The organism is Pseudoxanthomonas spadix BD-a59, from assembly GCF_000233915.3.
Classification (GTDB): Bacteria; Pseudomonadota; Gammaproteobacteria; order Xanthomonadales; family Xanthomonadaceae; genus Pseudoxanthomonas_A; species Pseudoxanthomonas_A spadix.
In genome coordinates, this window is record NC_016147.2 from 398,045 (window position 1) to 454,815 (window position 56,771).

Genomic DNA, 56,771 nt, shown 5'->3' on the forward strand with positions numbered 1-56,771 from the left:
TGGTGCGCGCGGCGCGCGCGGCCGGGATCCGGGTCAGCCCGGTGCCCGGTGCGTGCGCGGCGATCGCCGCGCTCAGCGTGGCCGGCCTGCCGAGCGATCGGTTCGTGTTCGAAGGCTTCCTGCCGGCCAGGCCTTCGGCCCGGCGCGAGCACCTGCGCACGCTGGTCAGCGAGCCGCGCACCCTGGTGTTCTACGAATCCTCGCACCGCATCGCCGAGTCGCTGGCCGACCTGGTCGCGGTGTTCGGCGCGCAGCGCCCGGCGGCGATCGCGCGCGAACTCACCAAGCTCTTTGAAACCGTGCTCGATGGCCAGCTGGCCGCGCTGCTGGCCCAGGTGGAAGCCGACGAGAACCAGCGCAAGGGCGAGTTCGTGGTGATGGTCCAGGGCGCCACCGCCGATGCCGACGCCCGGCTGGCCGAAGGCCGCCGCGTCCACGCCCTGCTCAAGGACCACCTGCCGCCGTCCACCGCCGCCCGGCTCGCCGCCGAGATCACCGGCGCGCCGCGCAAGGCGCTGTACGGCGGCTAAGGGCCGCGCCGGCGACGCCGCAAGGCAGCAAGGGACAGGCCTGGGTAGCGGGGGTGCGGGGCAGGCCGGATCGGGTCTCGGCAGAAGGCGTGCTGCCGGCGTCGCAGCCGCGCGCGGCCAATGTCAGCGTTTCACGGCACCAGCACCGCTGCCCCGCTCAGCCGGCCTTCGCGCAGATCCGACAGCGCCTGATTGGCCTGGGCCAGCGGGTAGCGCACCACGCTGGCGTGCAGGCCGACCTTGGGCGCCAGCGCCAGGAACTGGTGCGCGTCACGGCGGGTCAGGTTGGCCACCGACACCAGTTGCCGCTCTTCCCACAGCAGTTCATACGGAAAGGACGGGATGTCGCTCATGTAGATGCCCGCGCACACCACCCGGCCGCCCTTGCGCACCGAGGCCAGGGCGGTGGGGACCAGGCTTCCGACCGGCGCGAAGATGATCGCCGCGTCCAGCAGCTGCGGCGAGGGCTGGTCCGAGGGCCCGGCCGAGCTGGCGCCTAGCGACAGGGCGAAGGCCTGCGCCGCCTGGTCGCCCGGGCGGGTGAAGGCATGCACCTGGCGGCCCTGCCAGCGCGCCACCTGCACGATCAGGTGCGCGGCGGCGCCGAAGCCGTACAGGCCCAGGCGCTGGCCTTGGCCGGCGATCACCAGCGCGCGCCAGCCGATCAGCCCGGCGCACAGCAGCGGTGCCATCTGCGCGTCGTCGCCGGCCTTGGGCAGCGGATAGGTGAAGCGGGCCTCGGCCAGCGTCAGTTCGGCGAAACCGCCGTTGCGGGTGTAGCCGGTGAAGCCGGGATGGTCGCAGAGGTTTTCGCGGTCGTCCTGGCAGTAGTCGCAGTGCTGGCAGGTATGGCCGAGCCAGCCGACCCCCACGCGCTGGCCGATCGCCAGGGATTCCACACCCGGGCCGCGCGCCACGATCCGGCCGACGATCTCGTGCCCGGGAATCAGCGGCAGGGCGGGCTGTCGCAAGTCACCGTCGACCACATGCAGGTCGGTGCGGCAGACACCACAGGCGCCGACCCGGATCAGGACCTGGCCCGGCCCAGGGACCGGATCGGGCAGTTCGGCCCATTCCAGCGGTTGCCCGGGATGGCGAAGCAGCATGGCGCGCATGGCCCGAGTATAGGCGTGCGTGGCCAGGGCCGGATCGAAAGGGCATGACAATCACGCATCTAGCATCTATGGGACAATGCGCGTGGCGGAGCTGGCTGGACAGTCGCGTCATTCGCAAGAATGCCGAGGAAAGTCCGGGCTCCACAGGGCACGGTGCCAGGTAACGCCTGGGCGGCGCGAGCCGACGGCCAGTGCAACAGAAAGCAAACCGCCGATGGCCACACCTTTCGGGTGCGGATCAGGCAAGGGTGAAATGGTGCGGTAAGAGCGCACCGCGAGTCTGGCAACAGACCGGCACGGTAAACCCCACCGGGAGCAAGACCGAATAGGGACCTCATGACGCTGCCCGCGTCGGGTCCGGGTAGGTTGCTTGAGCGTATCGGTGACGATGCGCCTAGAGGAATGACTGTCCACGACAGAACCCGGCTTACAGGCCGGCTCCGCCACTGTCTTCAGGCAACGCCCCGCTCCTTGCCAGCGCGGGGCGTTGTGTTTTCAGGCCGCCGGCCAGGCGATGTGGGTTTGGCCGTCGAACCGGCCGTCGGGCCCGAAGCGGCGTTCGGCGATCCAGCCGGTGCCATCGTGGGCGATGGCGATCAGCGTGCTGGCGCGGGTGCCGTAGCGCTCGCCGCGGATGAAGGTGGCCGAGAGCCGGCGTTCCAGGTCCAGCGGCACGCCGGTATTGGGCAAGTCCGCATCGGCGGCCAGGTGCTCGTCGGCCAGCGCCTCCCACAGGGCGGCCGGATCTTCGGCCGGGCCCTGCAGCCAGGCCTGCAGGGCCCGGCACAGCCGGCGGGTCTTGGGCCAGGGGTCGTCCAGCGGCCCGTTGGACATGCCATGCACGCCTGGGGCCACCACGCGCTGGACCGGTGTCGGCCAGTTGCCGACGTAGTGACACTGCGCGGCATCGGCCAGCAGCAGGTTGAACGGGGCGAAGCGGCCGGCCTGGTCGTGCAGTGCGGCGGCGGCGTCGGCCGCGCCCGCGCCCGCGTCGGATTTCAGAAAGTCGGCCACCAGCGCGCCGCGTGACGGAGCGCCGGGTGGGGCGGCCAGGCCCGGGTCGCGCACGTTGGTGACCACCGCCACCCGGCCCCGGGGCCCCACGCCGGCCCAACTGCCGCCGGACTGCAGGTCGCGCCCGGCGACCACGCCGGGTGCCTCGGGCCAAGGCGCCAGCGCGGCGGCGGGGCGGGCGTGGAATTCGTCGCGGTTGCCGGCCAGGACCAGGCGCCAGCGCGGGTGGGTTTTCCAGGCAAGGGCGAGCAGACACATGGCGCCATTGTTGGTGGCTTTTTGCGCAATGGCCAGCGGTGGCGCCGGCCCGAGGCGTCCCGTGGCAGCGGTCACTTCACATCCCCGGCACCCGGCTGAATTCCGGATCAGTCTCAAAATTTGAGACGAAACAGCAACTTGTGGATAAGGTTTGAACAAGTCTGTGAAGTTTTGCGCAAGCCATTGATCCGGCAGGTGATTTCCTTCGCCGTGAGTTGTTGACAACCCGATCGCCAGTGCTAGTGTGGGGACTAGTGGAAAAACCGGGGGTTCAGCGGTTTTTCGTGGTTCAATGACGGCCGGCAATGCAGTTGAAGGGCGAGGGGACGTGTTCCAGGGCGAAACCGCCATCACCGTGGATGACAAGGGCAGGCTGGCGGTTCCCACCGTCTACCGCGACCTGGTCGCGCGTGCGTGTGGCAATCGCCTGGTGCTGACCTACAACCCGTTCGAGGCCGGTGCCCTGTGGCTGTATCCGCAGGCCGCCTGGGAGCGGGTCCGTGACGAGGTCATGGCCATGCCCAACGTCAGGAAGACCGTGCGCACCCTGCAGCAGAAGCTGGTCGGCTCGGCCGCCTTCCTGGAGCCGGACGGCAACGGCCGGATCACCATCCCGCCCAGCCATCGGGCCGCGGTCGGGATCGAGAAGAAGGCCGTGCTGCTGGGCATGGGCGAGAAGTTCGAACTCTGGAGCGAGCAGGCGCACCGCGCGCAGATCCAGCAGACGTTGTCTGACGAGGATCTGGGCGAGGAACTGCTCGGACTCAGGCTGTGACGGTGGGGGCCCGGATGCGCTCCGACGCGCAGCCCGGCCACCTTCCGGTGTTGTTTGCGCAGGTCATGGACGCGCTGCAGGTGAAGGCGGACGGCATCTATCTGGACGGCACGTTCGGTCGCGGCGGCCATGCGCGCGGCGTGCTGGAACAACTCGGCCCGGGAGGCCGGCTGCTGCTGATGGACAAGGACCCCGAAGCGATCGCCCATGCGCATGCCGTGTTCGATGGCGATGCGCGGGTGTCGGTGCAGCGCGACAGCTTTGCCGAACTGGCGCAGTGGGACGCCACCGCCGGTGGCCTGGACGGGGTGCTGCTGGACCTGGGCGTGTCTTCGCCGCAGCTGGACGTGGCCGAGCGCGGATTCTCCTTCGGCAAGGACGGTCCGCTGGACATGCGCATGGATCCGGATTCGGGCCAGAGCGCCGCGCAGTGGCTGGCGCGCGCCGATGAGGGCGAGATCGCCGATGTGCTGTTCAACTACGGCCAGGAGCGCATGAGCCGGCGCATCGCCCGCACCATCGTCGCCCGCCGCGCCGAAACCCCGCTCACCCGCACCGCGCAGCTGGCCGAGCTGATCGCCAGCGTGATGCCGCGCGCCAGGCCCGGAACCGACAAGAGCCGGATCCACCCGGCCACGCGCAGCTTCCAGGCCATCCGCATCCACATCAACCGCGAGCTGGCCGACCTGGAAACGGGCCTGGACGCGGCACTGGCACGGCTCAAGGTCGGCGGACGCCTGGCGGTGATCAGCTTCCATTCGCTGGAAGACCGCATCGTCAAGCGCTTCATCGCCGGCCATGCCAAGGCGCCGGCCGGCAACCGCCGCCTGCCGGTGGCGCAGGACTTCATCCCGGCCCTGAAGATCGTCGGCGACGCGGTGCGCGCCGGGCCGGAAGAAACCGCCGCCAACCCGCGCGCCCGCAGCGCGGTGCTGCGCGTGGCCGAGAAGCTGGGAGAGCCGGGGCCCGGGACCCGGGACCCGGGACCCGGTCACGGCAAGAGCAAGACGGCTGTGGACCGGCCAGGAACCGGCTCCGGCTTTTCCCGGGTCCCGGGTCCCGGGTCCCGAGTCCCGGCTTTCCACCCCCGAGTCCCGGCTTTCCACCCCCGAGTCCCGGCTTTTGAGCGAGGCGCGGCATGACCCGGGTCCTGCTGTTCATCGTGATCGTGGCCAACATCGCCACCGCCATCGGCGTGGTGTATGCGCGCCACCAGCACCGGGTGCTGTTCGTGCAGCTCAACAAGCTGGACCGCGAGCGCGATGAGCTCAACATCGAGTTCGGCCGCCTGCAGCTGGAGCAGGCCACCGTGGGCGAAAGCACCCGGGTCGAGCAGATCGCCCGCGACCGGCTGGGCATGAAGTCGCCCGAGTCGGCCGATATCGTGGTGATCCGCCCATGAGCCTGCGCCAGGCCATCGGCCGGCGGCTGAACCGCAACGGCGAGCGCCGCGGCGCGCTGCCGCGCAACCGCAACCGCGCACGCTTCAGCCTGCGCAACCGGCTGATGCTGGTCGGCTGCACGATGGCCCTGTGCTCGGTCAGCCTGATCGGCCGGGCCGCCTACGTGCAGCTGGTCAACAGCGACTTCTACCAGAAGGAGGGCGATGCGCGCTTCATGCGCGAGATCGCCATCCCGACCTCGCGCGGCATGATCACCGACCGCAACGGCGAGCCGGTGGCGGTGTCCTCGCCGGTCGAATCAGTGTGGTGCGATCCCAAGGAGCTGATGAAGAACCCGGACCGCTTCCCCGAGCTGGCCCAGGCGCTGGGCGAGCCGCTGGACAGCCTGACCCGCCGGGTCAGCCAGAAGGCCGACCGCGAGTTCATGTACCTCAAGCGCCGGATCAACCCCGACGCGGCCAGGGCGATCGTCGCCCGCCACGTGCCGGGGGTGTATGCGCAGCGCGAGTACAAGCGCTTCTACCCGCAGGGCGAGGCGATGGCCCACATCCTGGGCTTCACCAACATCGACGACCGTGGCCAGGAAGGCCTGGAGCTGGCGTTCGACGACTGGTTGCGCGGCAAGCCGGGCCTGAAGAAGGTCATCCGCGACCAGGCCGGGCATATCGTCGAGAACATCGACCTGGTGCGCGCCGCGCAGCCAGGCAATGACCTGACCCTGAGCATCGACCGTCGCATCCAGTACCTGGCCACCCGCGAGCTGCGCAACGCGGTGGAGGAAAACCAGGCGGCCGGCGGTTCGGTGGTGATCCTGGACGTGGCCACCGGCGAGGTCATCGCCATGGCCAACCTGCCGACCTTCAACCCCAACGCCGCTGACCTTGGCAGGCCGGACGCGCACCGCAACCGGGCGGTGACCGACCTGGTCGAGCCCGGCTCGACGATGAAGCCGCTGACCGTGTCCACCGCGCTGGCCGCCGGGGTGGTGACGGCCAACACCCTGATCGATACCAATCCCGGCTACATGGCGCTCAGGGGTGGCTTCACCATCCGCGATGTGCCGCGCAACAACGGCGTGCTGACCGTGGGCGGGGTGATCACCCGCAGCTCCAACATCGGCGCGGCCAAGATCGTGGAGAAGGTGCCGGACCAGACCTTCTACGACACGGTCCGGGCCTTCGGCTACGGCAGCAAGCCGCACAGCGGTTTCCCCGGGGAAGCCACCGGCACGGTGCCCTCGCCCGGAAGCCCAGGCTGGTACGGCACCACCAAGACCACCATGTCCTACGGCTACGGCCTGAACGTGTCGCCGCTGCAGATTGCACGCGCCTACGCCACCATCGGCAACGGCGGCCAGCTAGTGACGCCGACCTTCGTCAAGGGCATGCGCAACGAGAATGCCGTGCAGGTGGTCCCGGCTGAAGTGGCCCGCCAGGTCATCGCGATGATGGAGACCGTGGTCACCCAGGGCGGCGCGAAAGACGCGGCGATCCCCGGCTACCACGTGGCCGGCAAGACCGGGACCGCGCGCATCGCCGCCGGCGGCAGCTATGCCTCGGGCCACTACACCGCGCTGTTCGCCGGGCTGGTGCCGGCCACCCATCCGCGCTACGTGATGGTCACGGTGATCCGCGATCCGCAGGCCGGCAAGTACTACGGCGGCCTGGTCTCGGCGCCGGTGTTCCACAACGTCATGGAAGGCACCCTGCGCCTGATGGACGTGCCGCCGGACGATATCGACAGCTGGCTGGCGATGCAGGCCAGGGACGAAGCCAGGCGCGCCGCGCAGGCACCCAGGCGCGCGCCAGCCACGCTCGCCGCGCTGCCCAGGCCGTTGCCCGCACCGATCCAGGCCGAGACCGAAGCGGCCCTGCCCAGGAGCCTGGAATGAGCCGCGCCATGGCCCTGTCTGCGCTGCTGCCGGACGTGCCCGCCATCCCGGCGGGGGTGGTCGTGCACGGCCTGACCCAGGACAGCCGCAGCGTGCGCGCCGGTGATGCCTTCGTGGCGATCGGCCCGGTCGACAACAGCGCCTCCAGCTGGCACGGACTGGGCTTTGTCGAGCAGGCGCGTGCGCGCGGCGCAGTGGCGATCCTGTTCGAACCGCCGGCCCCGGAGTCGCTGCCCGCACCAGCCGATGCGATCGCCGTGCCCGGCCTGCGTGCGCGCCTGGGGGCGCTGGCCGACACCTTCTACGGCCACCCCTCGCAGCAGATGACGATGGTCGGTGTCACCGGCACCAACGGCAAGACCTCCACCGTGCAGCTGCTGAGCCAGGCCTGGCACCTGCGCGGCACCGTGAGCGGCAGCATCGGCACGTTGGGCGCGGGCCTGTACGGCCAGCTGCGGCCGACCGGCTTCACCACACCGCTGGTGCTCGAGCTGCATGCGCTGCTGGCCCAGTTGCACGATGCCGGCGCACAGGCGATCGCGATGGAAGTCAGCTCGCACGCGCTGGCCCAGACCCGCGTGGACGGCGTGCATTTCGACGTGGCGGTGTTCACCAACCTCAGCCGCGATCACCTGGACTACCACGGCGACATGGAGCGCTACGGCGCGGCCAAGGCGCGGCTGTTCCAGCGCCCGGGGCTGAAGGCGGCGGTGATCAACCTGGACGATGGCTTCGGCGCGACCCTGGCGGGCACGCTGGCCGGGGACGTGCAGCTGGTCGGGGTCAGCGCCCATGGCGCGGCCGCTGCCCGCGTGCAGGCGCGCGAGGTGGTGCTGGACAACGCCGGGATCGGTTTCGACCTGGTGATCGGCGCCACCACCCATCCGGTGCGCTCGCCACTGCTGGGCCGTTTCAACGTCGACAACCTGCTGGCCGTGGCCGGCGTGCTGCTGGCCACCGGCGATGCGCCGGCGCAGATCGCGCGCACGCTTACGCAGCTGCAGCCGATCCACGGCCGCATGAACCGCCTCGGCGGCGTCGATGGCCAGCCGCTGGTGGTGATCGACTACGCGCATACACCCGACGCGCTGGCGCAGGCCCTGACCAGCCTGCGCGCGCACGTGGCCGGCCGGCTGATCTGCGTGTTCGGCTGCGGTGGCCAGCGCGATGCCGGCAAGCGTCCGCAGATGGCCAGGATCGCGCAGGACCATGCCGATGTGGTGATCGTCACCGACGACAATCCGCGCCACGAAGACGGCGAGGCGATCGTGGCCGACATCCTCGCCGGCTTCTCCGACGATGCGGTCTACGCCGTGCAGCGCGATCGCGCCGCGGCCATCGCCCGCGCCATCGGCCAAGCCAGGGCCGGCGACATCGTCCTGATCGCCGGCAAGGGCCACGAGCCCTATCAGGACATCGGCGGGGTCAAGCAGGCCTTCGATGACACCGTGCAGGCCCGCATCGCCCTGCAGGCGCGCGCGCCGGACCCTGCGCAGGTGCGGCGATGAACCGGCTTGCGCTCTCGCTCATCGCCCACCTGGCCGGCGGCCACCTGCACGGCGAGGACACCACGGTGGACGCAGTGTCCAACGACACCCGCGCGCTGCGCAGCGGCAGCCTGTACGTGGCCCTGCGTGGCGAGCGCTTTGATGGGCACGACTTTGTCGCCGCGGCCGCACAGGCTGGCGCGGCGGCGCTGCTGGTCGAGCACCCGGTCCAATCCGAGCTGCCGCAGGTGATCGTGGCCGATGCCCAGCTGGCCCTGGCCCGGCTTGCCGCCGGCCTGCAGCGCGACCGCAGCGGCAAGGTCGTGGCGATCACCGGCAGCAACGGCAAGACCAGCGTCAAGATGCTGGTGAGCGCCATCCTGCAGCGCGCCGGCCAGACCTATTCCAGCCCCGGCAATCGCAACAACGAGATCGGCCTGCCGCTGGCGGTGATCGAGGCGCCGGACCAGGCCGAGTTCGCCGTCTACGAAATGGGCGCCGGCAAGCCGGGCGACATCGCCTACCTGACCCGGATCGCGCGCCCGGACGTGGCCCTGGTCAACAACGTCGCCGCCGCGCACCTGGAACGCCTGGGCAGCCTGCTGGGCGTGGCCCAAACCAAGGGCGCGATCTACAGCGCGCTGCCGGCCGATGGGGTGGCGGTGATCAACGCCGACGACGCCTTCGGCGAATACTTCGCCGCCCTGGTCCCGGGCCGGCGGGTGCTGCGCTTCGGCCTGGAATCCAGCGCCGAGGTCAGCGCTCGCGCGGTCATGACCGATGCCCAGGGCTCGCGCTTCACCCTGGTCAGCCCGGACGGTGAAGCCCCGGTCGCGCTGGCCCTGCCGGGCCGCCACAACGTGCGCAACGCGCTGGCCGCGGCGGCCATCGCGCTGGGCTGCGGGGTGCCGCTGGCGGTGATCGCCGAAGGCCTGGCCGCCGCCCGACCGGTCGCCGGCCGGCTCCTGGCCCATCGGCTGGACCGTGGCGCGATGCTGATCGATGACAGCTACAACGCCAATCCCGCCTCGCTCGATGCGGCCATCGCCACCCTGGCTGCCGCGACCAGACAGGGCTGGCTGGTGCTGGGCGACATGCGCGAACTGGGCCCGGAAGCCGCCACGCTGCACGCTGCCGCGGGCGCCCGTGCCCGGCAGGCCGGCATCGCCCGGCTGTATGCGCTGGGGCCGCTCAGTGCCCATGCCGCCCACGCCTTCGGCGAAGGGGCGCGCGTGTTCGACAGTCATGCCGCGCTGGCCCAGGCCCTGCAGCACGATCTGCAACAGATCGCAGACCCGGACCCGGGACCCGGAACCCGCGAGAAGCAGGCGCAAACGCTGTCCGTCGCGCCTGCGCAAGCTGCTGTTCCGGGTCCCGGGTCCCGGGTCCCGGGTCCCGTGCTTCTGATCAAGGGCTCCCGTGGCAGTGCCATGGACCGCATCGTGTCGGCGCTGCTTCCGGCCGCACCCGCGCACTCGTCGGGAGGCACCGCGCATGCTGCTTGAACTGACCCGTTGGCTGACCCAGTTGGAGAGCCTGTTCGCGCTGTTCAACTACATCACCCTGCGCGGGATCCTGGCGGCGCTGACCTCGTTGTTCCTGTCGCTGTGGCTGGGCCCGGCGGTGATCCGCCGGCTGGCCCAGTTCAAGGGGGGGCAGCCGATCCGCAGCGACGGCCCGCAATCGCACTTCTCCAAGGCCGGCACCCCGACCATGGGCGGCTCGCTGATCCTGGTGACGGTGTTGCTGTCGGTGATGCTGTGGGGCGACCTGCGCAACCGCTACGTGTGGCTGGTGCTGGTGGTGATGCTCGGCTTCGGTGCAATCGGCTGGTATGACGACTGGATCAAGATCGTCAGGCGCGATCCCAATGGCTTGAAGTCGCGCTGGAAGTACCTGCTGCAGTCGATCTTCGGCCTGGCCGCGGGCCTCTTCCTGTGGCACACCGCCGATGTCGCCGCCGCGACCACCTTCTACATCCCGCTGTTCAAGGCCGTGGCCCTGCCGCTGGCCGGGGTGGGCTTCATCGCCATCGCCTACTTCTGGATCGTCGGTTTCTCCAACGCGGTCAACCTGACCGACGGCCTGGATGGCCTGGCGATCATGCCCACGGTGATGGTGGCCTGCGCGCTGGGCGTGTTCGCCTATGCCTCGGGCAATGCGGTGTTTTCCAGCTATCTGCAGATCCCGCAGGTGCCCGGCGCCGGCGAGCTGGTGATCATCTGCACCGCCATCGCCGGTGCCGGCCTGGGTTTTTTGTGGTTCAACACCTATCCGGCCATGGTGTTCATGGGCGACATCGGCGCGCTGGCCCTGGGCGCGGTCCTGGGCACCATCGCGGTGATCGTGCGCCAGGAGCTGGTGCTGGTGATCATGGGCGGGATCTTTGTCATCGAGACGCTGTCGGTGATGATCCAGGTCGCCTCGTTCAAGCTGACCGGCAAGCGGGTCTTCCGCATGGCGCCGATCCACCACCATTTCGAGCTCAAGGGTTGGCCGGAACCGCGCGTGATCGTGCGCTTCTGGATCATCACGGTGATCCTGGTGCTCGTCGGTCTGGCCACATTGAAGGTGCGCTGATGAACGACCATCGCAGGCAGGCCACGCGCCTGGAATCCATCGTCGGCCAGTACGATTTCTGGCTGGCCAGCGCCGTTGCCGCCCTGATCTCGGTGGGCGTGGTGATGGTGGCCTCCAGTTCCATCGCCATGGCCAGTACGCCGTTCTACTACCTGACCCGCCACGTCCTGTTCGTGGGCCTGGGCCTGGGGCTGGCCTGGGCGGCCATGCGCATGGAGCTGAAGACCATCGAGAAGTACAACCGGCTGCTGCTGATCGGCTGCGTGCTGCTGCTGTTGCTGGTGTTCGTCCCGGGGCTTGGGGTGAAGGTCAACGGCGCGCGGCGCTGGATCAACCTGCTGGTCACCCGCTTCCAGACGGTCGAAGCGGTCAAGGTGCTCTACATCGTCTGGCTGGCCAGCTACCTGGTGCGCTTCCGCGATGAGGTCAACGCCACCTGGCCGGCGATGCTCAAGCCGCTGGGCGTGGCGGTGCTGCTGATCGCGCTGCTGCTGGCGCAGCCGGACTTCGGTTCGTCCACCCTGCTGCTGGGCATCACCGCCGGCATGCTGGTGCTGGGCGGGGTCAACCTGCCGCGCATGTCGATGCCGGTGCTGGTTGCGCTGCCGGGGCTGGTGGCGCTGGTGGTGTTCGAACCCTACCGCATGCGCCGGGTGACCTCGTTCCTGGATCCGTGGGCCGACCAGCTGGGCTCGGGCTACCAGCTGTCCAACGCGCTGATGGCCATCGGCCGCGGCCAGTGGACCGGGGTCGGGCTGGGCAGTTCGGTGCAGAAGCTCAACTACCTGCCCGAGGCGCACACCGACTTCATCTTCTCGGTGATCGGCGAGGAGCTTGGCTTTGCCGGGGTGTGCGCCGTCATCGGCCTGTACGCGCTGCTGGTTGGCCGCGCCTGCTACATCGGCTATCGCTGCGTGGAGATGCGCCGCCACTTCGCCGGCTACATCGCCTTCGGCATCGCCCTGTGGATCGGCATGCAGGCCTTCGTCTCGGTCGGCGTGAACCTGGGCATGCTGCCGACCAAGGGCCTGACCCTGCCGCTGATCTCCTCCGGTGGTTCGTCGGTGCTGATGACCTGCGCGGCGATGGGCCTGCTGCTGCGCGTGTCGTATGAGTTGAGCCGGGCCGAGAGGCAGGTCGCCCTGCTGCGTGGGGAAGCGGCGCCGCCGCCGGCCGATGGCAGCAAGCCTTCGCCTTCGCCCGCCCCTGCGGCCCCTGTCGCAGCGGCGGCCGCGACCACCCGCGGCAGCAGTCGCCTGACCTCGCGCATCGAGCCCACCTTCGAGAGGATCGGATGAGTGTTCACGCCACTGCCTCGCAAAAGTCCGCACCTGCCGGTGTGCAGATGCAAGAGGAGCATCCGGTGATGATCCTGGCCGGCGGCACCGGAGGCCACATCTTCCCGGCGCTGGCCGTGGCCAAGGTGCTGCGCGCGCGTAACGTGCCGGTGGTGTGGCTGGGCGCGGACGGGCAGATGGAAACGCGGCTGGTGCCGCAGCACGACATCGCCCTGGACACCATCGCGGTCAGGGGCCTGCGCGGCAAGGGCGCCCTGGCCCTGCTGGGCGCGCCACTGCGCGTGCTGGGCGCGGTCAAGGCCGCCGCTGCGGTGCTGCGCCGGCGCGATCCGCGCGTGGTGATCAGCTTCGGTGGCTACGCCGCCGGCCCCGGTGGCCTGGCCGCACGCCTGCAAGGCCGTCCGCTGCTGGTGCACGAACAGAACCGCGCGCCGGGGATGACCAACAAGGTCCTGTCCAGGTTCGCCCGGCGGGTGTTGACCGGCTTCCCGGGCAGCTTCGCCGCGCGCGAGGAAGCGGTCGGCAACCCGGTGCGCGCCGAGATCGCGGCCATCGCCGCGCCCGACCAGCGCCTGGCCGATCGCAACGGCCCGCTGCGCCTGCTGGTGCTGGGCGGCAGCCAGGGTGCGCGCGTCTTGAACAGCGCCGTGCCGCAGGCCCTGGCCGCGTTGAAGCTGCCGGCGCAGGTGCGCCACCAGTGCGGCGAAAAACTGCGCGCCGAGGCCGATGCGGCCTACGCCCAGGCCGGCGTCCAGGCCAGCGTGGAAAGCTTCATCGCCGACATGGCCGGCGCCTATGCATGGGCCGATCTGGTGGTGTGCCGGGCCGGTGCCTCGACCCTGGCCGAGCTGTGCGCGGCCGGGGTCGGCAGCGTGCTGGTGCCCTTCGCCGCCGCGGTCGACGACCACCAGACCCGCAACGCCCGCTACCTGGTCGAACATGGCGCCGCGGTCCTGCTCAAGCAGGACGACAGCTTGGGCGTGCAGCTGCAGCGGGTGCTGGCGGTGTTGTCGGCCGATGCACCGCGCCGCCTGGACATGGCCACCGCCGCGCGCCGCCTGGCGCGTCCCGATGCCGCAGAGCGCATCGCAGACATCATTCTGGAGGAGGCCGCATGAAGACGGGACTCGGGACTCGGGACTGGGGACTCGAAAAAGCGGCGCCCGCGCGTGCCATACCGATGCCGCTTCGCTCGCCGTTGCCGGTGTTGCCGGTGTTGCCGGTGTTGCTCTTGCCCTTACCGAGTCCCGAGTCCCGAGTCCCGAGTCCCGGCTTTGGAGCGGCCGCATGATTGCCGCGGCGCGTGAACGCCGGCTGCAGAACACCGGCGACCTGGCCCAGGTCTTCCGCCGCGTGCACTTCGTCGGCATCGGCGGCTCGGGCATGAGCGGGATCGCCGAAGTGCTGTGCACGCTGGGCTACGAGGTGTCTGGTTCCGATGCCGCGGAAAATGCCGCGACCAGGCGGCTGGTGTCGCTGGGCGCGCGGGTGATGCGCGGCCACAATGCCGCCAACGTGCTGGGCACCGATTGCGTGGTGGTCTCCAGCGCGATCAGGGCCGACAACCCCGAGCTGATGGAGGCGCGCAGCCAGCGCATCCCGATCGTGCCACGGGCGATGATGCTGGCCGAGCTGATGCGCTTCCGCCGCGGCATCGCCGTGGCCGGCACCCACGGCAAGACCACCACCACCAGCCTGACCGCGGCGGTGCTGAGCGAAGGTGGCCTGGATCCGACCTACGTGATCGGCGGCCAGCTGCTCTCGGCCGGCGCCAATGCCAAGCTCGGCGATGGCCAGTGGCTGGTGGCCGAGGCCGACGAGAGCGACGGCAGCTTCCTGCGCCTGAGCCCGCTGATCGCGGTCATCACCAATATCGACGCCGATCACCTGGAGAACTACGGCAACGACTTTGCCCGGGTCCAGGCCGCCTTCGCCGAATTCCTGCAGCGCCTGCCGTTCTACGGCCTGGCGGTGCTGTGCATCGACGATCCGGAAGTGGCCGCGCTGGCCGCCGAAACCCCGCGCCACGTGATGACCTACGGCCTGTCCGACAACGCCGACATCCGCGCCGAAAACGTGGTCCAGCAAGCGGGCCGGATGCGCTTCACCCTGCGCCTGCCCGAGGATGTGTCGGTCAACGTCACCCTGGCCCTGCCGGGCAGGCACAACGTGCTCAACGCGCTGGCCGCGGCCGCGGTCGGCTGGCAGCTGGGCGTGCAGCCGGGCACGATCGCCCGCGCGCTGGCCAACTTCTCCGGCATCGGCCGCCGCTTCAACGACCTGGGTGCGATCGACACCGGCCGCGGCGCCACGGTGCAGCTGATCGACGACTACGGCCACCACCCCAACGAGCTGGCCGCGGTGTTCGCCGCCGCCCGCGGCGGCTGGCCGGACAAGCGCCTGGTGGTGGCCTTCCAGCCGCATCGCTACAGCCGCACCCGCGACCAGTTCGACGCCTTCGCCGCGGTCCTGAGCGAAGTCGATGCGCTGGTGCTGAGCGAGGTCTATCCGGCCGGCGAAGCGCCGATCGCCGGCGCCGATGCCAAGTCGCTGGCGCGCGCGATCCGGGCGCGCGGGCGCAACGAACCGGTCGTGGTCAGCCAGGTCGGCGAGCTGCCGGCGGTGCTGCCCGACGTGCTGCAGGACGGCGACCTGCTGCTGATGATGGGTGCCGGCGACATCGGCCATGTGGCCCAGCAGATCGCCGCGCAGGGCTTTTCGAAGGGCACCGACGCATGAGCGCGCCGTCCTTCCCGCCGCCGCGCAACACCGATCCGGCCGCGTTCGGTCGGGTTGCCGTGTTGATGGGCGGGACCTCCAGCGAGCGCGAGGTGTCCTTGAACTCGGGGCGCAACGTGCTCGAGGCCTTGCAGGCGCGGGGCGTGCAGGCCCATGCGGTCGATGGCCTGCCGGCCCTGCTGGAACAGATCCGGGCCGGTGCCATCGATCGGGTGTTCAACATCCTGCACGGCGGCGACGGCGAAAATGGCGTGCTGCAGGGCCTGCTGTCGGCGCTGAAGGTGCCCTTCACCGGGCCGGGCGTGCTGGGCAGCGCCCTGACCCTGGACAAGATCCGCACCAAGCAGGTGTGGATCGCCTCGGGCCTGCCGACCCCGGCCTTCCGCCGCATCCGGCGCGGGGACGACCTGCGCGCGGCGGCGGCCGAGCTGGGTCTGCCGGTGTTCGTCAAGCCCTCGACCGAAGGCTCCAGCGTGGGCGTGTTCCGGGTCCTGGCCGAGCAGGACCTGCAGCCGGCCATCGACTTCGCCGCCGGTTATGACGGCGAGCTGCTGATCGAGCAGATGGTGCAGGGCGAGGAATACACCGTCGGCATCCTGGACGGGATCGCGCTGCCCTCGATCAGGATCGTGCCGGCCGGAGCCTGGTACGACTACCACGCCAAGTACATCGCCGAGGACACCCAGTATCTGTGCCCGGGCCTGTCCGGCCAGGAGGAAGCGCAGATCCGCCAGTTGTCGCTGGCTGCCTTCGAAAGTGCCGCCTGCAGCGGCTGGGGTCGGGTGGATGTGATGCGCGATGTGTCACGCGGCCTGCAGTTGATCGAAGTGAACACCGCGCCGGGCATGACCAGCCATTCGCTGGTGCCCAAGGCGGCGCGCCAGGCCGGTATCGGTTTCGAGGAACTGTGCTGGCGCATCCTGGAATCCACCTTTCAGGCGCGCCCGGCATGAGCAACGTGCTGCGCGTGCTGACCTGGATCCTGGCGCTGGCGCTGGTCGCGCTGCCGGTGGTGGCCGTGTTCAACGGCTGGATCGGCGCCGAGCGCTGGCCGCTGACCCGGCTGCGCGTCAGCGGCGCGCTGCATCGGGTGGATCCGGCGCAACTGCGCGCGGTGGTGATGCCGTACGCACAGCGCGGGTTCTTTGCCGTGCAGCTGAGCCAGGCCCAGGACGCGGTCGAACGCCTGCCGTGGGTCGAACGCGCGCAGGTGCGCAAGCGCTGGCCCGACACGCTGGAAGTGATCGTGGTCGAGCACAAGCCGTTTGCGCGCTGGGGCAGCGATCGCCTGCTGTCGGTCGAAGGCGCGTTGTTCCCGGTGCCGCGCAACGTCGACGCCAGCGCGCTGCCGCAGCTGGGCGGCCCCGACGCGCAGGTGGGCGAAGTGGTGGCGCTGTACAACGAGGCCAGCGCCCTGTTCGCGCCGATGGGCCTGAAGGTCGATGCGCTGGTGATGGATGCGCGCGGCAGCTGGTCGCTGAAGCTGGGCAGCGGCCTGGACGTGGTGATCGGCCGGGCCGATGCGCGCCCGCGCCTGCAGCGCTTCGTGCGTCTGCTGCCGCGTCTGCTGGGCGACCCGCGCACGCTGCAACGGGCGGACCTGCGCTACACCAATGGCTTCTCCCTGACCTGGGCCGAGCAAAGCCGGGACCCGGGACTCAAAAGCGGGGACTCGGGACCCGGGACTCCGGACTCGGTAAGCGCGCGCGCAACAGCGACACCGGCGACGGCGAGAGAAGCGGCATCGGTATGGAACGCGCGGGCACCGCTTTTGCGGGTCCCGGGTCCCGGGTCCCGCGTCCCGGCTTTGTCCTCATCCGCCATTTCCAGCAGGACGACATGAACCGCAAAGGCGACAAATCCCTGATCGTCGGACTGGACATCGGCACCTCCAAGGTGACGGCGCTGGTCGGTGAATATTCGCCCGGCAACCCGATCGAGGTGATCGGCATCGGCAGCCATGAATCGCGCGGGCTCAAGCGCGGGGTGGTGGTGGATATCGAATCGACCGTGCAGTCGATCCAGCGCGCGGTGGAGGAAGCCGAGCTGATGGCCGGCTGCGAGATCCGCTCGGTCTATGCCTCGATCTCCGGCGCCCACGTGCAGTGCAGGAACTCGCCGGGCATCGTCCCGATCCGCGACGGCGAGGTGACCTGGTCGGACCTGGATCGGGTGCTGGATGCGGCCAGGGCCGTGGCCATCCCCGCCGACCAGAAGATCCTGCACGCGATCCCGCGCGAATACGTGCTGGACAATTCCCAGGAAGGCATCCGCAATCCGGTCGGCATGACCGGCGTGCGCCTGGAAGTCCATGCACACCTGGTGGTCTGCGCGCAGTCGGCCGCGGCCAACATCTCCAAGTGCGTGCAGCGCTGCGGCCTGCAGATCGACGACCTGATCCTGTCCTCGCTGGCCTCCTCGGTGGCGGTGCTGACTGCCGACGAACGCGAGCTGGGCGTGGTCCTGGTCGACATGGGCGCCGGCACCACCGACCTGGCCGTGTTCGTGCAGGGCGCGATCTGCCACACCGCGTCGCTGCCGATCGCCGGCGACCACGTCACCAACGACATCGCCCACATGCTGCGCACGCCCACCCCGGAAGCCGAGCAGATCAAGGTCCGCTACGCCTGCGCGCTGGCCCAGCTGGCCACCGCCGAGGAAAGCATCCAGGTGCCATCGGTCGGCGACCGTCCGCCGCGGCGGATGCCGCGCCATGCGCTGGCCCAGGCGGTGCAGGGACGCTACGAGGAGATCTTCGAGATGGTCCAGGCCGAGCTGCGCCGCTCGGGTTTCGAAGAGCTGGTCCGCGCCGGCATGGTCCTGACCGGCGGTGCCTCGAAGATGGAAGGGGTGGTCGAGCTGGCCGAGGAAATGCTGCAGATGCCGGTGCGCATCGGCATCCCGCAGCACGTCACCGGGCTGGGCGAAGTGGTCGGCAACCCGGTCCACGCCACCGGAGTGGGCCTGCTGCTGATGGGCAGCCAGATCGAACATCCGCGGCGCCCATCGCTGCCCACCGGCAAGGCCGGCAGCTTGTTCAAGAAACTGCAGAACTGGTATCGCGGCGAGTTTTGAATCAGGCCGGGACTTGGGGCTCGGGAACCGGGACCCGGGACCCGGGACTCGGAAAAGCGGAGAGCGGAGAGCGGAACGGAGGGCGGAAAGAACGAGCGCAAATCGCCGGCGCGAAGGCCGGGCAGGGCAAGGGAAAGCAGCTTTCCCGAGTCCCGAGTCCCGAAACCCGAGTCCCGGCTCCAAGCAAAAATCGCCGGCGCGAAGGCCGGGCAGGGTACGGGAAAGCAGCTTTCCCGAGTCCCCAGTCCCGAAACCCGAGTCCCGGCTCCAGGCAACAAGCGACATCCACCAGAAAAATCGCCGGCGCGAAGGCCGGGCAGGGTACGGGAAAGCGGCTTTCCCCAGTCCCCAGTCCCGAGTCCCAAGTTCCGGCCTCAATGAGGACAACGGACATGGCACATTTCGAACTGGTTGAAACGATGATCCCCAACGCGGTGATCAAGGTCATCGGCGTGGGCGGCGGCGGCGGCAACGCCGTGGCGCACATGGTCAGCAGCAGCGTGGAAGGGGTGGAATTCATCACCGCCAACACCGACTCCCAGGCCATCAAGAACTGCGGCGCCAAGCTGCAGCTGCAGCTGGGCGGCAATGTCACCAAGGGCCTGGGCGCCGGCGCCAACCCGGAAGTGGGCCGCCAGGCCGCACTGGAAGACCGCGACCGCATCATCGAGGCGCTGACCGGCGCGGACATGGTGTTCATCACCGCCGGCATGGGCGGCGGCACCGGCACCGGCGCGGCGCCGGTGGTGGCCCAGCTGGCCAAGGAAATGGGCATCCTGACCGTGGCGGTGGTCACCAAGCCGTTCCCGTTCGAGGGTCGCCGCCGCATGCAGGTCGCGCTCAAGGGCATCGAGGAACTGTCCACGCACTGCGACTCGTTGATCACCATCCCCAACGAGAAGCTGATCACCGTGCTGGGCCGCAACGCCACCATGATCCAGGCCTTCCGCGCCGCCAACGACGTGCTGCTGGGCGCGGTGCAGGGCATCGCCGACCTGATCGTGCGTCCGGGCCTGATCAACGTCGACTTCGCCGACGTGCGCACGGTGATGAGCGAGATGGGCCTGGCCATGATGGGCACCGGCGTGGCCCGTGGCGACGACCGCGCCCAGGCCGCGGCCGAAGCGGCGATCCAGAACCCGCTGCTGGACGATGTGAACCTGGCCGGCGCCAACGGCATCCTGGTCAACATCACCGCAGGTCCGGACTTCACCATGGCCGAGTTCGACGAAGTCGGCCGCACCGTGGAAGGCTTCGCTTCGGAGGACGCCACCGTGGTGGTGGGCACCGTGCTCGATCCGAACATGCAGGACGAAGTGCGGGTGACCGTGGTCGCCACCGGCCTGAACCGCGCCGCCGTGCGCCAGCCGGTCCGCACCGGCGCCGACCTGGGCGGCAGCTTCCAGCGCGAGCCGGTGCGCGCACCGATCAAGCTGGTCCGTGACGCCACCACCGGCATGCCGATCGATGCGGTGGCCATGCCCAACACCACCACCAGCAAGTCCGATCCGGTGGTCGGTGCGACCCAGGGCCTGGGCCTGCGCCGCAATGCGGGCGAAGCCACTGCGCCCAGTGCCCCGGCCGGTGCGGCGGAGCTGCCGGACAACTACCTGGATATCCCGGCGTTTCTGCGTCGCCAAGCGGACTGATGCCGTCCATGGCGGAACAGATGCGACTCCGGATAGGCCTGCCCGGCCATCCATGGCCGGGCGTTCGCCGGCACGCGAGGCCGTGCCTGGCGTGTGTGCCGCTCACCCAGGCCGACTGATTCACCCGTCCGCAGCGCCTGCGTGCCGCCAGTGGGACCGGCGGCGGCTGCGCAAGGGCGGCAGCGTTACCGTGTCACCGTGTCATGTCCCTTGGTTTTCCGTCGGGCCGGCGTACCCGGTCCGGCGGGCTTTTTCCTGCAGCGGCACCCGGGCACCCTTTCGACGTCGAAGGGATTACTGTCCTGTCCCGTACAGATTCACCCGCCTGCGTGCTATTCTCACGAAATCTTGACGTTGGGTTCCTCCAACTGCGATCCATGATTCCCCAGCGCACCCTCAAAAACGTGATCCGCGCCACCGGCGTGGGCCTGCACAGCGGCGAAAAGGTGTTCATGACCCTGCGCCCGGCCGCGCCCAATACCGGCGTGGTGTTCCGGCGCGTCGATCTTGAGCCGGTGGTGGAGATTCCCGCCGATGCCACGCTGGTCACCGAGACCACCCTGTGCACCGGCCTGAGCTGCGGAGCGGCCAAGGTGCAGACGGTCGAGCACCTGCTGTCGGCCTTGGCCGGCCTGGGCGTGGACAACGTGTATGTCGAGCTGTCCTCGGCCGAGCTGCCGATCATGGACGGGTCGGCCAGTCCGTTCGTGTTCCTGCTGCACTCGGCCGGCATCGTCGAGCAGAACGTGCCCAAGCGGTTCATCCGCATCCTCAAGCACGTGGAAGTGCGCGATGGCGACAAGATCGCCAGCTTCGATCCTCATGAAGGCTTCAAGCTGGGCTTCACGGTCCAGTTCGACCATCCGATGATCCCGGCCTCGCAGTCGCGCGCCGAGGTGGACTTCTCCACCGGCGGCTACATCAAGGAGGTGGCGCGTGCGCGCACCTTCGGCTTCATGCGTGATCTGGAATACATGCGCGAACGCAACCTGGGCCTGGGCGGCTCGATGGACAACGCGATCGTGCTGGACGAGTTCCGCGTGCTCAACGACGACGGCCTGCGCTACGCCGACGAGTTCGTGCGCCACAAGATCCTGGACGCGATCGGCGACCTGTACCTGGCCGGACATCCGATCCTGGGCAGGTACGAGGGCTTCAAGTCAGGCCACGCGCTCAACAACGCCCTGGTCCGCGCGCTGTTGGCCCAGACCGATGCCTGGGAAGAAGTCTCCTTCGGCCCCGAGGTCCGGGAAACGGCCCCGGCCCTGTACGGCGCGCCGCTCCTGGCGCACTGAACTGCGGCGGCGATCTGGCCATTCTGTGAATCCTGTCGCCTGAACAGGCGCCGGATAACTTTTTTATAACCTCGATCTAACGACTCGCATCCCTCGGGCCGGTAGGATGCCCCGTCCTTGCACTGGCGCTTAACTTTTCGCGCCAGTGTGCGGGCCCTGTTTCACGATAGATGACTCGGCGGCCACGGATTCCTCGAGCATGGCCAGTGCCACCCGCAGCGCCTGGCGTGCGGTCGGCGAAGGCCCCTGGGTCGGCGGACCGGCTTGCGCGGTCGGAAACAGGGGGTGCACGGACGTTCGGGCGGTCACGGAGTTGACCCCTAAACCGAGGGATCGGGCCATTTCGACCAGTTCGGCCGACGCCAGGCGCAGCCTGGCGTTCCACACCGGCGAGTCGACCACGAAAACAAGACGGTCGCCCGCGATGTTGGCAAGCCGGCAGTGCTCCGAAAGGGGAAACGGCAGGCAAGGGCGAAGTTGCTGTTCCAGCGCGTCCAGCCGCAGGGCATGACGCAATGGGTCGGCGGCAGACGACGCCATCGCGGCCTCCAGGGCCGGGAGCGGACTCGCCGGACGACGCGGCTGGGACTTTGGATGGGGCATCACAGATCCATGAGTTTCAACAACATTGTTCACAATACGCGCTCCTGGGTGAGCCATCACCTGCGCCTGCGCACTGCGCAGATGCGGCGCTTCAGCCACACCCGCCCACTGCTGAGCGCGGGGATCCTGGTGGCCGGTGGAATGATGCTGGGGCTGGTCGGGCGCAGTGCCTTCGGCATGGCCCAGGTGTCCTGGCTGCAGGCCAGGACCGAGCGCCAGCAGGCCGAACTGGACCAGGTCAAGCGTGGCGCCCAGCAGGAAATCAACGCCATGTCCGCGCGCCTGGGCGAGCTGCAGGCCCAGGCCAACCGGCTCAACGCACTGGGCGAGCGCCTGACCCGGATCGGCAAGCTGCAGGACGGCGAGTTCAACTTCGACGAGCCGGTCGGCGTCGGCGGTCCGGAAGGTGCCACCAGCGACATGCCGCCGGCTGCGCTGGCCGACGGCCTGGACCAGTTGCAGGGCAGGTTTGACGCCTCCGGCCAGCAGCTGTCGGTGCTCGAATCGCTGCTGTTCAACCGCCAGCTGGACCGCAATGCCACGCCTTCGCGCATGCCGCTGGCCAACACCTACATCACCTCCGGTTTCGGCGGTCGGGCCGATCCGTTCGGTGGCGGCGGCGAGCGCCACAAGGGCATCGACTTCAAGGCCAGCGTGGGCGATCCGGTGCTGTCGGTGGCCGACGGCGTGGTCAGCTTCGCCGGCGCGCGCAGCGGCTACGGCAACGTGGTGGAAGTGGACCACGGCAACGGCTACGTCACCCGCTACGCCCACAACTCGCGCCTGGTGGTCAAGCCGGGCGACCTGGTCCGCGCCGGACAGACCGTGGCCAGGGCCGGTTCGACCGGGCGCTCGACCGGGGCGCACGTGCATTTTGAAGTGTGGGAAGACGGGCGCGTGGTCAATCCGCGCAAGTTCCTGGGTGAGAACACCACACCCCTGGGCGGGCGCGGCCGCGGGTAGGAGCAATTGTCTCGCGTGGGAGCCGCCATGGCGGCGAGGGATGTACCGGGAAAGCTTCATCGCCGCCATGGCCGCTCCCACCCAGCGAGCAGCCTGCAGCCTGGGCTGCTTCCGTGCCGGGCGCCTTGATTCGTCCGGTGGCGCCCCAAGCTACAATGCCGTGTTGCCGGAACCGGGCCCCGTGCGCCCTGTTTCGCTTTTCGGCGCCTGGCCTTGGGGATGCAACGAGGCCTGCCGGCGCCGACGCTCCTTCCCATTCCGGTTCCTTCTTTCATGATCAACAGCCTGCTCACCCGCGTCTTCGGCAGCCGCAACGAACGCCTGCTCAAACAGCTCGACCGCCTGGTGGTGCGCATCAATGCACTGGAACCTGAAATCCAGAAGCTCAGCGATGATGAACTGAAGGCCAAGACCCCCGAATTCCAGAAGCGCATCGCCGATGGCGAAGCGCTGGACAAGCTCCTGCCCGAAGCCTTCGCCGTGTGCCGCGAGGCCTCCATTCGTGTGCTGGGCCTGCGCCACTACGATGTGCAGCTGGTTGGCGGCATGGTCCTGCACCTGGGCAAGATCGCCGAGATGCGCACCGGCGAAGGCAAGACCCTGGTGGCCACGCTGCCGGTGTACCTCAACGCGCTGGAGGGCAAGGGCGTGCACGTGGTCACGGTCAACGACTACCTGGCCCGCCGCGACGCGGCCCAGATGGGCAGGCTGTACAACTGGCTGGGCCTGAGCGTGGGCGTGGTCTATCCGGGCATGGCCCACGGCGACAAGCGCGCCGCCTATGCCGCCGATATCACCTACGGCACCAACAACGAATTCGGCTTCGACTACCTGCGCGACAACATGGCCATGGCGCGCGAAGACCGCCACCAGCGCAGCCTGCACTACGCGATCGTCGACGAGGTCGACTCGATCCTGATCGACGAAGCGCGCACCCCGCTGATCATTTCCGGCCCGGCCGACGATTCGCCGGAGCTGTACATCCGGGTCAACCGGATCGTGCCTTCGCTGGTCAGGCAGGAAACCGAGGAAGGCGGGGGCGATTACTGGGTGGATGAAAAATCCAAGCAGGTCCACCTGTCCGAAGCCGGCCAGACCCATGCAGAACAATTGCTGCGCAGCGCCGGCATCCTCAGGGACGACGAGGACGACGGCCTGTATTCGCCGCAGAACCTGGGCGTGGTCCACCACCTCAATGCCGCCCTGCGCGCGCACGCCATCTACCAGCGCGACGTGGACTACATCGTGCGCGATGGCGAGGTGGTGATCGTCGATGAGTTCACCGGCCGCACCCTGGTGGGGCGGCGCTGGTCCGATGGCCTGCACCAGGCGGTGGAGGCCAAGGAAGGCGTGCCGGTCCAGCGCGAAAACCAGACCCTGGCCAGCATCACCTTCCAGAACCTGTTCCGCATGTACGGCAAGCTGGCCGGCATGACCGGCACGGCCGACACCGAGGCCTACGAGTTCCAGAGCATCTACGGCCTGGAAGTGATCGTGATCCCGACCCACCGGCCGACCATCCGCAAGGATTTCCCGGACCAGGTGTTCCTCAACCGCACCGGCAAGTTCAACGCCGTGCTGGCCGACATCCAGGACTGCTACGCGCGCGGCCAGCCGGTGCTGGTGGGCACCACCTCGATCGAGACCTCGGAGATGCTGTCCGAGCACCTGCGCAAGAACAACGTGCCGCACGAAGTGCTCAATGCCAAGCAGCACGAGCGCGAGGCGCAGATCGTGGCCAACGCCGGCCGTCCGGGCGCGGTGACCATCGCCACCAACATGGCCGGCCGCGGCACCGACATCGTGCTCGGCGGTTCGCTGGAGGCCGAACTGGCCGCACTGGGCGAGGACGCGCCGGAGCTGGACATCGCCCGGGTCAAGGCCGACTGGAAGACCCGCCACGAGCAGGTCAAGGCCGCCGGCGGCCTGCACATCGTGGGCACCGAACGCCACGAGTCACGGCGCATCGACAACCAGCTGCGTGGCCGTTCCGGGCGTCAGGGCGACCCGGGTTCCTCGCGCTTCTACCTGTCGCTGGAAGACAACCTGATGCGCATCTTCGCCAGCGACTGGGTGCAGAAGGCGATGAAGCTGATCGGCATGAAGGAGGACGACGTGATCGAGGATCGCCTGGTCAGCCGTCAGATCGAAAAGGCCCAGCGCAAGGTGGAAGCGCACAACTTCGACATCCGCAAGAACCTGCTCGACTTCGACGACGTCAACAACGACCAGCGCAAGGTGATCTACGCCCAGCGTGACGAACTGCTGGACGCCGAGTCGGTCAAGGACAACATCGATGGCATCCGCGCCGATGTGGTCGCCGATCTGGTGGCGCGCTATGTGCCGCCCAATTCGATCGACGAGCAGTGGGACCTGGCCGGGCTGCAGGCCGAGCTGGCGTCCGAGGCCGGCATCGACCTGCCGATCACCCAGTGGCCGCAGCAAGCCGAGGAACTGGATGCCGAGCGCATCCAGGCGCGCGTGCGCGAAGCGCTGGATGCGCATTTCGCGCAGAAGGAAGCGCAGATCGGCGCCGAAACCATGCGCGCGCTGGAAAAGCACGTGATGCTGACCGTGCTGGACAAGGGCTGGAAGGAACACCTGGCGCGCATGGACTACCTGCGCCAGGGCATCCACCTGCGCGGCTACGCGCAGAAGCAGCCCAAGCAGGAATACAAGAAGGAAGCCTTCGAGCTGTTCTCGGAGATGCTGGAGAACGTCAAGCGCGAGGTGGTCACCATCCTGGCGCGCCTGCGCATCCGCAGCGAGGAGGAAGTGGCCGAACTGGAGGCGCAGGAGCGCCGACTGGCCGAGGCCCAGCAGCGGGCCATGCAGTTCCAGCATGCCGACACCGGCGGTTATGTCGCCGAGGAGAGCGAAGCGCGCGCCCAGCGCGGCGAGGGCGCTGCCGGCGCCCAGGCGCAGGCCGCCCAGGCGGCCGCCGCCGGCCTCCAGGGCACGATCCTGCGCGAGCAGCCCAAGGTCGGCCGCAACGATCCGTGCCCCTGCGGCAGCGGCAAGAAGTACAAGCACTGCCATGGCCAGCTGAACTGACCAAAGCGCGGCTTTCAGGTCGCGGCGATGTGCGTGTCATCGATCCAGCCAACGTCTGCACCTGCGCGACAAACACGCGGGTGACGGCCGCCGCACGAAGAAACAACCTCAGCGCTTGCGCGCCTTCTTCGCCGCCGCAAAAGTGGGGCACGTGGGCGATGGCATGCAGGCGCCCATGAAGCGCGGTCGATGGGCGGGGTGGCGTCGTCGGTCGGCATGATGGGCGAGGTTCCACAGGCGGCAAGCCAGGCATGCAAGCGTCAACAAGGCGTGCCCGGGGGCGTCGATGTCGCAGCCGGTGAGAAGCCCATCGCGCAGCCTGCGTGTCCAGCCCCGACAGGACCCACCGCCATGGCCCACCGACCCAGAGATGTCCACGCTGCTTGCCCGGCCGATCCGTGCCTGGAGCTGGTGCTGCGGACGCTTGCACTGACCGGGCTGAGCCTGGTGCTGCTGCTACCGGGCGGACGCGGCAGCACCGAACTGCTGGGCTGGACCCCGCTGTGGCTGGCCGGCCTGCCGCTGGTGGCGTGGTGGTCGCTGCACCGCTTCCGCCTGCCAGCCTGGCCGAAGACCCGCCCCGCCGCCCGGGCTGCACTCGCCGTCTCGGTACCGTCTGCCCGGGTTGCCGTGCAGGCCCGTCGACGCCGGCCGCGGCCAGCCAGGATGCCACGCGCGGCCTGACCTTCGGCACGGGATGTCGGGCGCAAGGCCTGTGCTAGCGTGCGGCGGCCATCTGCCTTGCACGGAGACCCGCCTTGAACCCACTCGCCCTTGCCCTGCTTGCCGGCCTGGCCGCCGCCAGTGCCACTGCCAATGCCCAGGAGACCGCCATGACCGACGACCCGTACCAGTGGCTGGAAGAGGTCGAAGGCGCCAGGCCGCTGGCCTGGGTCAAGGAACGCAACGCCAGAACCGAAGCCGAATTGGCCGCCACCGCGCAGTTCAAGCAGCTGGAAGCCGACATCCGCACCATCCTGGATTCGGACGCCAAGATTCCCTACGTGGAGAAGATCGGCGACTTCTACTACAACCTGTGGAAGGACAAGGACCACGCACGCGGCGTCTGGCGCCGGACCACGCTGGCCGAATACCGCAAGCCCAATCCCACCTGGGAGACGGTGCTGGACATCGACGCACTCAACGCCGCCGAGCAGGAAACCTGGGTCTGGCACGGCGCGCAATGTCGCAAGCCGGACAACACCCGCTGCCTGATCGCGCTCTCGCGCGGTGGCTCCGATGCCGACGTCAGCCGCGAGTTCGACCTGATCACCAAGACCTGGGTCGAAGGCGGCTTCTACCGTCCGGCGGCCAAGGGCGGGCTGGGCTGGATCGATGCGGACACCGTGTACGTCTACTCCGATTTCGGCGAAGGCAGCCTGACCCATTCGGGCTATCCGCGCATGGTCAAGGAATGGAAGCGCGGCACGCCGCTGGCAGCGGCCAAGGTCGTCTACGAAGGCAAGGCCGATGACATGTACATCGCCGCAGGCCACGATCCCACCCCGGGCTTCGAGCGCGATTTCGTCACCCGCACCATCGCCTTCTACAACGATGAGCTGTACCTGCGGGACAAAGGTGGGGCGCTGGTCAAGGTCGATGCACCCAACTCGGCGCGCAAGTCGGTGCACCGCCAATGGCTGGGCCTGGAGTTGCGCGAGCCGTGGACGGTGGGCGGCAGGACCTACCAGGCCGGATCATTCCTGGTCACGCGCTTCGACGCGTTCATGGCCGGCAAGCGCGAGTTCGACGTGCTGTTCGAGCCCACCGACACGACCTCGCTGGCTGGCGTCACCTTCACCGCTGACCACATCGTGCTTAACGTCATGCACGACGTGAAGAACCGCCTGAGCGTGCTGACCCACCGTGATGGCATGTGGATCTCCAGGCCGCTGCAAGTGGGCGATGTGCCGTTCGGCGCGATCAGCGCCAGCGCCGTGGACAGCCAGGAATCCGACGCGCTGTGGCTGACCGTCACCGACTACCTGACCCCGACCACCCTGCTGCTGACCGATGTCGGGCAGCCGCAGGCCAGGATCGAGCCGCTCAAGGCCATGCCGGCGTTTTTCGACGCCTCGGGCGATGTGATCGAACAGCACTTTGCCACCTCCAGGGATGGCACCCGGGTGCCGTACTTCCTGGTGCGGCCGAAGGACCTGAGCTTCGATGGGGCCGCGCCGACCCTGCTGTATGGCTACGGTGGCTTCGAGATCTCGTTGACACCGGGCTATTCCGGCGGCATCGGCAAGGGCTGGCTGGAAAAGGGCGGTGTGTACGCGGTGGCCAACATCCGTGGCGGCGGCGAGTATGGCCCGCGCTGGCACCAGGCCGCGCTCAAGGCCAACCGCCACAAGGCCTACGAGGACTTCGCCGCGGTGGCCCAGGACCTGGTCGCGCGCAAGGTCACCTCGCCGGAGCATCTTGGCGCCCAGGGCGGCAGCAACGGCGGCCTGTTGATGGGCAACATGCTGACCCGGTATCCGCAGCTGTTCGGCGCGATCGTGGTGCAGGTGCCGCTGCTGGACATGAAGCGCTACAGCCACCTGCTGGCCGGGGCTTCATGGATGGCCGAGTACGGCGATCCCGATACCGGCGACTGGGATTACATCAGGACCTTTTCGCCGTACCACCTGTTCGACCCGGGCAAGACCTACCCGCCAACGCTGTTCATGACCTCCACGCGCGATGACCGGGTCCACCCGGGCCACGCGCGCAAGATGGCGGCCAAGATGCTCGACGCCGGCAAGGACGTGCGCTATTACGAGAACATCGAAGGCGGCCACGGCGGTGCAGCCGACAACGCGCAGGCCGCGCACATGAGCGCGCTGGCCTACACCTTCCTGTGGGATCAGCTGAGCAAGTAAGGCGCCGGCATCACCCCGCGCGTGCATTGCATGCCGCACCGACGATCGGCCGTGCGGCCCTTGCAACCCGACCCGGACAGACCTATCCATGAAGCCCCTCCTTGCCCTGCTGGCTGTGACCTTGCTGATGAGTACGCCGCTTTCCTCCACCGCCGCCACCACTGCCACCCCGCCGGATGCGGCCCGCAAGCCGCATGTGGTCACCGCCCCGTTCGGCGCCCAGCGCCAGGACGAGTACTACTGGCTGCGCGACGACGAGCGCAGCAATCCGCAGGTACTGGATTACCTGAGGGCCGAGAACGCCTACGCCGATACGGTGATGGCACCGCTCAAGCCGCTGCAGGACACGCTGTACGAAGAGATCGTCGCGCGCATCAAGCAGGACGATGCCACGGTGCCGTACCGCCAGCGCGGTTACTGGTATTACACCCGCTACGAGGCCGGCAAGGACTATCCGGTGCATGCGCGGCGCAAGGGCGGCATGCAGGCGCCCGAAGAAGTGCTGCTGGATGTCAACGTCCTGGCCCAGGGCAAGAGCTACTACAGCGTCGGCGCATGGGAGCTCAGCCAGGACAACCAGCTGCTGGCCTACACCGATGATGCGGTCGGCCGGCGCCAGTACACCATCCGCTTCAAGGACCTGGCCAGCGGCAAGGTGCTGCCCGACGAGATTCCCGGGGTGTCGCCCAACGTGGTCTGGGCCGATGACAACAGGACCCTGTTCTATGTCGAGAACGATCCGGAGACCCTGCTGACCGTGCGGGTGAAGAAGCACGTGCTGGGCACGCCGGTGGCGCAGGACGTGCTGGTCTACGAAGAGCACGATGACAGCTTCTACATGGGCCTGGGCAGGACCCGCGACGAGAAGTACATCACCATCGGCGTGCACAGCACCGTCTCCAGCGAGGAGCGCTACGCACTGGCGGCCGATCCGGAAACCTTCACCGTGCTGGCCCCGCGCGCGCGCGATGTGGAATACCAGGCCGAGCACTTCGACGGGCGCTGGGTGATCCGCACCAACGCCGATGGCGCCACCAACTTCAAGCTGGTCACCGCGCCGGACGGCAGTTCCTCGCGCAAGGACTGGAAGGACTGGGTCGCGCACAGCGACAGCGTCTACATCGAGGATTTCGAGCTGTTCGACGGTTTCACCGCGATCGGCGAGCGTTCGCAGGGCCTGCAGCGCATCCGCCTGCTGGGCAGGGACGGGAACAAACTGCAGAGCCCGGACATGGAGGCGCGGGATTTTGCGCAGGATGCGCAGGCAACCTATGTCAGGGCCGACGAGCCGGCCTATTCGATGGGCCTGGACATCAACTCCGAACACGACACGCCGTGGCTGCGCTACAGCTACACCTCGCTGACCACCCCTGTCACCACCTACGAGCTCAACACCGTCACCGGCGAGCGCCGTCTGATGAAGCAGCAGCCGGTGCCCGGTTATGACGCCTCCCGCTACACCACCGAGCGGCTGTGGGTGAGCGCCGGTGACGGCACCCAAGTGCCGGTCTCGCTGGTCTACAGGAACGGCTTCAGCAAGGACGGCACCGCTGCACTGCTGCAGTACGGCTACGGCAGCTATGGCGCGTCGATGGACCCGGGTTTCTCCGGCCCGGTGGTGAGCCTTTTGGATCGCGGCATGGTCTATGCCATCGCCCACATCCGCGGCGGCGAGGAAATGGGCCGGGCCTGGTATGACAACGGCAAGCTGCTCAACAAGAAGAACACCTTCACCGACTTCATCGACGTGACCCGGGCACTGGTTGCGCAGGGCTACGCCGCCAGGGACCGGGTGGCAGCCATGGGTGGCAGCGCCGGTGGCCTGCTGATGGGCGCCATCACCAACATGGCCCCGGACGACTATCGGGTGATCATCTCGCAGGTGCCGTTCGTCGATGTGGTCACCACCATGCTCGACCCGAGCATCCCGCTGACCACCAACGAGTACGACGAGTGGGGCAATCCCGAGAACAAGCAGTTCTACGACTACATCGTCACTTATTCGCCCTACGACAACCTCAAGCCACGCGCCTATCCGGCGATGTTCGTCGGCACCGGCCTGTGGGACTCGCAGGTGCAGTACTGGGAGCCAGCCAAGTACGTGGCCCGCCTGCGCGACCTCAACACCGGCAGCCAGCCGGTCGTGTTCCGCACCAACATGGAAGCCGGCCACGGCGGCAAGTCCGGCCGCTTCCGCCGCTACCAGGAAATGGCCGAGTACTACGCCTTCATGCTGGACCAGCTGGGCGTGGCCGGCACGGCGCGCTGATCGACGTGCGTTAGGCTTCAGGGAGGGGTGTTGGCACCGATGCACAAAAGAAGGTTTGGCGCTGGCATGCGGCCCTCCACGTCTACACCATCTTTCAACTACCATGGGTCGGAGGGTATTCATGACTAGGGGCTTGCAGCATGACCATCGCAATTCGTTGTTGCGTATTTCTCACCGGGTTGGCCTTGTTTGCCGCCACAAGCACGGCTGCCGCCGAGCCTGATTGCAGGCAAGATACATTCTCTCAAGAGAAGTCATGTGTCTATGGTCGCGGGAGCATCGGTATGGCTGGGATCGGGAACCAGATCATCACCCGGGACGGGCAGATGTACTTCCGGCGATTGATCACGCTCACCAATTCGGGTGATCCCGTGGATGTGGACGCCATTCTTTTTCGCATCGACGATCGGCGAACCGTCCAGCTGAAGGCCGAGAATGCGGATCGTCCCACCGTCAATTGTTCTGGTCGGCTTTGCACTTGGTCTTGGAACGTTATGGCGCCGATCTCCGCGAGCGTGCTTGCCGAACTTGCCTCGGCCAAGAAGCTCGTCATCGCCTTCCAAGGCGAGGGCAGACGGCTCGGTGAGGGCGACATGCGGCGTGGCGGTCAAATCTTTGCCAGGTTTCTGTCCGACATTCGCACCCACGAGTCCGGCGTTTTGGAGACTTCCCAACACGAGGCATTCTTGGTGGAGGGACGCAACCTCATCCCATACGCTGCGCCTGCCGGGGAATAGGGTACATCCCACAAAAGCCGGAGCCGCAAGGATAGAAGGCGTGGCCAAGCTCGATTTCTAATTGTATAAGCAGTGGTTAATCTGGATATGCAGGGCGATAGACTCTCACGTTTTTTTAAAGAAGCGCTGACCAGATTGCAAAATTTCAGAAGTGGATGGATGGAATTGGGCCATGCAATGTCACGCGGGTTCTCCACCACTGACAAGGCCGCACCCACTTCCTTGGCCCAGGATTCGCAGTTGGAAGTAGTCACTTCAAGGCGCCTGGCATTCCTCTGTGCTGGCGACAAATTCTGGACTAGAAAGGCTAGCTAAGGCCAGGTCTCAAGGCGTTACGGTGCTCACCTGTGAGCAGTTTGAGCATCTGCTTTCCACTGGCGAGGTCGTGGCTTAACAATTCGTTCAAGCCGACGCGTCCTCAGTCGTTGTGGACTGCCGCATCTTGAGCGTTACTCCGCTGACAGGTCGCGGCCGGCGCAACTTAAGTCAAGCGTTACGCGCCAGTAGCAGACATCACTGTGACCATTATGAATACAGACATCACCGTAGCAATTATTGGCCTCGTCGGCGTGCTGGTCGGTGCCGCTATTACGTCATTCAAGGAGTGGTGGCTTCATAAGATTACGCGCAAAGACACTGCCCGCTATCTTTCCGCCTTGCTCGTCTCGAAACTAGACAAGCTAAGTCTTGAGTGTAGCCACCTTGCCGGCGACTCCGGAAAGGAAGGCGAGGACGGCTACTATTATGCAGAGCACAAACGCCCTGCTTTTGAGTTGCCAATGGAAGATGTGGACTGGACCTCGTTGAATCCTCAAGTCCAACTTTCAGTACTTAACCTTCCTTATCGACTTGAGTCCATCTCTGCAGCGGTCAGTAATGAGTTTGAGCATGACTCGCCGCCGGACTTCTCTGCAGCATTTCAACAACGCAGATACCTCTACGCAAAGCTTGGAATCGAGGCTTCTCACCTTTCAGATGAACTGCGTCGGACGTTCGGTTTTCCGCGTTGCACCGCCTATGATTGGAACCCGGTGTCCTACCTTGAAGAAACGATCCAGAGTATCGATCAAATACGTGAGAGATCGCAAAAGTCGTTCAATGAGATTGGCGTCTAACAATTCATTCAAGCCGAAGTCGCTTCGCCGCTCGGCTTAATCCAGGCGATATCGTCCCGAAACGGTTGTACCGTTGCCGGGAAACGCCGCATTCACATCGCTAGTCGCGCCCTGCCACGCAGCGTGCGTCTTTCGCGATGTCGCGTGCACATGGGCTGGGCGGCAATGTTCGTGTGGACACCCCGCTTCACCCTGAATTCCCGCCGCCGCCCAGCTGATTCCGCTGGGCGTGGTGGTTGCGGGCCGGGACCATGCTGCCGGCGCGGGCCGGCCGTGGGCCGGGTCGAATCGCTATACTCGAGCCATGAACACCGTATCGCGATGGGCGCTCTGGTGCGCCACGCTGCTGGCGCTGACCGCCTGCGGCAACAAGGGTCCGCTGGTGCTGCCGGAAAAGCCGGCACCGGTGACCACTCCTGCGCCTGCGGCCGAACCGGCCGCGGACCCGACCCAGCCGGCCGCAGCGGGCGAACCCGGCGCCACCCCGCCGGTGCAGACCACGCCGCAGGACGGCACCACCGCGCCCAGCCCCGCCGATCAGGCCGCCGATCAGGCCCTGGACAGGGGCGGTGCCGACGGGGATGGCTGATCAGGCCCCGCTGCGGTTTTCCAAGATGCACGGGGCGGGCAACGACTTTGTCGTGCTCGACCTGCGCGGCGGCCAGCCAGCACCCGATGCCAAGCTGGCCGCACGACTGGCCGACCGCCATACCGGCGTGGGCTGCGACCAGATCCTGACCATCGAGACACCACGCCAGGCAGGCTCGGTGGCGTCCTATCGCATCTGGAATGGCGATGGCTCGGCCGCCGGCCAGTGCGGCAACGGCGCGCGCTGCGTGGCGGCCTGGCTGGTGCGCGATGGCGTGGCCGGGCAGGGCAGTTTCCAGCTGGACAGTCCGGCCGGCACCCACCAGGTGCATCAGGTGCCGGCCGGTTTTGCGGTGGCCATGGGCCTACCACGCTGGCCTCCGGCCGAGATTCCACTGGCCGGCTTCGCAACCGAGCAGCCGTTCTACGAAGTGACCCTGGACCAGGCCAAGGTGACATTCGGCGCGGTGTCGATGGGCAATCCGCATGCGGTGGTGCAGGTGGACGAGCTGGCCACCGCGCCGGTGCACGCACTGGGCCCGGCGCTGCAGGCCCATGCGGCCTTTCCCGACTCGGTCAACGTCGGCTTCGTCCAGATCGTCTCGCGTCAGCGCATCGCCCTGCGCGTGTACGAGCGTGGCGTGGGTGAAACCCTGGCCTGCGGCAGCGGTGCCTGTGCGGCCGCGGCGGTGCTGATGCGTGCGGGGCTGGTCGAGCGCAGCGTCACCGTCGCCCTGCCCGGCGGCGAACTGCAGATCGACTGGCCGCACGATGCCGCCGATCTGGTGATGTCCGGCCCGGCCACATTCGTCTTTGAGGGGGAGTGGAAGCAATGAGCGAGGTCACCGAGAAACTCGGCGCACACGAAGTGGCCGCCTGGCTGCGCCGGCATCCGACCTTCCTGCAGCAGTTCCCGGACCTGGCGCTGACCCTGGTGGTGCCGCGCGAGGAAGGCCCGACCGCCTCGCTGGCCAGTTACCAGCTGGACGTGCTGCGCGAGAAGAACCGCGAACTGTCGCGCCGCCTGGGCGAACTGTCGGCCAATGCCCTGGAGAACGAGCGCCTGGCCGTGCGTGTGCACCAGCTGACCCTGGCCCTGATGCGCCAGGACAGCCGCGCCACCACCCTGGCGGCGATGGCCGCTTCGCTGGAAGAGGATTTCCACGGCGACCTGGTGCGCATCGTGCTGCTGGGCCAGATGCCGCCGGAGCTGAGCGATGCGCCCTGGCTGCAGGCGGTGCCGGCCGACAGCTCGCACCTGGCGCCGTTCCGCGACTGCCTGGCCGATGGCGAGCCGATCTGCGGCCGCCTGCAGCCGCAGAAGAACGCGCTGCTGTATGCCGCGCGGGCCGAGGAAGTGGCATCGTCGGCACTGCTGCCGCTGCCGGGCGTGGGTCTGGTGGCGGTCGGCAGCCGCGACGGCAACCGCTTCTATCCAGGCATGGGCACGCTGTTCCTGCGGATGATGGGCCAGTCACTGGCGGCAGCGCTGCGGCGGTACGGGTGATGAAGGTCCGGGAACGCCGGGACTTGGGACCCGGGGCCCGGGACCCGGCGGAGCAAAGGCATCCACCGCCAGGCGATCGTGCCGTTGCGGTTGCCTTCCCGGGCCCGGATCCGGACTTCATCGCCCAGTTCCTGACCCACCTCCAGGTCGAGCGCCAGGTTTCCGCACACACGCTCGATGCCTATCGCCGCGACCTGCGCGCGCTGCAGCAGTGGGCCCAGGCCCAGCAGCTGCCGGCCCCAAGCGAACTGCAGAGCGAGCAACTGCGTGCCTTCATCGCCAGCGGCCATCGCGCCGGGCTGGCGCCCAAGAGCCTGCAGCGCCGGCTCTCGGCCTGCCGCAGTTTCTACAGCTGGCTGCTCAGGCACGGGCGCATCGGCGCCAGCCCGGTGGCCGGGCTGCGTGCGCCCAAGGCGCCGCGCAAGCTGCCGCAGGTGCTCGACGCCGACGAGGCGGTGCAGCTGGTCGAAGTGCCCACCGATGCGCCAATGGGCCTGCGCGACCGCGCGCTGCTGGAGCTGTTCTATTCCTCCGGCTTGCGCCTGAGCGAGCTGTGCGCGCTGCGCTGGAGCGACCTGGACCTGGATGCGGGTCTGGTCACGGTGCTGGGCAAGGGCCGCAAACAGCGGATCGTGCCGGTCGGTTCGCACGCAAGAACAGCGCTGCTCCAATGGCGCGCGCAGAAGCGGCCTGCCGACACCGCGCAGGTCTTTCCCGGGCGCGGCGGCGCGCCGATTTCCCCGCGTGCGGTGCAGCTGCGGATCAAGGCCCTGGCGCAGCGGCAGGGACTGTTCAAGCACGTCCATCCGCACATGCTGCGGCACAGTTTTGCCAGCCACATCCTGGAATCCTCCGGCGACCTGCGCGGCGTGCAGGAACTGCTCGGCCACGCCGACATCGCCACCACCCAGATCTACACACACCTGGACTTCCAGCACCTGGCCAAGGTCTATGACGGCGCCCATCCGCGCGCCAGGCGCAAGTCCTGACGCGTCGGCGATGTGAGGGGCCGCAGGTGGCGCGCGGCGGTGGGCCGCGCTCGATGCTGGCATCCATGCCACCTGCATGGCCGTCATGTCCCGGTTTCCGGCTGCCAGGTCCTGACTACCAGCGGTTCCAGCCGCTGTTTCTGCTGGATGACACCCGCGCTGGCCCGGTCCGCGCCGATGGCCGCTGCACAGGCGCTGGCACGCCGGCCGATCCAAGTGCGGTTCATGCGGGATCGTCAAGGATGGCAGGCTCTTGAGCGAAGCAGGGAGCTGACGGATGAAGCGCATCACGACGTTCGGAAGGGTCATGGCTATGGCCGTGCTGGCATGCGCAGGCGTGGCGCACGCCCAGAGCAGCCAGGCACCGCCGGGCTACAACGAACAGCTGATTGCCACAGGCGGTCAGGTCGATGCCATCGCGGTGTACTGCGGCAAGATGGACCAGTCCGCAGCCGACCAGCACAAGGCCGGGCTGCGCGCGCGCATGCTGCAGAAGGGCGTGGGCGCCTCGACCTTCGACCGCGGATATGCGAGCAGTTTCGATGCCACCATGGCCCAGGCCAAGTCCAACCCGGTGCAGGCCAAAGCGGCGTGCCAGCGTGTGGAGCAGATGGGTGCGGCAGCGGCCAGGCAACCCTGAGTTCCCCGGGTCCTCGACGCCGGCGCCCAGGGCCAGTGGCCATGGTTGAAGATCAGGGCGGTGGCCCCATCTGGTTCGGACCGCATCGGAGTTGCCATGGATCCCAGCCAGAACCCCCACGTCTTCCACGCCACCACCATCCTCTCGGTCCGTCGCGAGGGCAAGGTTGCCATCGCCGGTGACGGCCAGGTGACGCTGGGGAATACGGTCATGAAGGGCAACGCGCGCAAGGTGCGACGCCTGGGGCGCGACGGCCACGTGCTGGCCGGCTTTGCCGGTGCGGCCGCCGATGCCTTCACCCTGTTCGAGCTGTTCGAAGCCAAGCTTGAAAAGCACGGCCAGCTGCAACGCGCTGCGGTCGAGCTGGTCAAGGATTGGCGCACCGAGCGTCGCTACGGCAAGCTGGAAGCGCTGCTGGCGGTGGCCGACAAGGACACCTCGCTGATCATCAGCGGCACCGGCGATGTGATCGAACCGGAGGACGGCATCATCGCCATCGGCTCCGGGGGCGCGTATGCGTTGTCGGCCGCGCGCGCGTTGCTGGGTCACACCGCGCTGGATGCCCGGACCATCGCGGTCGAGTCGCTCAACATCGCCGGCGACATCTGCATCTACACCAACCGCAACGTGGTGGTCGAAGAGCTCTAGCAGCGAGGAGCGCGCAAAGGGAGGTGAGAAATCACGTCATCGCGCGCTCATTTTTCCCGCGCCCCGCTCATGCCGTTGCCCCCTCCTTTCTCACTCCTCATCCCGCTGCCGACCCCATGTCCAATCCCGACAACACCTCTGCCACCATGACCCCGCGCGAGATCGTGCAGGGTGAGCCGGACAAGACCAGATGCGTTCAAGCGCATCTGGTCCCGGCGAACGCCTGCACATGGATGTGCGGGCCGGTCTCTCCGACAGCCGCGCATGTCGCGGCAGGGATGCCCGCATGAACAGCACGATGACGCCCAGAGAAATCGTGCAGGAGCTGGACCGCCACATCGTCGGCCAGCACGCGGCCAAGCGCGCGGTGGCCATCGCCCTGCGCAATCGCTGGCGCCGCGCGCAGCTCGAGCCGGAGCTGCGCAACGAGGTGATGCCCAAGAACATCCTGATGATCGGGCCCACCGGCGTGGGCAAGACCGAGATCGCGCGCCGCCTGGCCACGCTGGCCAACGCGCCGTTCGTCAAGGTCGAAGCCACGCGCTTCACCGAGATCGGTTACGTGGGCAAGGATGTCGAGCAGATCATCCGCGACCTGGCCGACACCGCGGTCAAGCTGTATCGCGAACAGGCCAAGGCGCGCGTGCGTACCCAGGCCGAGGAGCGCGCCGAGGACCGCCTGCTGGATGCGCTGCTGCCCAGGCGCAGCGGTGGCATCGGCTTCGATCCGTCGGTGGTCTCGGGCGAGGCATCGGCGCAGGACAGTGACACCCGCTCCAAGTTCCGCCGCATGCTGCGCAAGGGCGAGCTGGACGAGCGCGAGATCGAACTGGAGCTGTCGGTCAACGCCGGCGGCGTGGACATCATGACCCCGCCGGGCATGGAGGAAATGGGCCAGCAGCTCAAGCAGATGTTCTCCAGCCTCGGCGGTGGCAAGACCCACAAGCGCGCCATGACCATCAAGGCCGCGCGCCCGCAGCTGGTGGAAGAAGAGGCCGCCAAGCTGGTCAACGAGGACGAGGTGCGGGCCGCGGCGATCGAGGCCTGCGAGCAGCATGGCATCGTGTTCATCGACGAGATCGACAAGGTCGCCAAGCGTGGCGACAACGTCGGCGGCGGCGATGTCAGCCGCGAGGGCGTGCAGCGTGACCTGCTGCCGCTGGTGGAAGGGTCCAACGTCTCGACCAAGTACGGCACGGTCAAGACCGACCACATCCTGTTCATCGCCTCCGGTGCGTTCCACCTGGCCAAGCCGTCCGACCTGATTCCCGAGCTGCAGGGCCGCTTCCCGATCCGGGTGGAGCTTGCGGCGCTGAGCAAGGACGATTTCGTCCGCATCCTGACCGAACCCAAGGCTGCGCTGACCAAGCAGTACGTGCAGCTGATGCAGACCGAAGGCGTCACCGTCTCCTTCAATGCCGAAGCGGTGGACCGCCTGGCCGAGATCGCCGCCCAGGTCAACGAGCGTCAGGAAAACATCGGCGCACGCCGCCTGCACACCGTGCTGGAGCGGCTGCTGGACACGCTCAGCTTCGAGGCGCCCGACCGCGGCGGCGAGACCGTGGCCATCGACCGCGCCTACGTGGACAAGTACCTGGGCGAACTGGTCCAGGACCCGGACCTGAGCCGCTACATCCTGTAGGCGCGCCCGATGGAGGGACCTGGCCGATTCCCGCGCCGCGCCTGCCCGGGGCGGGGCGCGGCCGTGCAGGTTTCAGCCGGGCAGGTTCGGCTCGACAGCCCTTCAAGCAGACAGACAAGGACAAGATGATGATTCGTGCCACCGTGCTGGTTTCGTTGTTGGCCCTGGCGGGTCTGTCGGTGCCGGCGCAAGCCAAGCCGCCCGATATCAAGTGCAAGCTGCGTTTCTCCGCGTCGGGCTGGTCGGTCATTTACAAGACCGCCAAGGGCACCGGCGTGGTGACCTGCAGCAACGGCACCTCGCTGCCGGTCAGGATCAGCATGAAGGGGGGTGGCTTGACTGCAGGCAAATCGACTCTCCAGGGCACCGGTGTTTTCAGCGACGTGCACAGCGCGCGCGAGGTGCTGGGCAGCTATGTCACCGCCGAGGCGCACGCCGGCGCCGTGAAATCCAGCGATGCCCAGGTGCTCACCAAGGGTGAGGTCTCGCTGGCGCTGGCGGCCACCGGCAGGGGCTGGGATCTGGGCATCGCCTTCGGCGCGTTCCACATCGATCCGCGGTAATCAGTCCTGGCCGATGTCCTCGTTCCACACTTCGGGATTGGCGGCGATGTAGCCGCCGAGCAGGTCCACGCATTCCTGGCTGTCCAGGTCGATGACCTTGACCCCGGCTTCGCGCAGCCAGGCGATGCCGCCCTGGAAGGTGCGCGATTCACCCACCACCACGGTGCCGATGTTGAACTGGCGCACCAGGCCGCTGCAATACCAGCACGGGGCCAGGGTGGTGACCATGAGCGTGTCCCGGTAGCGCCGCTGGCGGCCGGCCTTGCGGAAGGCGTCGGTCTCGCCGTGCGCCGATGGATCGCCTTCCTGCACACGGCGATTGTGGCCGCAGCCCAGCAGCCGGCCATCTTCGTGGTAGAGCGCCGCGCCAATGGGGATGCCGCCCTCGGCCAGGCCCGCGCGGGCCTGGTCGATGGCGGTCTGCAGCAGGGCCTGGTAGTTCGGCGTGGCGATCATGTGGAACTCTCCATCGGCAGGGTGCGCCAGGTGCGGACACGGACCAAAGGATATTGCATCGCAACAGGGTGATGACGGTGCACATGAAATACTGGTGGCTTACGCCGAAACGACACCAGCAGGAACGTCCAATGACGCATGCCAGTCCCTCATCGACCTCTGCGCCGACGGCCCACTCGACGCCCAAGCTGGCCATGGCGGTGGTCACCACGATCTTCTTCATGTGGGGCTTTTTGACCTGCCTCAACGACATCCTGATGCCGCACCTGAAGTCGGTGTTCACCCTCAACTACACCCAGGCCGCACTGGTCCAGTTCACCTTCTTCGGTGCGTATTTCCTGATGGCGCTGCCGGCCGGCCGGCTGGTGGCCAGGCTGGGCTACAAGAACGGCATCGTCGCCGGCCTGGCCGTGGCCGGCGTGGGCGCGTTGCTGTTCTGGCCGGCCGCCGCGATGTACAGCTACCCGCTGTTCCTGTGCGCGCTGTTCGTGCTGGCCACCGGGATCACCGCGCTGCAGGTGGCGGCCAATCCGTATGTGGCGCTGCTGGGCCCGGAGAAGACTTCTTCCAGCCGCCTCAACCTGTCGCAGGCCTTCAACTCGCTGGGCACGGCGATCGCGCCGCTGTTCGGTGGACTGCTGATCCTGGCCGCCGAGCCCAGGACGCCAGAGCAGCTGGCGGCCATGTCGCAGGCGCAGATGCTGGCCTACCGTGCCGCCGAGGCGCAGTCGGTACAGATGCCGTACCTGGGGCTGGGCATTGCGCTGTTCGCGCTGGCCATCTTCATCTTCCTGTTCCGCCTGCCGGCCATCACCGAGGCCAGCGAAAAGAACGAAACGCGCCATTACGGGCTGTTCGAACCGCTGCGTCATCGGCATGTGCTGCTGGGCGTGCTGGGCCTGTTCTTCTACGTCGGCGCCGAGGTGTCCATCGGCAGCTATCTGGTCAACTACCTGTCCATGCCCGACATTGGCGCGATGTCCGAGCAGGCGGCCACCCGGTACGTCTCGGCCTACTGGACCGGCGCGATGGTGGGCCGCTTCATCGGTTCGGCGCTGCTGCTGAGGATCGATGCAGGCAAGCTGCTGGCGACCTTTGCCGGCATCGCCACGCTGTTGCTGCTGGTGACCCTGACCACCAGCGGGATGACCGCGGTGTATGCGGTGGTGGCGATCGGCCTGTTCAATTCGATCATGTTCCCGACCATCTTCACCCTGGGGATGGCCAAGCTGGGGCCGTTGACCAGCAAGGCCTCCTCGCTGCTGATCATGGCCATCGTCGGCGGTGCGGTCTTGCCGCTGCTGATGGGTTTCCTGGCCGATCGCATCGGCCTGCAGCACGCCTTCGTGCTGCCGCTGGTGTGCTACCTGTACATCGCCTACTACGGCCTGAGCGGGTCGCGCGTGCGCGAGCCGGTGGTGGCGTCCACCCCGGTGAAGTAGGCGCCGAAGCCTTTGGCGTAGCGGACCGGCGCTCACCGGGTGCCTCTTTTATGCCACGCCGGGGTGTGATGTCAGCGCCGGGCGGCCGTGTCGATGCCCACCACCACCGACATACCCGGGCGCAGGCGCGTGGCCGGTTGCTGGCCCGGGTCGATGCTGATGCGCACCGGGATGCGCTGGGCGATCTTGACGAAGTTGCCGGTGGCGTTGTCGGCGGGCAGCACGCTGAATTCCGAACCGGTGGCTGGCGAGATCTCCTGGACATGGCCGTGCAGGCGCGCGCCGCCCAGGGCATCGACGCTGAAGGACACCGGCTGGCCCAGCCGCACCTGGGCCATCTGGGTTTCCTTCATGTTGGCCACCACCCACAGCACGTCGGGCACGATGGCCATCAGCTGGGTGCCGTTGGTGACATAGGCGCCCTGATGGACCGAGACCTGGCCCAGTTGGCCGGCGCGCGGGGCCACGATGCGGGTGTTGTCGAAGTTGATCCGGGCCAGGCGCACGGCCGCACGGGCATTGGCCACGGCCGCCTCCAGGGTGGCCCGATTGACGGTCACGCTGCGCACGCCCTGTTCGGCGGCGCTGAGCGCGGCCTGGGCCTGGGCCAGGCTGGCGCGGGCCTGGGCATCGGTGGCGAAGGCGGTGTCGCGGTCCTGCCTGGACAGCATCTGCTGCGCGGTCAGGGCCTCGATGCGGCGCAGGCTGACGCGGGCGTTGTCGCGCTGGGCGGCGCTGCTGGCCACCCCGGCCCGGCTTTCGGCGACGCTGGCTTCGGCGCTGGCCTTCTGCTGGACCCAGTTGTCCAGGTTGGCCTGCGCGCTCTGCAGTTGGGCCTGGGCCTGTTCGAGCTGCTGGTAATAGATGCGGTCGTCGATCTGGGCCAGCAGCTGGCCGACGCGCACGTGCTGGAAGTCCTGGACCGGCACCTGGGTGACATAGCCGCTGACCTGCGGTGCGATCAGGGTGACCTGGCCACGCACCATGGCGTTCTCGGTGGTCTGGAGGGTGCTGGTGAAGGGCGGCAGGCGCCAGGCATAGAGCACCAGCGCCACCCCCAGCAACACCACCACGATGAAGGCGACGTAGCCGACGATGCGCCGCCGCCGGCGGCGCGCGCGTGCGGCCTGCTCGGCTTCGGGTGAGGGGACCGGGGCAGGATCGGCGGCAGGTGTGCTCATGGGTGTCCGGAAGCGGCGTCGGAGGGAATCGGCAGGGCCGGGGTGCTGGCTGGTGCCGGATTGGCCGGCGGCGGCGCCGGCGGATGCCACCAGCGCCATGCCAACAGCGCACCGTTCCAGGCCAGCGTGGCCAGCGCGATCCAGCCGATGGCCAGGAACACGTCGTTGTAGGCCAGCACGTTGGCTTCGCGCGTGGCCACCGTGCCCAGCTGGCGCAGGGCCAGCGCCGGCCGCGCCGCCGGATCGCCCACCGTGTGCGCATGGGCGGCCGCATAGGCCTGCACCCGCGCGGCCACCTGTGGGTCGAGCAGCGTCAGGTGCTCGTTGAGGATGCTGGAGTGGTATTTCTCGCGCACCACCTGCAAGGTGCCAAGGAAGGCACTGCCGACCAGGCCGCCCAGGTTCTGGGCCATGCCGAAGAGCACCACGAAACTGATCAGGTTGCCCGGCTGGGCCATCAACGGGCCGATCCCGCTGATCATCGCCGGGGCCAGGAAGAAGACACTGCCGAAGGCCAGCAGGAACTGGCTCAGGTACATCTGCGCCGGGCGGGTCAGGCTGGTGGAGCCGGCGTCCATGAATGCCCCGACGGCAATTGCGGCCACCGCCGCGATAAGGTGGTAGCCGACATGCTCGCGGCGGATCAGCAGCGCGCTCAGTCCCACGCCAAGGATGCAGCCGCCCAGCATGACCAGGAACAGGGTGTGCATCTGGTCGTTGCCCAGCCCCAGGCCCTGCAGGAAGCCCAGTGCCCCGGTGCTCTGCTCGGACAGCACGATCCGGATCAGCAGCAGGGTCAGGCCCAGCCGCAGCATGTCGCCACCGGCCAGCCAGCGGGTGTTGATCATGGGGTTGGCGCGGTGGTGTTCGAGCCACAGCGCGGCGGCGAGCAGCACGATCGAACAGGCCAGGGTCACGCCCAGCCACGGCGTGGCGGTCCACCACAGGTAGCGCCCCAGCGACAGCACCGCAGCCAGCCCCGCCGCACCGGCGCCGAACAGCACGATGGTGGCCGCGTCGCGTTTTTCGAAGGTGCGGATGCGGTCGCTGGGCGGCAGCTTGAGCATGATCACGCAGGCCAGGGCGACCACGGCCAGGCCCAGCTCGAACAGGTATAGGCCGCGCCATTCGCCCAGTTCCAGCAGTTCGGTGGTGAACACCCGCGCCAGCGGCAGCGGCAACTGGCCCATCCCCAATCCGATCACCAGTGCGCGCAGGCGATGCCTGGCCGGAAACGCCTGGATCATGTAGTAGATGCCCAGCGAATTCAGCGCCGCCCCGGCGAAACCATGGGCGGCGCGCACCGCGATGGCCGAGGACAGGTCGTTGACGAAGATGTGTCCGAGTGCGATCAACGCGTACAGGGACAGGAAGATCTCGGTGAAGTGGCGCAGGCCGAACTGTTGGCGGAACTTGACCAGGACCAGGTTGGCCGACAGGTTGGTCATCACGTAGGCGGCCGGCAGCCACGCCATCTCGTAGGCATAGGCCCCCAGCGGGCCTTGCAGGTACTGCAGATTGGCGGTGATCAGCGCATTGCCCAGGCCGCCGGTGAGGGCCACCACCGTGCCGACGATGGCGTACTGGACCCGGCGCAGGGGCCGATGCAGCGGGGTGGAGGCCGACCCCGGCAGCATCGGGCGTTCGTGCGGCAACCATTGGCGTGGGGCGTACTTGTCGACCACGATGCTGTGCAGGGGGGAAGGTCCCGGGGCCGCGATTCTTGCATTTCTGACGCCCACGACAGGTGAGCGATGCGATAATCGACCCATGAGCGAATCCCCCTACACCTCGGGCACCACCCATTTCGGCTTCCGCGACGTCGCCGCGCGCGACAAGCAGAAGCTGGTCGGCCAGGTCTTCACTTCGGTGGCCGGCAAGTACGACCTGATGAATGACCTGATGAGCCTGGGGATCCATCGCCTCTGGAAGCGCTACTTCACCGCCACCGCGCAGGTCAAGCCGGGCGACCGGGTGCTGGACCTGGCCGGCGGCACCGGCGACATCGCCGCGTTGCTCAGGGAGCGGGTCGGCAAGACCGGCAGCATCGTGCTGGGCGACATCAATGCCGGCATGCTCACCGTCGGCCGCGACCGGATGACCGACCGCGGTCTGGTCGCGGGCATGGAGTACGTGCAGCTCAACGCCGAGGCGTTGCCGTTCCCGGACAACAGCTTCGACTTGGTGACGATTGCCTTTGGCCTGCGCAACGTCACCGACAAGGACGCCGCCCTGGGCCAGATGTACCGCGTGCTCAAGGTCGGCGGACAGGCGCGGGTGCTGGAGTTTTCCGAGGTCACCCCGGAGTGGTTCAAGCCGGTCTACGACTTCCACTCGTTCAAGGTCCTGCCCAGGCTGGGCAAGCTGTTTGCAGGCGATGCCGACAGCTACCAGTACCTGGCCGAGTCGATCCGCAAGCACCCCCCGCAGGAACAGCTCAAGGCGATGATGGCCGCGGCCGGGTTCGCCCGCGTGCGCTACACCAACCTGTCGGCCGGCATCGTCGCCATCCACGACGGCTACAAGGCCTGAGCGCGGCGATGAGCCTTGCGTCGGTGCGCGCTTTCCTGGCCGCCCATGCGCCGGACCTGGAGATCGTGGTGACCGACGGTTCCACCGCGACGGTGGCCGAGGCCGCGCACCAGCATGGCGTGCAGCCCGGTCAGATCGCCAAGACCCTGGCGTTCTGCAAGCAGGATGGCGAGGCCTTCCTGGTCGTGGCCGGTGGCGATGCGCGCATGGACAACGCCAGGATGAAGGCCGCCTTCGGCGGCAAGACCCGGATGCTGGACCCCGAGCGGGTCCTGGCCCTGACCGGGCATCCGGTCGGCGGCGTCTGCCCGTTCGGGCTGGCCACGCCGCTGCCGGTGTACTGCGATGTGTCGCTGCGGTGCTTCGATGTGGTCATCCCCGCCGCGGGAGCGACCAACAGCGCGGTGAGGATCGCGCCGGGGCGGATGGCCGAACTGATCGATGCCTCCTGGGTGGACGTCTGCCGCCAGGCCTGAGCAGGTCGATGAGGCTTCGCCTTCGTGGGAGTAACTGTCTGCTCGATGTGCTCGACCCCCTCTCCCCCGCTTGCGGGGGGAGAGGGCTGGGGTGAGGGGGCTTTTGCTTGAAGCCCAGCAAACCGCAGCCAGCTTCGGAACGTTGATGTGTCGTCGTCAGCATGACCGTCATCCCTATCCCCCTCACCCTGACCCTCTGCTTCGCACCCCGGCCCGCGCCAGCGGCGCGGGCGCTCCAAGGCACGCGCGCCAGTGGCGCGCAAGCCGTGCCTTCTCGCCCCGCTTGCGGGGGAGAGGGGGCAAAATCCCAGCGGCCTACAAATGCGTGGCGCGTTCTAGACTTGGCTTCTTCTTCCGTTGCAGGACCTTGCCTGATGCGTGCCATGTTGTTGAGCCTGTCCACCGCCGCCGTGCTGGTGGCCGGCTGCTCGAAGTCCCCCGAACCCGACCACACGCCCGCCACCGCCGCCAAGCCTGCCGCAGTGAACACGCCCGACCGTCGCCACGATGAAAGTTCCTACGCACAGCCCGACCAGGTGGTCATCAAGGACCTGGCCCTGGATCTCAGGCTGGACTTCGACGCCAGGCAGATCGGCGGCACCGCCACCTATCGGCTGGACTGGAAGGACCCGGCGGCCACCGCGCTGGTGCTGGACACCCGCGCGCTGACCATCGAGAAGGTGGAAGGTGGCGATGCGGCCGGCAAGACCTTCGCCCCGCTGCAATACGCGCTGGCCGACGCCGACCAGGTGCTGGGCAGCAAGCTGACCGTGCTGGCGCCGCAGCGCAACCCGATCGTGCGCATCACCTATCACACCGCGCCGGAAGCATCGGGCCTGCAGTGGCTGGCGCCATCGATGACCGAAGGCAAGCAGTTGCCCTTCATGTTCAGCCAGTCCCAGGCCATCCACGCGCGCAGCTGGGTGCCGCTGCAGGACACCCCGGGGGTGCGCTTCACCTACACCGCCCACGTCACCAGCCGCCCGGACCTGATGGTGCTGATGAGCGCGGGCAACGACCCGGCCTCGGTGCGCGATGGCGACTACCATTTCGTGCAGAACAAGCCGATCCCGTCCTACCTGCTGGCCATCGCCGCAGGCGATCTGGTGTTCCGCCCGCTGTCTGATCGCGCCGGGGTGTGGGCCGAACCGGCCATGGCCGACAGGGCCGCGGCCGAGTTCGTCGACACCGAGAAGATGATCACCACCACCGAGCAGCTGTACGGCCCGTATCGCTGGGGCCGCTACGACATCCTGGTGCTGCCGCCCTCGTTCCCGTTCGGCGGCATGGAGAACCCGACCCTGACCTTCGCCACCCCGACCGTGATCGTCGGCGACAGGTCGCTGGTGTCGCTGGTGGCCCATGAACTGGCCCACAGCTGGTCGGGCAACCTGGTGACCAATGCCAGCTGGAAGGACATCTGGCTCAACGAAGGCTTCACCACCTACGTCCAGGCGCGCATCACCGAGGCGCTGTACGGCCAGGAGATGGCCGAGATGGAGCGCCAGATCGACCAGGCCGAGCTGGCGGCCAACGAGCTGAAGGCGCTGCCGCCCGAGCGCCAGCTGCTGCGCATGCCGTCGCTGGGCGGTGCCGACCCGGACGATGCGCTGAGCGAGGTGGCCTACGTCAAGGGCGCCTGGTTCCTGCAATTCCTGGAACAGCGCTTCGGCCGCGAGCTGTTCGATCCGTTCCTGCGCAAGTGGTTCGACGACCATGCGTTCACGAGCGTGACCACCGATGCGTTCGTCGATGACCTGAAGAACAACCTGCTGCCCCGCAATCCCAACGCGGTCACCGCGCAGGAACTGGACGCCTGGCTCGACCAGCCCGGCATCCCGCCCTCGGCGCCGCGCGCGCAGTCGCGTGGCTTTGCCCTGGTGGATACCGCGCGCATCGCCTGGCTGGGCAGCGGCACGCTGCCGTCCAGCCAGGTCACCGAGCAGTGGGTGACCCAGCAGTGGGTGCACTTCATCGAGGGCCTGGGCGAGACCCAGCCGCTGGACAAGCTCAAACAGCTCGATGCCACCTACCACTTCACCGGCACGCCCAACGGCGAGATCGCCATGCGCTGGTACCCACTGGCCATCCGCAGCGGCGACAGGGACGCCTGGCCGGCCGCCGGTGAGTTCATCCAGCGCGTGGGCCGGCGCAAGCTGATCCTGCCGATCTATGCCGAGCTGGTGAAAACCCCCGAGGGCCTGGCCTTCGCCAAGGAGGTCTTCGCCAGGGCCGAGCCGGGCTATCACCCGATCACCACCGGCTCGGTCAGGGCGATGCTGGACAAGGCGGCTGCGCCCGAGCCGCAAGCATCCGTGGCCCCGACGCCGTCCGTGCCGGCGCACTAAGTCCGGCACGAAAAGCCGCCGTCCGGTCCGCAGCTGCGGACCGGACGGCGGCTTTTTCATTTCTTCAAGGGCCGGCCACCGGCGCGGCGGTGCGCTCAGCCTCTCAGCCCGGGCTGGCCACCGGTTCCAGCTGGGCATCGGCCAGCGCACGCCAGCGCGGCAGCTGATCCAGGCGGCCGACGCGCCGCAGGTAGTCGGTGTCCGGTTCGTGGCCTTCGACCAGGGCCGCGGCCACATGGACCGCGCCGGTGACCCAGAACACGGTGCCCGACTGCGCCGGCTGCTGGTGGAAGGCGACCGCTTCGACGATCGGCGTCGGCAGGCCCCACAGGCCCAGCAGATAGGCACCGGCGATGCCCTGCGGCAGGATCACGGCGGTGCCGCCCTGCTGGACCTGCATCGGCGGCAACAGCAGCCCCACTTGCGAGAGCAGCCCGGCGGTGCCGGCCAGGCCGGCGCTGGCGCCGGGCAGCAGCTGCGCGCTCAGGCGCGAGATGCTCATCGCGCGCTCGCGCACCACGTCGGCGCCGGGACCGGAGGAAAACACTTCACTGGCCAGTACCAGCTGGCGCAGCGCGTCCTGGCCCAGGCGGATGACCGCCGTGCGCAGGTCGCTGATCTCGCGGCCGCCGGAGTAATAGGCCGAGTTGCTCAGGCGCAGCACCCGCGCGGCCAGCGCCGGGTCCTGCGAGACCACCGCCACCACGTCGCCGGCCTGGGTCGCCGGATCGCGCAGCATGCGGGTCAGGGTGAGGTACTGCCTGGGCGCAGCCGGCAGCGGTCCGGCGCGCTCGATGGCCTGCTTCAGGCCGGCATCGTCGAGCAGGTCGCGCAGCGCAGCCATGCTCTCGATCGCCTCGATCACCGCCGCACCATCCAGCGGTTCGGGCAGCACGCGATGGACCACGTCCAGCGCATGCATGACCTCCTCGTCGCGCTGGCCGTCCATCAGCACAAACCGCGCGGCCAGTGGATGGTGCTCGCGGGCGTGATTGAGCAACAGGCTGCAGCGGTTCCAGCCGTCGGCCGAAAAGCACACCAGCGCGTCCGGCGCCTGCAGGGCGTCCAGCGGCGTGGGGCCATCGTCCAGCGGCAGCCAGGTGACCCGCCAGTCCAGGCCCTGTTCGACCAGCTCGGCGCGCAGGGTCGCGGCGTCTTGCTGATGTTGGCCTGCCACGACGATGTGCACGGTCTCTCCTGATGGTGTGGTGCCTTCGGGCACGGATGATAGCAACGCGGTTGCCGTACACATGGACTGTCGCGCACCCAAGACGCGCGTTCAGGCGTGCAGTGGCAGCCGGGCGATGAGGCAGGTGCCGGTGGCGGCAGCGGTTTCCTGCAGGGTACCGCCCAGCGCGGTGGCGCGCTCGCGCATGGCCAGGCGGCCGAAGCCGGGCGCCGCGTCGATGTCGTGGCCGCGACCATCGTCGTCAATCTGCAGCTGCAGCAGGCTGGCTTCCACGGACAGGTGCAGGCGCACGTGCGTGGCCTGGCCGTGGCGCAAGGCGTTGCTGATTGCTTCCTGGGCGATGCGGTAGGCGGCCAGTTCCACCTCGGCTGCTGCCCGCGGTACCGGGGTCGCCAGAGTGAGTTGCAGCCGGGCCGGCCCGCGCCGGCTCAGATCCTCGCACAGCGCCTGCAGCGCGGCGACCAGGCCGAAGCTGTCCAGCTGCGGCGGATGCAGCCCGCGGGCCAGCCGGCGAATGCGTTCCAGCGCGTCCTGCGCCAGGGCCAGCACATCGCAGGCCAGGTCCTGCTGGGCCGGGTCCTGCAGGGTCTGCGCCAGCGCGCTGGCGCTCAGGCGCAGCGCGGTCAGCAGCTGGCCGAGCTCGTCATGCAGGTCACGGGCGATACGGGCGCGTTCGGCTTCCTGCACGGCCAGCCGTTGGCGGGTGGGCAGCGCAGGGGGCGATGGGGTCGGATGGCCGGAGGCGCTCATCCGCGAAGACTACCCGAGCCGGCCGCCGGGCAACTGGCGGGCCTGCTGGTAGTTGGCCAGCCACTGGTCGAATTCCGGCGCCGGCAGCGCGGGCGAATACAGGTAGCCCTGCACCTCGTTGCAGCCCAGCGCACGCAGGAACTCGGCCTGCACGGTCGACTCGACGCCTTCGGCGGTGACCTGCAGGTCGAAGTTGCGCGCGATCAGCAGGATCGAGCGCACGATCGCTGCATCGCCGCGGTCCTGCATCACATCGCGCACGAAGCCGCGGTCGATCTTGACCCGGTCCACGGCCAGGTGATGCAGCATCGACAGCGACGCGTAGCCGGTGCCGAAATCATCGTAGGCCACGCGCACGCCGCGACGACGCAGGGCCTGCAGGGTGGCGCCGGCGCTGCCGTCGTTGCGCAGGGCGATGGTTTCGGTCAGTTCCAGCTCCAGCCGGGCCGGGGCCAGGCCGCTGTTGGCCAGGGCGGTGTCGACCTCGTGCAGGAAGTCCTCGTGGTCGAACTGGGCCGGAAACAGGTTGACGCTCACCGCCAGCGGCCGGCCATCGACCAGTGGCCAGGTGGTGGCGTCCCTGCAGGCCTGTTCCAGGATCCACCAGCCCACCGTGGTGGCGATGCCGCTGATGGCCAGCGCATCCAGGAACGCGGCCGGCATCAGCAGGCCACGCTCGGGATGGCGCCAGCGCAGCAGCGCCTCGGCACCGGCTACGCGACCGGACTTGAGTTCGATCTGCGGCTGGTAGTGCAGCTCGAACTCGCCGTCGCGTTCGGCCCGGCGCAGTTCCAGGTCCAGCCTGCGCCGGTCGATGGCCTCGGTGCGCATGCCCGGTTCGAACCGGCGCAGCGAACGGCCGCGGCTGCGCTTGGCGTGATGCATGGCCAGCTGCGCGCGGGTGACCAGTTCCAGCGCATCGGGAACCTCGGGCGAGACATCGACCGCGGGTACTTCGTCGGCGCCGGGGCTGTCGCTGCTGTCCGCTGTCTCGTCATGGTCCAGCGCCATGCCGATGCACGCATCCAGGTGCACCCGGTGCAGATCGACCTCGCATGGCTGGGCCAGGTCCAGCAGCAGTGCATTGAGCATCGCCTCGATGGTCTTCTGGCGCGCGCTGGGAAAGGCCATGGCGAACTCGTCGCCCTCCAGGCGGGCGAGGAAGACGTCATCGGGCAGACGCGCCATCAGCCGCGCGGCCACCACCTGCAGCACCGTGTCGGCGGTGCCGTGGCCCAGGGTCACGATGATCGAGCGGAAGTTGTCCAGGCCCAGCAAGGCCACCGTGGTGGGTTCGCTGGACATGCGCCGCGCGTCCAGGGCCGTCAGCAGCGCGTTGCGGTTGGGCAGGCCGGTGACCGGGTCTTCCTCGGCACGCGAAGGTTCGCGCGACGCGCCGTCCAGCAGCGCGTCCAGGTAGTTCGCCAGCGGGTCTTGGTTGGGCGGGTTGCTCATGCGGCCTGGCTCTGCGGCGAGGTCGCCGGCGGCTGCACCAGCAGCCAGGCCAGTGCCTGCCGGTAGGCTTCGGCACCGGCGCCGGTCAGCGGTGCGTTGGCGGCGATGGCCCGGGCGTCGCGCAGGCGCGCATCCATCGGCACCGCATCGGGCCATACCCGTCCGGCGTACAGGCCGTGCAGCAGCTCCAGGCTCTGCTGGCCCAGGGCGGTGCGCCGGTCGAACAGCGTGGGCAGCACGAAGCGCGCCAATGGACGGCGGCGCGAGGTTTCCACCATCTCGGCGGTGTGCAGCATGTCGGCCAGGCCGTGCAGGGCCAGCGGGTCGGTCTGGGTCGGCACCACCAGGCGGTCGGCCGCGGCCAGCGCGTTGACCATCAGCAGGCTCAGGGTGGGTGGGCAGTCCAGCAGCGCGTAGTCATACAGGTGGGTGACGTTGGCCAGTGCGCGCTGCAGGGCCATGCCCAGGCCAGGCTGGGTCGCGCTGCGGCGTTCCAGCGTGGCCAGTCCCGGTTGGGCGGCCAGCAGGCGCAGGCCATCGATGGGCGTGGTCCGGGCCAGGGCGTCCAGCGACGGTGCGTCGGCCGAGAACAGTTCGTGTGTGCCGAGGGGCACCGGATGGCGCGGCACGTTGAAGGCGCGCGTCATCGAGGCATGTGGGTCCAGGTCGACCAGCAGGACCTGCCGGGCGGATTCGGCCAGCCCGCGTGCCAGGCACAGCGTACTGGTGGTCTTGCCCACCCCGCCCTTCTGATTGGCGATTGCCCAGATCTGCATGTCAGTTGCCCCCTGTGGCAGGTGCATGCGTGCCCGCGCCGATCATCGCAGGTGCGGCAGTGGCCGGCGCAGGGTCGGCGGCACCGGCCGCGGTCGACGCGGCCGGTGCAGGTGCCTGAGCGATCACCGGCAGGGGCTTGATGATGCCGTCCGGTCCCTGTGGCGCGCCTTGCGGGGTGGCCAGGATCACCAGCATCACCCGGCGGTTGGCATTGCGTCCGGCCGCGGTGGCGTTGTCGGCGATCGGCTGGTGTTCGCCGTAGCCGACCACGGCCAGGCGCGAAGCGGGCACGCCCTGGTCGGCGAGCACGTGGACCACGCTGGCCGCGCGCGCGGCCGACAGTTCCCAGTTGGAAGGGTATTGCACGGTGGCGATGGGCTGGTTGTCGGTGTAGCCCTCCACGCGCACCGCGTTGGGCACCTTGCGCAGGACCTCGGCCAGCTGGCGCACGATGTTGGTGGCCGCCGGGTTGGCCCTGGCCACGCCGCTGGCGAACAGGATGTCGCTCTGGATTTCCACTTCCAGGTAGTTGGCGCCGCGGCGCACGGTGACCAGTTTCTTCTGCACCAGGTCAGAGAGCACGGCCTGCAGGTCTTCGCCCAGCGCGATCAGCTGGCCTTCGGAGGTGTCCTTGCCGCCGCCCGGACCGTCGATGTCGGTGGGCAGCCGGCCGGCGGTGCTCTTGCCGTAGCGCGGCATGTCCAGTGCCTGGCGGGCCCTGGACTGCATCAGCTCGCTGGCCGGGGCCGGCCCGATGCGTGCGGCGGCGGTGGCCAGCGAGGGCCGATCGAAGGAGGACCCCAGCAGCTGGTGCTTGCCCAGCTGCAGCGGCGAGACCGAACGCGGCGGCCCGCCGAACTCGGCGTTGAGCGCATCGGACACCGCGCGGAACTTGCCTTCATTGACCGAGGAAATGGCGTACATCACCACGAACAGCGCCAGCAGCAGCGTTACCAGATCGCCATAGGGGATGGCCCAGGCTTCGTGGTTGGCGTGTTCTTCGTGCTGGTGCTTGCGCGCCATGATCGCCTCAGGTCCCTTGAACGGTTCAGTGCTGCACGTAGACGGACAGGCGCGACTCGATGTTGCGCGGGTTCTCGCCCTGGGCAATGGCGATCAGGCCTTCCAGGATCATCTCGCGCGATTCGTTCTGCTCGGCGATCAGCGCCTTGAGCTTGCTGGCCATCGGCAGGAACAGCAGGTTGGCCAGGCCAATGCCGTAAATGGTGGCGGTGAACGCGCCGGCGATGCCGTGGCCCAACTTGGACGGGTCGGCCAGGTTCTTCATCACCGCGATCAGGCCCAGTACCGCGCCGATGATGCCCAGGGTCGGCGCATAGATGCCCATGCCCTCGAACACCTTGGCCGCGGCGGTGTCGCGGGTCTGCTGGTGGTGCATGTCGGTTTCCAGGACGTTGCGGATCGCGTCCGGCTCGATCCCGTCGACCACCATCTGCAGGCCCTTCTTGATGAATTGGTCGTCCTGGTCCTTGACCTGCGCTTCCAACCCCAAAAGGCCCTGCTTGCGTGCGGTGTTGGACCACTCGACGATCTTGGCCAGCACGCCGGCGCGGTCCTGGGACGGGGGCATGAACACCCACCGGGCGATCTTCCAGGCCAGCATGAAGGTGCTCATGTGGGTCTGGAGCATGATCGCGGCGAAGGTGCCGACCACGACGATGACGAACGCGGCCGGCGACCACAGGGCTTCGATCCCCGCGCCCTTGAGCACGCTGCCCAGCAGCAGCGCGCACAGGGCGAGGATTCCACCGATGAGGCTGAGCTTGTCCATGGTGTCTTTGACGGCCGCAGGCCGCGATCCTGAAGAGGAAATTTTCGGCCGAGGTGGTGGGCAGGGTCGAGGACGCCTGGGGCAGGTGACGCTCGCTCGATGGGCCGGGCACATCGAGAACGCTGCCTTGCCCCTGCCTTTCGCGCCTCAGCGCGAAGGGGAGGGTCTGGGAGGGGTGCTTTTGCTTTCGGCGCGCAGCACATGCAAGAGCGAGCAGATCAACAGCAACCCCTCCCCATCCCTCCCCTGCTTCGCAAGGGAGCGGGCCAAGCGGCTCGCTCGGTGGGCCGGGCAAATCAAGAACGCTGCCTTGCCCCTGCCTTTCGCGCGTCAGCGCGAAGGGGAGGGTCGGGGGAGGGGTGCCTTTGCTTTCGGCGCGCAGCACATGCAAGAGCGAGCAGATCAACAGCAACCCCTCCCCATCCCTCCCCTGCTTCGCAAGGGAGGGGGCCAAGCGGCTCGCTCGGTGGGCCGGGCACATCGAGAACGCTGCCTTGCCCCCTGCCTTTCGCGCGTCAGCGCGAAGGGGAGGGTTGGGGAGGGGTGCTTTTGCTTTCGGGGCGGAGCAGATGCAAGAGCGAGCAGATCAACAGCAGCCCCTCCCCATCCCTCCCCTGCTTCGCAAGGGAGGGGGCCAAGCGGCTCGCTCGGTGGACCGGCACATCGAGAACGCTGCCTTGCCCCCTGCCTTTCGTGCGTCAGCGCGAAGGGGAGGGTCGGGGGAGGGGTGCTTTTGCTTTCGGCGCGCAGCACATGCAGGAGCGAGCAGATCAACAGCAACCCCTCCCCATCCCTCCCCTGCTTCGCAAGGGAGGGGGCCGAGCGCAGCGCGATTGAGGATGGCGTGCGCTGCCGCGTGTCCGTCAGCCCCCATCCCTCCCCTGCTTCGCAAGGGAGGGGGCCAAGCGCAGCGCGATCGAGGATGGCCTGCGCTGCCGCGTGTCCGTCAGTCTTCCGGGTCCTGCGGCTCGCGCTTCCAGTCGGCCAGGCGGGCGCGCAGGCGGACCATGGCCTGGCCATGGATCTGGCAGGCCCGCGATTCGCTGACCGCCAGCACCGCGCCGATCTCGCGCAGGTTCAGTTCCTGCTCGTAATAGAGCGAGAGCACCAGGCCTTCGCGCTCGGGCAGGCTGGCGATGGCCTCGGCCAGGGCGCCGCGGAATGCTTGGTCCTCGAACGCGCGTGCCGGGGTGGCGTGGTCGGCGGTGGCCAGTTGCGGTTCGCCGTCGTGCTCGTCCATGTGCGCGTCCAGGCTGGAGAGCTGGCCGCGGGCAGCGTCCTCGACCAGCTGGTGATATTCCTCCAGTGGGATCTCCATCGCCGCGGCCACCTGGGCCGGGCTTGCGGCGCGGCCGGTGGACTGCTCGATCCGGCGCACCGCGGCGATCATCTGCCGGTAGTTGCGATGAACCGAACGCGGGGTCCAGTCGCCGCGGCGCATCTGGTCGATCATCGCCCCGCGGATGCGGATGGACGCGTAGGTCTCGAAGGTCGCGCCCTGGTCGGCCTGGTAGTTGCGGGCCGCCTCGATCAGGCCGAGCATGCCGGCCTGGATCAGGTCGTCGATCTCCACGCTGGCCGGCAGCCGCGCGGCCAGGTGGTGGGCGATGCGGCGGACCAGCTCGCCGTGCCTTTCGACGATGTCGCTGGCCGAGCCGTTCTGGTGGGCGCGATAGCTTCTGGCGGCAAGGGCGTTCATGGCGTGCGGCTCCCCGGGGCGGCGGGCTGGCCGACCAGGCGTTCAAGGAAGAATTCCACGTGCCCACGCGGGCCGGTGGGCTGCTGCCACTGGCGGGCACGCCGGGCCACCTCACGGTAGGCGGCGGCCGAGGGCGCCGAGGGGAAGGCGTCCACGACCGCTTCCTGGCGCTGCACCGCGCGGCGCAGCCACTCGTCGCGCGGGATCGCGCCCAGATAGTTGAGGGTGATGTCCAGGAAGCGCGAGACCACCCGTTCGAGCTTGGCGAACAGGGCCGGGCCCTCGGCGGCGTCTGCCACCTGGCTGGCCAGCACGTGCACGCGCTGCACGCCGCGGTCGCGCCCGAGCACCTTGATCAGCGCGTAGGCGTCGGTCATCGAGGCTGGCTCGTCGCAGACCACCACCACCACATCGTGCGCGGCCTGGCAGAAGGTCAGCACCCCATCGGCGATGCCGGCGGCGTTGTCGATCACCATCACCTCCAGCGGCAGGTCCAGCTCGGAGAAGGCATGGACCAGGCCCACGTGTTCCTGCGCCGAAAGCTGGGCCATGTGCTGCTTGCCCGATGCGGCCGGCACCACCAGCAGGCCGTTGGGGCCTTCCAGCAGGGTGTCGGCCAGCGTGCACTTGCCGGCGAACACATCGGACAGGGTGAAGCGCGGGGACAGGCCCAGCATCACATCGGCATTGGCCAGGCCCAAGTCGGTATCCAGCAACAGGGTGCGCTGGCCGGCATTGACCATGGCCGCGGCCAGGTTGATCGAGGTGGTGGTCTTGCCCACCCCGCCCTTGCCGCTGGCCACGGCGATCACCCGCGGCATGCGCAGGGCGCTGGCATCAGGCAACTGCATGGCGGGCCTCGATGCCGTGAGTGGCGACCTCGCTGCTGCGGCGCGCGCTTTCCATCGCCTGGGCGATGCGCTCGGCATCGCCGGCCTCGATGTCGGTGTCGATGCGCTGGCCGTGAGTGGTGTAGGCGATCGGCATGCCGGCACGGGTGCTGACCGACAGCGCACTGCCCAGGTAGCCGGTTTCGTCCAGCTTGGTCAGGACCAGGCCTTCGGGTGCGGCCGGCCGGTAGCGGCGGATCACCTCGCCCAGGTCCTGCGGGTGGCCATTGGCCGGCAGCACCAGCAGGCTGCGGACCTTGCGCGTGGCGCGCAGCCACAGGATCTGGTTGAACAGGGCGCGGTCGGTCGGCGCGTAGCCGGTGGTATCGACCAGCACCAGCGGGTAGTCGGCCAGCTGCTCCAGCGCCAGCTGCAGGCCGCCGATCCCGCGCGCCTCGCATACGGTGATGCCCAGCTTGCGGCCATGGGCCTGCAGTTGTTCGTGTGCGCCGGGACGCTCGCAGTCGGTGGTGACCAGGGCCACGTCGCGGGC

At 68.4% G+C, this 56,771-nt stretch carries 51 protein-coding genes and 1 other RNA gene (2 of these 52 running past the window's edge); 37 read left to right on the top strand and 15 right to left on the bottom strand.

Annotated features, from left to right (window positions below):
* Window positions 1-530 carry the 3' portion of a 16S rRNA (cytidine(1402)-2'-O)-methyltransferase gene (gene rsmI, locus DSC_RS01765; protein ID WP_014159396.1) on the top strand. Its footprint begins 289 nt before the window's first position, so the window shows 530 of its 819 coding nt (coding positions 290-819); its start codon lies beyond the left edge, outside the window; it ends in the stop codon at window positions 528-530.
* A 131-nt stretch (window positions 531-661) separates the two neighbouring features.
* Here the strand turns inward: rsmI and DSC_RS01770 are convergent, their stop codons facing one another.
* Entirely contained in the window at window positions 662-1,645 is a 984-nt protein-coding gene (locus DSC_RS01770) for a zinc-dependent alcohol dehydrogenase family protein (protein ID WP_043290327.1), read from the bottom strand.
* An 87-nt stretch (window positions 1,646-1,732) separates the two neighbouring features.
* Here DSC_RS01770 and rnpB point away from each other — a divergent pair.
* Window positions 1,733-2,091: RNase P RNA component class A (gene rnpB, locus DSC_RS15825), an RNA gene on the top strand.
* 49 nt (window positions 2,092-2,140) lie between these two features.
* On the opposite strand, the gene DSC_RS01775 is transcribed toward rnpB, so the two are convergent.
* Complete coding sequence (locus tag DSC_RS01775; protein ID WP_043290858.1) at window positions 2,141-2,917, bottom strand: NRDE family protein; 777 nt, start codon at window positions 2,915-2,917, stop codon at window positions 2,141-2,143.
* A gap of 292 nt (window positions 2,918-3,209) precedes the next feature.
* Here DSC_RS01775 and DSC_RS01780 point away from each other — a divergent pair, with 292 nt between their 5' ends.
* From DSC_RS01780 to lpxC, 15 genes are all read left to right on the top strand, one after another.
* Complete coding sequence (locus DSC_RS01780) at window positions 3,210-3,692, top strand: division/cell wall cluster transcriptional repressor MraZ (protein ID WP_122230062.1); 483 nt, start codon at window positions 3,210-3,212, stop codon at window positions 3,690-3,692.
* 14 nt (window positions 3,693-3,706) lie between these two features.
* Window positions 3,707-4,834: a 16S rRNA (cytosine(1402)-N(4))-methyltransferase RsmH gene (rsmH, locus tag DSC_RS01785; protein ID WP_014159400.1), complete on the top strand. Its 1,128-nt coding sequence runs from the start codon at window positions 3,707-3,709 to the stop codon at window positions 4,832-4,834.
* Window positions 4,831-5,094: a cell division protein FtsL gene (gene ftsL, locus DSC_RS01790; RefSeq protein WP_014159401.1), complete on the top strand. Its 264-nt coding sequence runs from the start codon at window positions 4,831-4,833 to the stop codon at window positions 5,092-5,094. Before rsmH ends, ftsL begins: the two co-directional genes overlap by 4 nt.
* 104 nt (window positions 5,095-5,198) lie before the next feature.
* On the top strand, window positions 5,199-6,986 hold the full coding sequence (locus DSC_RS01795; protein ID WP_043290859.1) for a peptidoglycan D,D-transpeptidase FtsI family protein: 1,788 nt from the start codon (window positions 5,199-5,201) through the stop codon (window positions 6,984-6,986).
* A complete protein-coding gene (locus DSC_RS01800; RefSeq protein ID WP_014159403.1) occupies window positions 6,983-8,494 on the top strand; it encodes a UDP-N-acetylmuramoyl-L-alanyl-D-glutamate--2,6-diaminopimelate ligase in 1,512 nt (503 codons plus the stop codon). Before DSC_RS01795 ends, DSC_RS01800 begins: the two co-directional genes overlap by 4 nt.
* Complete coding sequence (locus DSC_RS01805) at window positions 8,491-9,978, top strand: UDP-N-acetylmuramoyl-tripeptide--D-alanyl-D-alanine ligase (RefSeq protein ID WP_014159404.1); 1,488 nt, start codon at window positions 8,491-8,493, stop codon at window positions 9,976-9,978. Before DSC_RS01800 ends, DSC_RS01805 begins: the two co-directional genes overlap by 4 nt.
* The gene (gene mraY, locus DSC_RS01810) at window positions 9,968-11,053 is read left to right on the top strand and encodes a phospho-N-acetylmuramoyl-pentapeptide-transferase (protein WP_014159405.1); all 1,086 of its coding nucleotides are present in this window, start codon (window positions 9,968-9,970) and stop codon (window positions 11,051-11,053) included. The genes DSC_RS01805 and mraY overlap by 11 nt, the downstream gene beginning before the upstream one ends.
* Entirely contained in the window at window positions 11,053-12,351 is a 1,299-nt protein-coding gene (ftsW, locus tag DSC_RS01815) for a putative lipid II flippase FtsW (protein ID WP_014159406.1), read from the top strand. The genes mraY and ftsW overlap by 1 nt, the downstream gene beginning before the upstream one ends.
* A complete protein-coding gene (gene murG / locus DSC_RS01820; RefSeq protein WP_043290860.1) occupies window positions 12,348-13,469 on the top strand; it encodes an undecaprenyldiphospho-muramoylpentapeptide beta-N-acetylglucosaminyltransferase in 1,122 nt (373 codons plus the stop codon). The genes ftsW and murG overlap by 4 nt, the downstream gene beginning before the upstream one ends.
* A 169-nt stretch (window positions 13,470-13,638) precedes the next feature.
* On the top strand, window positions 13,639-15,090 hold the full coding sequence (gene murC, locus DSC_RS01825) for a UDP-N-acetylmuramate--L-alanine ligase (protein WP_014159408.1): 1,452 nt from the start codon (window positions 13,639-13,641) through the stop codon (window positions 15,088-15,090).
* Window positions 15,087-16,043: a D-alanine--D-alanine ligase gene (locus tag DSC_RS01830; RefSeq protein ID WP_014159409.1), complete on the top strand. Its 957-nt coding sequence runs from the start codon at window positions 15,087-15,089 to the stop codon at window positions 16,041-16,043. Before murC ends, DSC_RS01830 begins: the two co-directional genes overlap by 4 nt.
* Entirely contained in the window at window positions 16,040-16,933 is an 894-nt protein-coding gene (locus DSC_RS01835) for a cell division protein FtsQ/DivIB (RefSeq protein WP_014159410.1), read from the top strand. The genes DSC_RS01830 and DSC_RS01835 overlap by 4 nt, the downstream gene beginning before the upstream one ends.
* Window positions 16,930-18,165: a cell division protein FtsA gene (ftsA, locus tag DSC_RS01840; protein WP_014159411.1), complete on the top strand. Its 1,236-nt coding sequence runs from the start codon at window positions 16,930-16,932 to the stop codon at window positions 18,163-18,165. The genes DSC_RS01835 and ftsA overlap by 4 nt, the downstream gene beginning before the upstream one ends.
* Window positions 18,166-18,557: 392 nt before the next feature.
* Window positions 18,558-19,814 carry a cell division protein FtsZ gene (ftsZ, locus tag DSC_RS01845; protein ID WP_014159412.1) on the top strand — a complete coding sequence of 419 codons (1,257 nt, stop codon included), beginning with the start codon at window positions 18,558-18,560 and terminating at the stop codon, window positions 19,812-19,814.
* Window positions 19,815-20,191: 377 nt separating this feature from the next.
* Window positions 20,192-21,109, top strand: a complete 918-nt coding sequence (gene lpxC / locus DSC_RS01850; RefSeq protein WP_014159413.1) for a UDP-3-O-acyl-N-acetylglucosamine deacetylase — start codon at window positions 20,192-20,194, stop codon at window positions 21,107-21,109.
* 129 nt (window positions 21,110-21,238) lie between these two features.
* Here lpxC and DSC_RS01855 read toward each other — a convergent pair whose 3' ends face one another.
* Complete coding sequence (locus tag DSC_RS01855; protein ID WP_014159414.1) at window positions 21,239-21,649, bottom strand: DciA family protein; 411 nt, start codon at window positions 21,647-21,649, stop codon at window positions 21,239-21,241.
* Window positions 21,650-21,721: 72 nt separating this feature from the next.
* Here DSC_RS01855 and DSC_RS01860 point away from each other — a divergent pair, with 72 nt between their 5' ends.
* From DSC_RS01860 to DSC_RS01925, 16 genes are all read left to right on the top strand, one after another.
* Window positions 21,722-22,675, top strand: coding sequence for a M23 family metallopeptidase (locus DSC_RS01860; protein ID WP_014159415.1), 954 nt, complete (start codon window positions 21,722-21,724; stop codon window positions 22,673-22,675).
* A 273-nt stretch (window positions 22,676-22,948) separates the two neighbouring features.
* Entirely contained in the window at window positions 22,949-25,729 is a 2,781-nt protein-coding gene (gene secA, locus DSC_RS01865) for a preprotein translocase subunit SecA (protein ID WP_014159416.1), read from the top strand.
* Between the two features lie 351 nt (window positions 25,730-26,080).
* On the top strand, window positions 26,081-26,413 hold the full coding sequence (locus tag DSC_RS01870) for a hypothetical protein (protein ID WP_043290329.1): 333 nt from the start codon (window positions 26,081-26,083) through the stop codon (window positions 26,411-26,413).
* 74 nt (window positions 26,414-26,487) lie between these two features.
* Window positions 26,488-28,593 carry a prolyl oligopeptidase family serine peptidase gene (locus tag DSC_RS01875; RefSeq protein ID WP_014159418.1) on the top strand — a complete coding sequence of 702 codons (2,106 nt, stop codon included), beginning with the start codon at window positions 26,488-26,490 and terminating at the stop codon, window positions 28,591-28,593.
* A gap of 88 nt (window positions 28,594-28,681) precedes the next feature.
* Entirely contained in the window at window positions 28,682-30,862 is a 2,181-nt protein-coding gene (locus tag DSC_RS01880; RefSeq protein ID WP_014159419.1) for a S9 family peptidase, read from the top strand.
* Window positions 30,863-31,002: 140 nt separating this feature from the next.
* Window positions 31,003-31,599, top strand: coding sequence for a hypothetical protein (locus DSC_RS01885; RefSeq protein WP_148268072.1), 597 nt, complete (start codon window positions 31,003-31,005; stop codon window positions 31,597-31,599).
* 518 nt (window positions 31,600-32,117) lie between these two features.
* A complete protein-coding gene (locus tag DSC_RS16465) occupies window positions 32,118-32,714 on the top strand; it encodes a hypothetical protein (RefSeq protein ID WP_148268073.1) in 597 nt (198 codons plus the stop codon).
* 304 nt (window positions 32,715-33,018) lie between these two features.
* Window positions 33,019-33,303, top strand: a complete 285-nt coding sequence (gene lptM, locus DSC_RS01890) for an LPS translocon maturation chaperone LptM (protein ID WP_014159421.1) — start codon at window positions 33,019-33,021, stop codon at window positions 33,301-33,303.
* A complete protein-coding gene (dapF, locus tag DSC_RS01895; protein WP_014159422.1) occupies window positions 33,296-34,138 on the top strand; it encodes a diaminopimelate epimerase in 843 nt (280 codons plus the stop codon). Before lptM ends, dapF begins: the two co-directional genes overlap by 8 nt.
* Complete coding sequence (locus DSC_RS01900; RefSeq protein WP_043290330.1) at window positions 34,135-34,809, top strand: DUF484 family protein; 675 nt, start codon at window positions 34,135-34,137, stop codon at window positions 34,807-34,809. Before dapF ends, DSC_RS01900 begins: the two co-directional genes overlap by 4 nt.
* A complete protein-coding gene (gene xerC, locus DSC_RS01905) occupies window positions 34,809-35,798 on the top strand; it encodes a tyrosine recombinase XerC (RefSeq protein ID WP_014159424.1) in 990 nt (329 codons plus the stop codon). The genes DSC_RS01900 and xerC overlap by 1 nt, the downstream gene beginning before the upstream one ends.
* Before the next feature lie 277 nt (window positions 35,799-36,075).
* Window positions 36,076-36,438: a hypothetical protein gene (locus DSC_RS01910; RefSeq protein WP_147475074.1), complete on the top strand. Its 363-nt coding sequence runs from the start codon at window positions 36,076-36,078 to the stop codon at window positions 36,436-36,438.
* A 96-nt stretch (window positions 36,439-36,534) separates the two neighbouring features.
* Window positions 36,535-37,086, top strand: coding sequence for an ATP-dependent protease subunit HslV (gene hslV / locus DSC_RS01915; protein WP_014159427.1), 552 nt, complete (start codon window positions 36,535-36,537; stop codon window positions 37,084-37,086).
* A 116-nt stretch (window positions 37,087-37,202) separates the two neighbouring features.
* Complete coding sequence (locus DSC_RS16810) at window positions 37,203-37,376, top strand: hypothetical protein (RefSeq protein ID WP_158308223.1); 174 nt, start codon at window positions 37,203-37,205, stop codon at window positions 37,374-37,376.
* The gene (gene hslU, locus DSC_RS01920; RefSeq protein ID WP_014159428.1) at window positions 37,373-38,728 is read left to right on the top strand and encodes an ATP-dependent protease ATPase subunit HslU; all 1,356 of its coding nucleotides are present in this window, start codon (window positions 37,373-37,375) and stop codon (window positions 38,726-38,728) included. The genes DSC_RS16810 and hslU overlap by 4 nt, the downstream gene beginning before the upstream one ends.
* A gap of 128 nt (window positions 38,729-38,856) precedes the next feature.
* Entirely contained in the window at window positions 38,857-39,291 is a 435-nt protein-coding gene (locus DSC_RS01925) for a hypothetical protein (protein WP_043290865.1), read from the top strand.
* On the opposite strand, the gene DSC_RS01930 is transcribed toward DSC_RS01925, so the two are convergent.
* Complete coding sequence (locus DSC_RS01930) at window positions 39,292-39,747, bottom strand: nucleoside deaminase (protein WP_014159430.1); 456 nt, start codon at window positions 39,745-39,747, stop codon at window positions 39,292-39,294.
* 131 nt (window positions 39,748-39,878) lie between these two features.
* Here DSC_RS01930 and fucP point away from each other — a divergent pair, with 131 nt between their 5' ends.
* Window positions 39,879-41,189: an L-fucose:H+ symporter permease gene (gene fucP, locus DSC_RS01935; RefSeq protein WP_014159431.1), complete on the top strand. Its 1,311-nt coding sequence runs from the start codon at window positions 39,879-39,881 to the stop codon at window positions 41,187-41,189.
* A 71-nt stretch (window positions 41,190-41,260) separates the two neighbouring features.
* Here the strand turns inward: fucP and DSC_RS01940 are convergent, their stop codons facing one another.
* The gene (locus DSC_RS01940; RefSeq protein WP_043290866.1) at window positions 41,261-42,370 is read right to left on the bottom strand and encodes an HlyD family secretion protein; all 1,110 of its coding nucleotides are present in this window, start codon (window positions 42,368-42,370) and stop codon (window positions 41,261-41,263) included.
* The gene (locus DSC_RS01945; protein WP_043290331.1) at window positions 42,367-44,055 is read right to left on the bottom strand and encodes an MFS transporter; all 1,689 of its coding nucleotides are present in this window, start codon (window positions 44,053-44,055) and stop codon (window positions 42,367-42,369) included. Before DSC_RS01945 ends, DSC_RS01940 begins: the two co-directional genes overlap by 4 nt.
* Before the next feature lie 85 nt (window positions 44,056-44,140).
* Between DSC_RS01945 and ubiE the strand changes: the two genes are divergently transcribed.
* From ubiE to DSC_RS01960, 3 genes are all read left to right on the top strand, one after another.
* Window positions 44,141-44,902 carry a bifunctional demethylmenaquinone methyltransferase/2-methoxy-6-polyprenyl-1,4-benzoquinol methylase UbiE gene (gene ubiE / locus DSC_RS01950; protein ID WP_014159434.1) on the top strand — a complete coding sequence of 254 codons (762 nt, stop codon included), beginning with the start codon at window positions 44,141-44,143 and terminating at the stop codon, window positions 44,900-44,902.
* Between the two features lie 8 nt (window positions 44,903-44,910).
* Entirely contained in the window at window positions 44,911-45,378 is a 468-nt protein-coding gene (locus DSC_RS01955; protein ID WP_014159435.1) for a YbaK/EbsC family protein, read from the top strand.
* 374 nt (window positions 45,379-45,752) lie between these two features.
* The gene (locus DSC_RS01960) at window positions 45,753-47,726 is read left to right on the top strand and encodes a M1 family metallopeptidase (protein ID WP_014159436.1); all 1,974 of its coding nucleotides are present in this window, start codon (window positions 45,753-45,755) and stop codon (window positions 47,724-47,726) included.
* A gap of 103 nt (window positions 47,727-47,829) precedes the next feature.
* Here the strand turns inward: DSC_RS01960 and DSC_RS01965 are convergent, their stop codons facing one another.
* The 9 genes from DSC_RS01965 to flhF all read right to left on the bottom strand — a co-directional run.
* Complete coding sequence (locus tag DSC_RS01965) at window positions 47,830-48,915, bottom strand: HDOD domain-containing protein (protein ID WP_014159437.1); 1,086 nt, start codon at window positions 48,913-48,915, stop codon at window positions 47,830-47,832.
* A 90-nt stretch (window positions 48,916-49,005) separates the two neighbouring features.
* A complete protein-coding gene (locus tag DSC_RS01970; protein ID WP_014159438.1) occupies window positions 49,006-49,665 on the bottom strand; it encodes a sensor histidine kinase in 660 nt (219 codons plus the stop codon).
* Between the two features lie 9 nt (window positions 49,666-49,674).
* A complete protein-coding gene (locus DSC_RS01975; RefSeq protein WP_014159439.1) occupies window positions 49,675-51,120 on the bottom strand; it encodes a putative bifunctional diguanylate cyclase/phosphodiesterase in 1,446 nt (481 codons plus the stop codon).
* Window positions 51,117-51,896, bottom strand: coding sequence for a ParA family protein (locus tag DSC_RS01980; RefSeq protein WP_014159440.1), 780 nt, complete (start codon window positions 51,894-51,896; stop codon window positions 51,117-51,119). Before DSC_RS01980 ends, DSC_RS01975 begins: the two co-directional genes overlap by 4 nt.
* A 1-nt stretch (window position 51,897) precedes the next feature.
* Entirely contained in the window at window positions 51,898-52,920 is a 1,023-nt protein-coding gene (gene motD / locus DSC_RS01985) for a flagellar motor protein MotD (protein ID WP_014159441.1), read from the bottom strand.
* A 25-nt stretch (window positions 52,921-52,945) separates the two neighbouring features.
* A complete protein-coding gene (locus DSC_RS01990; RefSeq protein WP_014159442.1) occupies window positions 52,946-53,689 on the bottom strand; it encodes a flagellar motor protein in 744 nt (247 codons plus the stop codon).
* A 946-nt stretch (window positions 53,690-54,635) separates the two neighbouring features.
* Window positions 54,636-55,388, bottom strand: a complete 753-nt coding sequence (locus DSC_RS01995; protein ID WP_014159443.1) for an RNA polymerase sigma factor FliA — start codon at window positions 55,386-55,388, stop codon at window positions 54,636-54,638.
* Window positions 55,385-56,239, bottom strand: a complete 855-nt coding sequence (locus tag DSC_RS02000) for a MinD/ParA family protein (RefSeq protein WP_014159444.1) — start codon at window positions 56,237-56,239, stop codon at window positions 55,385-55,387. Before DSC_RS02000 ends, DSC_RS01995 begins: the two co-directional genes overlap by 4 nt.
* Window positions 56,226-56,771, bottom strand: partial view of a flagellar biosynthesis GTPase FlhF gene (flhF, locus tag DSC_RS02005; RefSeq protein WP_014159445.1) — the end only. 1,116 nt of this gene lie beyond the right edge of the window; the window shows 546 of its 1,662 coding nt (coding positions 1,117-1,662); its start codon lies beyond the right edge, outside the window — the gene reads right to left on this strand; it ends in the stop codon at window positions 56,226-56,228. Before flhF ends, DSC_RS02000 begins: the two co-directional genes overlap by 14 nt.

What these genes read in the sequence shown, in the direction of transcription:
- DSC_RS01780 (WP_122230062.1), top strand. Translation starts at nt 3,210, where the DNA reads ATGACGGCCGGCAATGCAGTTGAAGGGCGAGGGGACGTGTTCCAGGGC.
- DSC_RS01770 (WP_043290327.1), bottom strand. Translation starts at nt 1,645, where the DNA reads ATGCGCGCCATGCTGCTTCGCCATCCCGGGCAACCGCTGGAATGGGCC.
- rsmH (WP_014159400.1), top strand. Translation starts at nt 3,707, where the DNA reads ATGCGCTCCGACGCGCAGCCCGGCCACCTTCCGGTGTTGTTTGCGCAG.
- DSC_RS01940 (WP_043290866.1), bottom strand. Translation starts at nt 42,370, where the DNA reads ATGAGCACACCTGCCGCCGATCCTGCCCCGGTCCCCTCACCCGAAGCC.
- DSC_RS01970 (WP_014159438.1), bottom strand. Translation starts at nt 49,665, where the DNA reads ATGAGCGCCTCCGGCCATCCGACCCCATCGCCCCCTGCGCTGCCCACC.
- secA (WP_014159416.1), top strand. Translation starts at nt 22,949, where the DNA reads ATGATCAACAGCCTGCTCACCCGCGTCTTCGGCAGCCGCAACGAACGC.
- DSC_RS01830 (WP_014159409.1), top strand. Translation starts at nt 15,087, where the DNA reads ATGAGCGCGCCGTCCTTCCCGCCGCCGCGCAACACCGATCCGGCCGCG.
- ubiE (WP_014159434.1), top strand. Translation starts at nt 44,141, where the DNA reads ATGAGCGAATCCCCCTACACCTCGGGCACCACCCATTTCGGCTTCCGC.
- hslU (WP_014159428.1), top strand. Translation starts at nt 37,373, where the DNA reads ATGAACAGCACGATGACGCCCAGAGAAATCGTGCAGGAGCTGGACCGC.
- murC (WP_014159408.1), top strand. Translation starts at nt 13,639, where the DNA reads ATGATTGCCGCGGCGCGTGAACGCCGGCTGCAGAACACCGGCGACCTG.
- DSC_RS01980 (WP_014159440.1), bottom strand. Translation starts at nt 51,896, where the DNA reads ATGCAGATCTGGGCAATCGCCAATCAGAAGGGCGGGGTGGGCAAGACC.
- DSC_RS01960 (WP_014159436.1), top strand. Translation starts at nt 45,753, where the DNA reads ATGCGTGCCATGTTGTTGAGCCTGTCCACCGCCGCCGTGCTGGTGGCC.
- DSC_RS01860 (WP_014159415.1), top strand. Translation starts at nt 21,722, where the DNA reads ATGAGTTTCAACAACATTGTTCACAATACGCGCTCCTGGGTGAGCCAT.
- hslV (WP_014159427.1), top strand. Translation starts at nt 36,535, where the DNA reads ATGGATCCCAGCCAGAACCCCCACGTCTTCCACGCCACCACCATCCTC.
- DSC_RS01955 (WP_014159435.1), top strand. Translation starts at nt 44,911, where the DNA reads ATGAGCCTTGCGTCGGTGCGCGCTTTCCTGGCCGCCCATGCGCCGGAC.
- DSC_RS01855 (WP_014159414.1), bottom strand. Translation starts at nt 21,649, where the DNA reads ATGGCGTCGTCTGCCGCCGACCCATTGCGTCATGCCCTGCGGCTGGAC.
- DSC_RS01835 (WP_014159410.1), top strand. Translation starts at nt 16,040, where the DNA reads ATGAGCAACGTGCTGCGCGTGCTGACCTGGATCCTGGCGCTGGCGCTG.
- motD (WP_014159441.1), bottom strand. Translation starts at nt 52,920, where the DNA reads ATGGCGCGCAAGCACCAGCACGAAGAACACGCCAACCACGAAGCCTGG.
- ftsZ (WP_014159412.1), top strand. Translation starts at nt 18,558, where the DNA reads ATGGCACATTTCGAACTGGTTGAAACGATGATCCCCAACGCGGTGATC.
- DSC_RS01775 (WP_043290858.1), bottom strand. Translation starts at nt 2,917, where the DNA reads ATGTGTCTGCTCGCCCTTGCCTGGAAAACCCACCCGCGCTGGCGCCTG.
- DSC_RS01880 (WP_014159419.1), top strand. Translation starts at nt 28,682, where the DNA reads ATGAAGCCCCTCCTTGCCCTGCTGGCTGTGACCTTGCTGATGAGTACG.
- DSC_RS01800 (WP_014159403.1), top strand. Translation starts at nt 6,983, where the DNA reads ATGAGCCGCGCCATGGCCCTGTCTGCGCTGCTGCCGGACGTGCCCGCC.
- DSC_RS01975 (WP_014159439.1), bottom strand. Translation starts at nt 51,120, where the DNA reads ATGAGCAACCCGCCCAACCAAGACCCGCTGGCGAACTACCTGGACGCG.
- DSC_RS01910 (WP_147475074.1), top strand. Translation starts at nt 36,076, where the DNA reads ATGAAGCGCATCACGACGTTCGGAAGGGTCATGGCTATGGCCGTGCTG.
- fucP (WP_014159431.1), top strand. Translation starts at nt 39,879, where the DNA reads ATGACGCATGCCAGTCCCTCATCGACCTCTGCGCCGACGGCCCACTCG.
- xerC (WP_014159424.1), top strand. Translation starts at nt 34,809, where the DNA reads ATGAAGGTCCGGGAACGCCGGGACTTGGGACCCGGGGCCCGGGACCCG.
- ftsA (WP_014159411.1), top strand. Translation starts at nt 16,930, where the DNA reads ATGAACCGCAAAGGCGACAAATCCCTGATCGTCGGACTGGACATCGGC.
- DSC_RS01900 (WP_043290330.1), top strand. Translation starts at nt 34,135, where the DNA reads ATGAGCGAGGTCACCGAGAAACTCGGCGCACACGAAGTGGCCGCCTGG.
- ftsW (WP_014159406.1), top strand. Translation starts at nt 11,053, where the DNA reads ATGAACGACCATCGCAGGCAGGCCACGCGCCTGGAATCCATCGTCGGC.
- dapF (WP_014159422.1), top strand. Translation starts at nt 33,296, where the DNA reads ATGGCTGATCAGGCCCCGCTGCGGTTTTCCAAGATGCACGGGGCGGGC.
- DSC_RS01990 (WP_014159442.1), bottom strand. Translation starts at nt 53,689, where the DNA reads ATGGACAAGCTCAGCCTCATCGGTGGAATCCTCGCCCTGTGCGCGCTG.
- DSC_RS01925 (WP_043290865.1), top strand. Translation starts at nt 38,857, where the DNA reads ATGATTCGTGCCACCGTGCTGGTTTCGTTGTTGGCCCTGGCGGGTCTG.
- DSC_RS01805 (WP_014159404.1), top strand. Translation starts at nt 8,491, where the DNA reads ATGAACCGGCTTGCGCTCTCGCTCATCGCCCACCTGGCCGGCGGCCAC.
- DSC_RS01995 (WP_014159443.1), bottom strand. Translation starts at nt 55,388, where the DNA reads ATGAACGCCCTTGCCGCCAGAAGCTATCGCGCCCACCAGAACGGCTCG.
- lptM (WP_014159421.1), top strand. Translation starts at nt 33,019, where the DNA reads ATGAACACCGTATCGCGATGGGCGCTCTGGTGCGCCACGCTGCTGGCG.
- DSC_RS02000 (WP_014159444.1), bottom strand. Translation starts at nt 56,239, where the DNA reads ATGCAGTTGCCTGATGCCAGCGCCCTGCGCATGCCGCGGGTGATCGCC.
- lpxC (WP_014159413.1), top strand. Translation starts at nt 20,192, where the DNA reads ATGATTCCCCAGCGCACCCTCAAAAACGTGATCCGCGCCACCGGCGTG.
- DSC_RS16810 (WP_158308223.1), top strand. Translation starts at nt 37,203, where the DNA reads ATGTCCAATCCCGACAACACCTCTGCCACCATGACCCCGCGCGAGATC.
- mraY (WP_014159405.1), top strand. Translation starts at nt 9,968, where the DNA reads ATGCTGCTTGAACTGACCCGTTGGCTGACCCAGTTGGAGAGCCTGTTC.
- DSC_RS01885 (WP_148268072.1), top strand. Translation starts at nt 31,003, where the DNA reads ATGACCATCGCAATTCGTTGTTGCGTATTTCTCACCGGGTTGGCCTTG.
- ftsL (WP_014159401.1), top strand. Translation starts at nt 4,831, where the DNA reads ATGACCCGGGTCCTGCTGTTCATCGTGATCGTGGCCAACATCGCCACC.
- murG (WP_043290860.1), top strand. Translation starts at nt 12,348, where the DNA reads ATGAGTGTTCACGCCACTGCCTCGCAAAAGTCCGCACCTGCCGGTGTG.
- DSC_RS01870 (WP_043290329.1), top strand. Translation starts at nt 26,081, where the DNA reads ATGGCCCACCGACCCAGAGATGTCCACGCTGCTTGCCCGGCCGATCCG.
- DSC_RS01795 (WP_043290859.1), top strand. Translation starts at nt 5,199, where the DNA reads ATGCTGGTCGGCTGCACGATGGCCCTGTGCTCGGTCAGCCTGATCGGC.
- DSC_RS01930 (WP_014159430.1), bottom strand. Translation starts at nt 39,747, where the DNA reads ATGATCGCCACGCCGAACTACCAGGCCCTGCTGCAGACCGCCATCGAC.